At 70.6% G+C, this 57,671-nt stretch carries 42 protein-coding genes, 1 tRNA gene, 2 pseudogenes and 1 riboswitch (1 of these 46 running past the window's edge); of the genes and pseudogenes, 27 read left to right on the forward strand and 18 right to left on the reverse strand.

Annotation, left to right across the window (positions count from 1 at the left end; genetic code table 11):
* Window positions 1-767 precede the first annotated feature (767 nt).
* A pseudogene (locus QCN29_RS13470) lies at window positions 768-2,780 on the forward strand (SUKH-4 family immunity protein); the annotation flags it as partial.
* 247 nt (window positions 2,781-3,027) lie between these two features.
* Window positions 3,028-3,915 (forward strand): coiled-coil domain-containing protein, encoded by an 888-nt coding sequence (locus QCN29_RS13475; protein WP_279928115.1) that lies wholly within the window; start codon window positions 3,028-3,030, stop codon window positions 3,913-3,915.
* 149 nt (window positions 3,916-4,064) lie between these two features.
* Here the strand turns inward: QCN29_RS13475 and QCN29_RS13480 are convergent, their stop codons facing one another.
* Complete coding sequence (locus tag QCN29_RS13480) at window positions 4,065-5,606, reverse strand: MFS transporter (protein WP_398859187.1); 1,542 nt, start codon at window positions 5,604-5,606, stop codon at window positions 4,065-4,067.
* Between the two features lie 669 nt (window positions 5,607-6,275).
* On the opposite strand from QCN29_RS13480, the gene QCN29_RS13485 reads away from it, so the two are divergent.
* The 4 genes from QCN29_RS13485 (at window position 6,276) to QCN29_RS13500 (ending at window position 14,451) form a co-directional block, all read left to right on the forward strand.
* Entirely contained in the window at window positions 6,276-7,064 is a 789-nt protein-coding gene (locus QCN29_RS13485) for an ABC transporter ATP-binding protein (RefSeq protein ID WP_279928116.1), read from the forward strand.
* On the forward strand, window positions 7,061-9,634 hold the full coding sequence (locus QCN29_RS13490; protein ID WP_279928117.1) for an ABC transporter permease: 2,574 nt from the start codon (window positions 7,061-7,063) through the stop codon (window positions 9,632-9,634). The genes QCN29_RS13485 and QCN29_RS13490 overlap by 4 nt, the downstream gene beginning before the upstream one ends.
* A gap of 434 nt (window positions 9,635-10,068) precedes the next feature.
* Window positions 10,069-13,623 carry a transcription-repair coupling factor gene (gene mfd / locus QCN29_RS13495; RefSeq protein ID WP_279928118.1) on the forward strand — a complete coding sequence of 1,185 codons (3,555 nt, stop codon included), beginning with the start codon at window positions 10,069-10,071 and terminating at the stop codon, window positions 13,621-13,623.
* A 63-nt stretch (window positions 13,624-13,686) separates the two neighbouring features.
* Entirely contained in the window at window positions 13,687-14,451 is a 765-nt protein-coding gene (locus tag QCN29_RS13500; protein ID WP_398859188.1) for an HNH endonuclease family protein, read from the forward strand.
* A 52-nt stretch (window positions 14,452-14,503) separates the two neighbouring features.
* Here QCN29_RS13500 and QCN29_RS13505 read toward each other — a convergent pair.
* From QCN29_RS13505 to QCN29_RS13520, 4 genes and pseudogenes are all read right to left on the reverse strand, one after another.
* Window positions 14,504-14,638, reverse strand: a pseudogene (locus tag QCN29_RS13505) (IS5/IS1182 family transposase); the annotation flags it as partial.
* A gap of 76 nt (window positions 14,639-14,714) precedes the next feature.
* Entirely contained in the window at window positions 14,715-14,930 is a 216-nt protein-coding gene (locus QCN29_RS13510; RefSeq protein WP_279928119.1) for a hypothetical protein, read from the reverse strand.
* Between the two features lie 139 nt (window positions 14,931-15,069).
* Window positions 15,070-15,549, reverse strand: coding sequence for a hypothetical protein (locus QCN29_RS13515; protein ID WP_240138342.1), 480 nt, complete (start codon window positions 15,547-15,549; stop codon window positions 15,070-15,072).
* Between the two features lie 180 nt (window positions 15,550-15,729).
* Window positions 15,730-16,557, reverse strand: a complete 828-nt coding sequence (locus tag QCN29_RS13520; protein WP_279928120.1) for a DUF4352 domain-containing protein — start codon at window positions 16,555-16,557, stop codon at window positions 15,730-15,732.
* Between the two features lie 228 nt (window positions 16,558-16,785).
* On the opposite strand from QCN29_RS13520, the gene QCN29_RS13525 reads away from it, so the two are divergent.
* The 4 genes from QCN29_RS13525 (at window position 16,786) to QCN29_RS13540 (ending at window position 21,828) form a co-directional block, all read left to right on the forward strand.
* Entirely contained in the window at window positions 16,786-18,867 is a 2,082-nt protein-coding gene (locus QCN29_RS13525) for an N-6 DNA methylase (RefSeq protein ID WP_279928235.1), read from the forward strand.
* A 149-nt stretch (window positions 18,868-19,016) separates the two neighbouring features.
* On the forward strand, window positions 19,017-19,364 hold the full coding sequence (locus QCN29_RS13530) for a hypothetical protein (RefSeq protein WP_279928121.1): 348 nt from the start codon (window positions 19,017-19,019) through the stop codon (window positions 19,362-19,364).
* A gap of 161 nt (window positions 19,365-19,525) precedes the next feature.
* A complete protein-coding gene (locus QCN29_RS13535; RefSeq protein ID WP_279928122.1) occupies window positions 19,526-20,224 on the forward strand; it encodes a hypothetical protein in 699 nt (232 codons plus the stop codon).
* Window positions 20,221-21,828 carry a serine/threonine-protein kinase gene (locus tag QCN29_RS13540; RefSeq protein ID WP_279928123.1) on the forward strand — a complete coding sequence of 536 codons (1,608 nt, stop codon included), beginning with the start codon at window positions 20,221-20,223 and terminating at the stop codon, window positions 21,826-21,828. Before QCN29_RS13535 ends, QCN29_RS13540 begins: the two co-directional genes overlap by 4 nt.
* A 45-nt stretch (window positions 21,829-21,873) precedes the next feature.
* Here QCN29_RS13540 and QCN29_RS13545 read toward each other — a convergent pair whose 3' ends face one another.
* Window positions 21,874-22,377, reverse strand: a complete 504-nt coding sequence (locus QCN29_RS13545; RefSeq protein WP_279928124.1) for a hypothetical protein — start codon at window positions 22,375-22,377, stop codon at window positions 21,874-21,876.
* Between the two features lie 573 nt (window positions 22,378-22,950).
* Between QCN29_RS13545 and QCN29_RS13550 the strand changes: the two genes are divergently transcribed.
* Window positions 22,951-24,057: a S1 family peptidase gene (locus QCN29_RS13550; RefSeq protein ID WP_279928126.1), complete on the forward strand. Its 1,107-nt coding sequence runs from the start codon at window positions 22,951-22,953 to the stop codon at window positions 24,055-24,057.
* A gap of 168 nt (window positions 24,058-24,225) precedes the next feature.
* Here QCN29_RS13550 and QCN29_RS13555 read toward each other — a convergent pair whose 3' ends face one another.
* Together QCN29_RS13555 and QCN29_RS13560 are read right to left on the reverse strand one after the other, a co-directional pair.
* Window positions 24,226-25,164, reverse strand: coding sequence for a class I SAM-dependent methyltransferase (locus QCN29_RS13555; protein WP_279928127.1), 939 nt, complete (start codon window positions 25,162-25,164; stop codon window positions 24,226-24,228).
* 42 nt (window positions 25,165-25,206) lie between these two features.
* The gene (locus tag QCN29_RS13560; RefSeq protein ID WP_279928128.1) at window positions 25,207-27,714 is read right to left on the reverse strand and encodes a YfhO family protein; all 2,508 of its coding nucleotides are present in this window, start codon (window positions 27,712-27,714) and stop codon (window positions 25,207-25,209) included.
* Window positions 27,715-27,836: 122 nt separating this feature from the next.
* On the opposite strand from QCN29_RS13560, the gene QCN29_RS13565 reads away from it, so the two are divergent.
* A complete protein-coding gene (locus tag QCN29_RS13565) occupies window positions 27,837-28,820 on the forward strand; it encodes a glycosyltransferase family 2 protein (RefSeq protein WP_279928129.1) in 984 nt (327 codons plus the stop codon).
* On the forward strand, window positions 28,817-29,314 hold the full coding sequence (locus QCN29_RS13570) for a GtrA family protein (RefSeq protein WP_279928130.1): 498 nt from the start codon (window positions 28,817-28,819) through the stop codon (window positions 29,312-29,314). Before QCN29_RS13565 ends, QCN29_RS13570 begins: the two co-directional genes overlap by 4 nt.
* On the opposite strand, the gene QCN29_RS13575 is transcribed toward QCN29_RS13570, so the two are convergent.
* Both QCN29_RS13575 and QCN29_RS13580 read right to left on the reverse strand, forming a co-directional pair.
* Window positions 29,220-30,545: a polysialyltransferase family glycosyltransferase gene (locus QCN29_RS13575; protein WP_279928131.1), complete on the reverse strand. Its 1,326-nt coding sequence runs from the start codon at window positions 30,543-30,545 to the stop codon at window positions 29,220-29,222. The two genes, QCN29_RS13570 and QCN29_RS13575, sit on opposite strands and share 95 nt — an antisense overlap.
* A complete protein-coding gene (locus QCN29_RS13580; RefSeq protein ID WP_279928132.1) occupies window positions 30,542-31,492 on the reverse strand; it encodes a glycosyltransferase family 2 protein in 951 nt (316 codons plus the stop codon). The genes QCN29_RS13575 and QCN29_RS13580 overlap by 4 nt, the downstream gene beginning before the upstream one ends.
* A gap of 201 nt (window positions 31,493-31,693) precedes the next feature.
* Here QCN29_RS13580 and QCN29_RS13585 point away from each other — a divergent pair, with 201 nt between their 5' ends.
* From QCN29_RS13585 to QCN29_RS13635, 11 genes are all read left to right on the forward strand, one after another.
* On the forward strand, window positions 31,694-32,344 hold the full coding sequence (locus QCN29_RS13585) for a SurA N-terminal domain-containing protein (protein ID WP_279928133.1): 651 nt from the start codon (window positions 31,694-31,696) through the stop codon (window positions 32,342-32,344).
* A gap of 153 nt (window positions 32,345-32,497) precedes the next feature.
* On the forward strand, window positions 32,498-33,436 hold the full coding sequence (locus QCN29_RS13590; RefSeq protein ID WP_398859198.1) for a nucleoside triphosphate pyrophosphohydrolase: 939 nt from the start codon (window positions 32,498-32,500) through the stop codon (window positions 33,434-33,436).
* 152 nt (window positions 33,437-33,588) lie between these two features.
* Window positions 33,589-34,815, forward strand: coding sequence for a cytochrome P450 family protein (locus QCN29_RS13595; protein WP_279928136.1), 1,227 nt, complete (start codon window positions 33,589-33,591; stop codon window positions 34,813-34,815).
* 132 nt (window positions 34,816-34,947) lie between these two features.
* Window positions 34,948-36,084 (forward strand): LysM peptidoglycan-binding domain-containing protein, encoded by a 1,137-nt coding sequence (locus tag QCN29_RS13600; RefSeq protein ID WP_279928137.1) that lies wholly within the window; start codon window positions 34,948-34,950, stop codon window positions 36,082-36,084.
* A gap of 321 nt (window positions 36,085-36,405) precedes the next feature.
* A riboswitch (cyclic di-AMP (ydaO/yuaA leader) is annotated at window positions 36,406-36,534 on the forward strand.
* Window positions 36,535-36,538: 4 nt separating this feature from the next.
* A complete protein-coding gene (locus tag QCN29_RS13605; RefSeq protein WP_279928139.1) occupies window positions 36,539-37,294 on the forward strand; it encodes a transglycosylase family protein in 756 nt (251 codons plus the stop codon).
* A 290-nt stretch (window positions 37,295-37,584) separates the two neighbouring features.
* Window positions 37,585-38,874 carry a phosphopyruvate hydratase gene (eno, locus tag QCN29_RS13610; RefSeq protein ID WP_279928140.1) on the forward strand — a complete coding sequence of 430 codons (1,290 nt, stop codon included), beginning with the start codon at window positions 37,585-37,587 and terminating at the stop codon, window positions 38,872-38,874.
* A 116-nt stretch (window positions 38,875-38,990) separates the two neighbouring features.
* The gene (locus QCN29_RS13615; protein ID WP_279928141.1) at window positions 38,991-39,470 is read left to right on the forward strand and encodes an FtsB family cell division protein; all 480 of its coding nucleotides are present in this window, start codon (window positions 38,991-38,993) and stop codon (window positions 39,468-39,470) included.
* A gap of 95 nt (window positions 39,471-39,565) precedes the next feature.
* On the forward strand, window positions 39,566-40,111 hold the full coding sequence (locus QCN29_RS13620) for a DUF501 domain-containing protein (RefSeq protein WP_279928143.1): 546 nt from the start codon (window positions 39,566-39,568) through the stop codon (window positions 40,109-40,111).
* A complete protein-coding gene (locus tag QCN29_RS13625) occupies window positions 40,108-41,034 on the forward strand; it encodes a Ppx/GppA phosphatase family protein (protein ID WP_279928144.1) in 927 nt (308 codons plus the stop codon). Before QCN29_RS13620 ends, QCN29_RS13625 begins: the two co-directional genes overlap by 4 nt.
* Window positions 41,035-41,486: 452 nt before the next feature.
* A complete protein-coding gene (locus QCN29_RS13630; protein WP_279928145.1) occupies window positions 41,487-42,866 on the forward strand; it encodes an NAD(P)/FAD-dependent oxidoreductase in 1,380 nt (459 codons plus the stop codon).
* A 313-nt stretch (window positions 42,867-43,179) separates the two neighbouring features.
* Complete coding sequence (locus tag QCN29_RS13635; protein WP_279928146.1) at window positions 43,180-44,481, forward strand: cyclopropane-fatty-acyl-phospholipid synthase; 1,302 nt, start codon at window positions 43,180-43,182, stop codon at window positions 44,479-44,481.
* 134 nt (window positions 44,482-44,615) lie between these two features.
* On the opposite strand, the gene QCN29_RS13640 is transcribed toward QCN29_RS13635, so the two are convergent.
* Both QCN29_RS13640 and QCN29_RS13645 read right to left on the reverse strand, forming a co-directional pair.
* The gene (locus QCN29_RS13640) at window positions 44,616-47,156 is read right to left on the reverse strand and encodes an ABC transporter permease (protein ID WP_279928147.1); all 2,541 of its coding nucleotides are present in this window, start codon (window positions 47,154-47,156) and stop codon (window positions 44,616-44,618) included.
* A 148-nt stretch (window positions 47,157-47,304) separates the two neighbouring features.
* Window positions 47,305-48,075: an ABC transporter ATP-binding protein gene (locus tag QCN29_RS13645; RefSeq protein WP_279928148.1), complete on the reverse strand. Its 771-nt coding sequence runs from the start codon at window positions 48,073-48,075 to the stop codon at window positions 47,305-47,307.
* 371 nt (window positions 48,076-48,446) lie between these two features.
* On the opposite strand from QCN29_RS13645, the gene QCN29_RS13650 reads away from it, so the two are divergent.
* Window positions 48,447-48,531 (forward strand) — tRNA-Leu (locus QCN29_RS13650).
* A 415-nt stretch (window positions 48,532-48,946) separates the two neighbouring features.
* On the opposite strand, the gene QCN29_RS13655 is transcribed toward QCN29_RS13650, so the two are convergent.
* The 3 genes from QCN29_RS13655 to QCN29_RS13665 all read right to left on the reverse strand — a co-directional run bounded on the left by QCN29_RS13655 (window position 48,947) and on the right by QCN29_RS13665 (window position 53,123).
* Complete coding sequence (locus QCN29_RS13655) at window positions 48,947-50,095, reverse strand: glycosyltransferase family 4 protein (protein ID WP_279928149.1); 1,149 nt, start codon at window positions 50,093-50,095, stop codon at window positions 48,947-48,949.
* On the reverse strand, window positions 50,092-50,544 hold the full coding sequence (locus QCN29_RS13660) for a hypothetical protein (RefSeq protein WP_279928150.1): 453 nt from the start codon (window positions 50,542-50,544) through the stop codon (window positions 50,092-50,094). The genes QCN29_RS13655 and QCN29_RS13660 overlap by 4 nt, the downstream gene beginning before the upstream one ends.
* A gap of 311 nt (window positions 50,545-50,855) precedes the next feature.
* Window positions 50,856-53,123 carry a bifunctional glycosyltransferase/CDP-glycerol:glycerophosphate glycerophosphotransferase gene (locus tag QCN29_RS13665; RefSeq protein ID WP_279928151.1) on the reverse strand — a complete coding sequence of 756 codons (2,268 nt, stop codon included), beginning with the start codon at window positions 53,121-53,123 and terminating at the stop codon, window positions 50,856-50,858.
* Window positions 53,124-54,138: 1,015 nt separating this feature from the next.
* On the opposite strand from QCN29_RS13665, the gene QCN29_RS13670 reads away from it, so the two are divergent.
* Window positions 54,139-55,023: a Bax inhibitor-1/YccA family protein gene (locus QCN29_RS13670; protein WP_279928152.1), complete on the forward strand. Its 885-nt coding sequence runs from the start codon at window positions 54,139-54,141 to the stop codon at window positions 55,021-55,023.
* A gap of 133 nt (window positions 55,024-55,156) precedes the next feature.
* On the opposite strand, the gene QCN29_RS13675 is transcribed toward QCN29_RS13670, so the two are convergent.
* Window positions 55,157-55,387, reverse strand: coding sequence for a DUF4287 domain-containing protein (locus QCN29_RS13675; RefSeq protein ID WP_240138371.1), 231 nt, complete (start codon window positions 55,385-55,387; stop codon window positions 55,157-55,159).
* Window positions 55,388-55,485: 98 nt separating this feature from the next.
* Between QCN29_RS13675 and QCN29_RS13680 the strand changes: the two genes are divergently transcribed.
* Window positions 55,486-55,806: a hypothetical protein gene (locus QCN29_RS13680; RefSeq protein ID WP_279928153.1), complete on the forward strand. Its 321-nt coding sequence runs from the start codon at window positions 55,486-55,488 to the stop codon at window positions 55,804-55,806.
* A 68-nt stretch (window positions 55,807-55,874) separates the two neighbouring features.
* On the opposite strand, the gene QCN29_RS13685 is transcribed toward QCN29_RS13680, so the two are convergent.
* The gene (locus QCN29_RS13685; RefSeq protein ID WP_279928237.1) at window positions 55,875-56,747 is read right to left on the reverse strand and encodes a hypothetical protein; all 873 of its coding nucleotides are present in this window, start codon (window positions 56,745-56,747) and stop codon (window positions 55,875-55,877) included.
* 251 nt (window positions 56,748-56,998) lie between these two features.
* A protein-coding gene (locus QCN29_RS13690; protein WP_279928154.1) for an acetyl-CoA C-acetyltransferase crosses the window boundary here: on the reverse strand, window positions 56,999-57,671 show its 3' portion. Its footprint extends 548 nt past the window's final position; the window shows 673 of its 1,221 coding nt (coding positions 549-1,221); the start codon falls outside the window, past its right edge; the stop codon is at window positions 56,999-57,001.

Consider the following 57,671-nt stretch of genomic DNA (forward strand, 5'->3'; position numbering starts at 1 on the left):
CTGCGCCGTCCCGCGTGCGGGACGCGCACGAGGGCGCCGGCGCCGGCGCGCCGAGGCACACCCCGGACGCGGCGGGTACGGCGGCCGCCGGGGGCGCGTCGGGCGCGGGTTCCGTGCCCTCTGGCTCGGACACGGGTGCGCCGTCCGGCCTTCCGGATGCGGCGGACGCGGCGGTTGCCGCGGATGCGGCGGTTGCCGGGGGCCGGGTTGCGGCAGGCCCCACTGCCGCGGGTTCGGGTTCCGCGCTGTCCGGCGCACGTCCCGCGGGCACGGATGCCGGGCCTGCTTCGTCCGGTGGAGGCGCCCCGGGCTCCCCGGGCGCGGATGCCGGGTCTGCTTCGTCCGGTGGAGGCACCTCGGGCTCCCCGGGCGCGGGGTATGTGCCGTCCGGCGTGGGGGCCTCGTCCGGCGCGGGCCCCGAGCCGTCAGCAGCGGCCGCTGCCATGGCCTCCGCCGGAGCGGATGCGCGTACGGTCGCGTTGCCGCCCGGCCCCCGACCCTCGGGTGAGGCTTCCCCTTCGGGTGCTTCGGGGGAGGGCGTCCCCCGGGCCGCGGGCACGGGCTCTTCCGTCGGGTCCGGGCAGACTGACGCCGTGTCCGGCAGTGCCGATGACGGCATGTCGTATTCGGCGGCGTCACAGGAGACGGCGGCGGCTTCCGCAGGCTGGAGCGCCCCCGCACCGGCCCCCGGGTCCGCCGATGTGCACGCCTCCCAGGGAGCGAGCCTCCCGGACGCGCGGTCGTCGGAGACGTCCTCAGTGACGCCCGGCGGGGGCTGTGCCTCGCAGGCGGGCGGGGGCGTCACACCGGTGGGCGGGTCCGGCCGGCCCGACGCCGGGGCGTCGACCGGCGGCAACGCCTCGCAGAGCGGTTCGCTGTGGCCCAGTGCCTCCGGCGGGAACGCGGAGGAGTCCAGGCTGCCCTCCGACGCCGCGTCCTCCCCTGCGCCGGGGGAGCCGGCTGCGCCGACGCAGGCCGCGGGCTGGACGGACACCAGCGGGGGCGGCTCCGACGACGGGTCCGTTCCGCTGCCGGCCACGGTGTTCGCGCCGCCGCTGTCGGGTGCCGACGACGATGACACTCCGCCGCCGAGCACCCCGGCGGACGCGCCGACGGCGCTGATGTCGGGCGGCAGCCAGCTGCCGCCCACGGCGGTCGCCCCCGCGCTGCGGCCCGAAGGCGCCGGTGGCCGGGAGCCGTCGGCGGCGGACGCCGCGCCCGCCTCGTCCGGGAACGCGACGCCTCCCCCGTCGGGTCCGGGTGCGCCCGGCGCTCCGGCGGGCGGGTATCTGCCGACGCAACTCGTCTCCCAGGTCGCCCCTGAGCCCGCGCGGCCGCCAGGGCCGCCGGGGCCTCCCGGGCCGCCCGCGCCTCCGGGTGGTGGGGTGCATCATGCTGCGACGATGCTGGCGGATCCCGGTCAGTTGGGTCCGAAGCCGCCGCAGTCGCCGCAGCCGCCTGGTCCTCCGCAGCCGCCCGGTCCTCCGGGTCCGCCGGGAGCCCCTGGTGCTCCTGGCGCTTCTGGGGGTCCGGCTGCTCCTGTTGCTCCGGGTTCGACTCCGCCTCCGGGTGGTGGGGTGCATCATGCTGCGACGATGCTGGCGGATCCCGGTCAGTTGGGTCCGAAGCCGCCGCAGTCGCCGCAGCCGCCCGGCCCTCCGCAGCCGCCTGGCCCTCCGGGTCCGCCCGGACCTCCCGGCCCGCCGCCCGGAGCGCCCGGCCCCGCGCCCCAAGCACAGCAGCCGCAGCAGCCTCAGGGCGGCGGTCGGCCGCCCTCGTACGGCTATCCGCCGCAGCCGGGCGGGTTGCCCACCGTCGGCCCCGGCTACCAGGCCGTGCTGCGCTACCGCGCCCCCGACGGCTCCGAGCAGCAGCTCATCCGCCGCTCGGCGCCCGGCACCCCGCACCCGGAGTGGCAGATCTTCCATGAGCTGCGTGCGCTGAACGTACCTCCGGACCAGGTGCTGGAGCTGCACACGGAGTTGGAGTCCTGCGAACTTCCGGGCGCGTACTGCGCACGGATGATCCGGGACAACTGGCCGCAGGCACGGATCACTTCGATCGCCCCGTACGGCCGGGACCACGCCTCGCGGCAGCAGGGCATGCGGCAACTGCTGGCGCATCAGGGTGAGTTGCACCAGGTCGCGGATGGACCCGCCCGGCCCGCCCCGGTACGGGCCCCGCTGCCCCCGGTGCAGCCCGCGCCGCCCGCGCCGCCGGAGGCGATCGCCCAGGAACTGGCGGCCGCGTTCGGCCCGCAGGGCATCTGCCGCTTCGACCAGCGGTCGGTCTCCCGCCAGGGCGTGCCCGAGCTGGTGGCGGCGACGCTCGTGTGGGCAGGGCTGCCGGGCGACTTCAACCCGTTCTTCTGGGCGCAGCCGCCGCAGCCCGTGGTGCCCACGCTGGCGGAGCTCGCCGCGCAGCGCGGGGTGCATCCCGCGCCCGACGCCGGGTCGTATCTGGTGGTGGGCACGGACTTCGGCCGCGAGGTCTGCGTCCAGTACGGCACGGCGCACATCGTGGCGGTGCCGGTGGAGGCGGGACCGGGCGGCCAGTCGGTCGCGCCGCAGTTCGTGAACAGCGGTTTGCCGGAGTTCGTCCGTTCGCTGGCGCTGCTGGGGCGGATGTGGCGGCTGCGGTACGGGCTGAACCAGGAGCAGGCGGGCCGCTGGACGGTCGACTTCCAGGCGCAGCTGGCGGCGCTGGACCCGGCGGCGCTGGCATCCCCGGAGAGCTGGTGGTCGGTGCTGCTGGAGCAGATGTGGGACGGTCTGCTCTGAGCCCGCCGACGCCACGCTGAGGCCCGGCCCGCACGCCCGGCCCGCACGCCCGGCCCACACGCCCGGCCCGCACGCCCGGCCCGGCTCCGTATCGGTGCACACCGTACGGAACCGGGCCGGGCGTCTGCTGTCGTATGGCGCATCCTCGACCCATGGCGGCGGGGGGAGTGTCGCGGTATGGCCGCTTCCCTTCGATCCACCAGGATGTGCGCCGAATGGCATTGTGTGCCGGAAAGGGGCTTGAAGGATGAGCGCTGCATCGATGTCACCCCACGGCTTCGCCGTCGTGCGCCGTGGCTACCGCATGGCGGAGACCGACGCCCGTGTCTCGGCCCTGTCGCAGGACCGCGACGACGCCTGGGAGCGTGCGGCGCGGCTGACCGTCCTGGCCAAGGAGATGGCCGCGGAGACCGAGCGGCTGCGGGAGACCGTCGCGCAGCTGCCGCCGCAGACGTACGAGACATTGGGCAGCCGCGCCCAGTATCTGCTGGCGCTGGTCCTCGAGGAGGCGGAGGCGCTGGACACTGCGGCCCGCGAGGAGGCGCAGGCGCTCGCGGACGGGGCGGACACGGCCGCCGACGCCGTGCGGACCGCCGCCCACGCCCACGCGGACGCGGTGCGCGCCGAGGCGGAGGAGTGCGCCCGGCGGACGCTGCTCGCGGCCCGGCAGTCGGCGGAGGCGCTGCACACGCAGGCCCGGCGAGAGGCGAAGGAGCTGCGGGGCAAGGCGGCCGCCGAGCTGGCGGAGATGCGCCGGCGCACCGAGGCGACGCTCACCGCGCTGGGAGAGGAGCAGGCGGAGCGCTGGGAGGCGGCGGAGGGCGCGGACGCCGAGGAAGAGGCGAAACTGGACGCACGCCATGCCGAGTTGACCGTCCGAGCCGAGGCCCGGCTCTCGGAGGCCCGGCGCGCCCTGGCACAGGCGAAGGAGAGCGCCCGCCACACCCAGGAGGACGCGGAGGCCCGCGGCGCGGAACTGAAGGCCGCGGCGCGGCTCCGTGCGGAGCGGATCTCCCGTGACACCGAACGCGTGCTGCGGGAGCACCATCAGACGCGCGAGCAGGTGCAGGAGGCGTTGGCCCATATCCGCAACAGCCTGGCCGCGTTGACGGGCCGCTCACCGGCCGAGAGCTGACCCGGGCCCGTCTACGCGACCTACGCGACCTACGACCTACGCGACCTACGACCTACGCGACCTACGACCTACGCGGCCGACGCGGCCGACGCGGCCGACGCGGGCAACTCACCGGGGACGACGGGAGCGGCGTCTCGCCTCTGCGCCGGTCACGTGTCGGCGTCGTCGCTCAGGACGGGGAAGCGCCGTGGGGCGAGGACGAGCAGCACCAGCAGTGCGACGGCGGCTGCGGCGGCTGCGCCCAGATAGACGTGGTCCACCGCCGCGTCGACCGCGCGGCGCAGCCGGTCGGCGGCGTCCGCCGTGAGCGAGGACGGGTCGTCGAGGGCGCGGGCGACGGTGTCCAGGTCGCCGCCCGCGGCGCCGAGGCGCGTGGTGAGGACGGCGTTGGCGACCGCGCCGAACAGCGCCGCGCCCAGGCTCTGTCCGACCTGACGGCAGAACAGCACGGAGGCGGTCGTCGTGCCCCGCTCCGACCAGCCGACCGTGGACTGCACGCCGACGATCAGCGGCAGTTGGAACAGCCCGAGCGATGCGCCGAGGAGCAGCATGATCAGGGTCGGCTGCCAGGGTTCGCCGGGGTAGGGCAGCAGCGGGAACGCCAACAGGGTCAGCATCGACAGGGTGATGCCTGTGACGGCGGTGAGCCGGAAGCCGATGCGGGTGTAGACGCGGTTGGCGAAGGCCGCGCTGACCGGCCAGGTCAGGATCATCGCCGAGAGCACGAAGCCGGCGGCGATCGGACCGAGGCCGAGGACCGACTGGGCGTAGGTGGGCAGAAAGACGGTCGGCGCGACCATCAGCAGTCCGAGCGCGCCGAGCGCGAGGTTGACGGCCGCGATGGTGCGCCGCCGCCACACCCAGCCGGGGATGACCGGCTCGGCGGCCCGCCGCTCCGTGACGACCGTGGCGGCGATCAGCAGCGCGCTGCCGCCGAACAGGGTGAGAGAGGGCGCGGAGAGCCAGGGCCAGGCCACTCCGCCCTGGACGAGCGCGGTGATCAGCAGTGCGCCGGAGGCGAAGACCAGCAGGGCGCCGGGCCAGTCGATGCGGGGGCGGTCGGTCGGCTCCGTACGCAGCGGCTCCTCCAGATGGCGGGCTGCGAGCCACAGTGCGAGCGCCCCGACGGGCAGATTGATCAGGAAGATCCAGCGCCAGTCGGCGTACGCGGCGAGCAGCCCGCCGACTGCGGGTCCGGCGACGGCGGAGGCGGCCCACACGGTGGACAGCCGGGCCTGGATCCTGGGGCGCTCCCTGAGCGGGTACAGATCGGCGGCGATGGTCTGCACGGTGCCCTGGAGCGCCCCGCCGCCCAGTCCCTGCACCACGCGGAAGGCGATCAACGCGGCCATGTTCCAGGCGGCGGCGCACAGCAGCGAGCCGGCGAGGAAGAGCACGATGCCGGCGATCAGGACCGGCTTGCGGCCGAAGGTGTCGGAGAGCTTTCCGTAGACGGGGAGGGTGACGGTCGCGGCCAGCAGATAGCCGGAGAAGAGCCAGGAGAAGACGGAGAAGCCGCCGAGGTCGGCGACGATCTGCGGTACGGCGGTGGCGACGATGGTGCCGTCGAGCGCGGCGAGTGCCATGGCCAGCATCAGCGCGGCGACGACGGCCCGACGCCGCGGCCCGCCGGGGCCTTTGCCCGGCGTCGAGCCCTGCTCGGTGCGGCCGCCTGCGCCGGAAGTCGGCACGGTGGCCGTGGCGGACGCCCCGTCGTGGCCGGGCGCCGTGCCGCCGCAGGGATCCTGGCACGGGTCTGCCTCCGGGCATTCGCCCGTGTCGGGCCTGATACCCGTGCCGGGGCTGGTCGCCGCGTCGGCACGGGCACCGGTCCCGGGGCCGCCGCCGAGTACGGGTCTCGAGCCGGGGCCGCGCCCGCGAGCCGCGGGCGTGCCGTGGGCGGCGTCCCGCGGCGCTTCCGGCCCGCCCCGGGCGGCCGTCCCTGATTCCGGGCCGTCGCCCGGGCCCTCCTCCGTGCCGCCCCTTCCCGCCACTCTCCGGTCCTTTCATCCTGCACTTGTCGCCTTGGGACACCTTCTCACTTGCACCTCACGCCACGGGAGGGTTCAGGCTTTGTTCGTCTCCCCCTACAGGGGGAGATCCCTTAGGGGCTACTCCCTACTTCTGGCCAGGGGCCGTTCGTCCCGGCGGACGACGAGATCAAGGGGGCCGGTTCTTTAACTTGTCCTTAAGGCCGCAGCAAGCGCAGCCGAGGCGGGTGCCGCCGGGGAAGGGTGGGGAAAACCCCCGGCCGGAACTGCACCGTGCACCAGCGCGATCAGGCCACTGCTGCCGGAAGACTCAGAGCAACAGCCAGGCCGGTCATGCCTGGCGTCCATCCACTACCGAGGAGTCATACCGTGACCACGGCTGTCACCATTCCCACGCACGGGGGGACCGGAGGGCGTACGGCCGTCGCGGCGCGAGCGCGGCAGGTCGTCAAGGCGTACGGCACGGGGGAGACCCGGGTCGTCGCGCTCGACCATGTGGACGTCGACATCGCCCGCGGTCAGTTCACCGCGATCATGGGCCCGTCCGGGTCCGGCAAGTCGACGCTGATGCACTGTCTCGCCGGACTCGACACCGTCACCTCGGGCGAGATCCATCTCGACGACACCGAGATCACCAAGCTCAAGGACAAGAAGCTCACCCAGCTGCGCCGGGATCGGATCGGCTTCATCTTCCAGGCGTTCAATCTGCTGCCCACGCTCAATGCCCTGGAGAACATCACGCTCCCCATGGACATCGCGGGCCGCAAGCCGGACGCCGCCTGGCTCAACCGGGTCGTGGAGACGGTCGGCCTGAGCGAGCGCCTCAAGCACCGTCCGACGCAGCTGTCCGGCGGCCAGCAGCAGCGGGTCGCCGTCGCCCGCGCCCTCGCCGCCCGCCCCGAGATCATCTTCGGGGACGAGCCGACCGGAAACCTGGACTCGCGCGCCGGCGCCGAGGTGCTGGGCTTTCTGCGCCGCTCCGTGGACGAGCTGGGCCAGACCATCGTGATGGTGACCCATGACCCGGTCGCCGCGTCCTACGCCGACCGCGTCCTCTACCTCGCCGACGGACGGATCGTGGACGAGATGCTCCGGCCCACCGCCGACGCCGTTCTGGACCGTATGAAGGACTTCGACGCGCGGGGGCGGACGTCGTGACCGTGTTCAAGACCTCGCTGCGCAACTTCCTCGCGCACAAGGGACGGATGGCGCTCTCCGCGGTGGCGGTGCTGCTGTCGGTGGCCTTCGTCTGCGGAACGCTGGTGTTCACCGACACGATGAACACGACGTTCGACAAGCTGTTCTCCGTCACGGCCGCCGACGTCACCGTCAGTCCCCGGGGCGCGGACGACACCGACCAGAACCCGCGCACCGGGAAGCCCGAGTCGATGCCCGCCTCGGTCCTCGACACCGTCGCCAAGACCGAGGGAGTCCAGCGGGCCGAGGGCGCGGTCATGTCGATGAGCGTGACCGTCGTCAACGCCGAGAACAAGAACATGGGCTCCAGCACCGGCGCGCCCACCATCGCCGGCAACTGGACGCAGAACGACCTCAAGGCGATGGAGATCACCTCCGGCCACGCCCCGCGCGGCCCCACCGAGGTGATGGTCGACGCCGACACCGCCGACAAGCACGGCCTCAAGCTCGGCGACGAGCTGCGCACCATCGCCGTGACCGGCGACTTCACCGCGAAGATCTCCGGCATCGCCTCCTTCGAGGTGACCAACCCCGGCGCGGCCGTCGTCTACTTCGACACCGCCACCGCGCAGCGCGAACTGCTGGGCGAAGAGGGCCTGTTCACCCATGTCCTGGCCACCGGGGCGGACGGCCTCAGCGACGAGCAGCTCAAGAAGAACGTCGCCGCCGCCCTGGACGCCCCGTACAAGCTGCAGACCGCGAAGGAGGCGGCAGACGCGGGACGTGAGGAGGTCGGCTCCTTCCTCGACGTGATGAAGTACGCGATGCTCGGCTTCGCCGGAATCGCGGTCCTCGTCGGCGTCTTCCTGATCGTCAACACCTTCTCCATGCTGGTCGCCCAGCGCACCCGTGAGATCGGACTGATGCGGGCCATCGGCTCCAGCCGCAAGCAGGTCAACCGCTCCGTGCTCCTCGAAGCACTGCTGCTGGGTGTCATCGGATCGGTCGCGGGCGTCGCGGCGGGCGTGGGTCTGGCCGTCGGACTGATGGAGCTGATGGGCTCCATCGGCATGGAGCTGTCCACGAAGGACCTCACCGTCAAGTGGACGACCCCGGCAGTCGGGCTGGTCCTCGGCGTCGTCGTCACCGTCGTCGCCGCTTACATCCCCGCCCGCCGGGCCGGGAAGATCTCGCCGATGGCCGCGCTGCGCGACGCCGGCATGCCCGCGGACGCCAAGGCCGGCCGCGTCCGGGCCGCCGTCGGCCTGCTGCTCACCGGCGCCGGCGCCGCGGCGCTGGTGACCGCAGCCCGTGCCGACCAGGCGCGCCAGGGATCGATGTTCCTCGGCCTCGGCGTCGTCCTCACCCTCGTCGGCTTCATCGTGATCGGCCCGCTGCTCGCCGGGATCGTCGTACGGATGCTCAGCGCGCCGACCCTGCGGCTGCTCGGTCCCGTCGGCCGGCTGGCCGAACGCAACGCGCTGCGCAACCCGCGCCGCACCGGCGCGACCGGCGCGGCCTTGATGATCGGCCTCGCGCTGGTGGCGTGCCTGTCCGTCGTCGGCTCCTCGATGGTCGCCTCCGCGACCGAGGAGCTCGACAAGTCGGTCGGCGCGGACTTCATCGTCTCCTCGGACGGCGGCCAGCCGATCGTCCCGCAGGTGCAGGCGGCGCTGGAGGAGACCCAGGGCATCGTGCACGTCACCGAGTACCGGATCGTCGACGCCGAGCTGACCTCGCCCGACGGGAAGACCGAGGACGAGAGCCTGGTCGCCGCCGACCCGACGTACGCACAGGATCTGCGCCGTACGACGGTGGCGGGCGAGCTGTCCGCGGCCTACGGGAAGAACGCCATGTCCGTCGGCGACTCGTACGCCGAGGAGCACGGCGTCAAGGTGGGCGACACGCTCACCGTCGCCTTCAAGGGCGGTCGGAGCGCGCAGCTGAAGGTCGCCGCGATCACCTCGGACGACACGAACGTGGACAAGGGCGCGATGTACATGAACATCACGACCGCCGCGCAGTATCTGCCCGCCGAGAAGATGCCGCAGAACTTCCTCCTGTTCGCCAAGGCGGTCGACGGGCAGGAGAAGGAGGCGTACGGCGCGCTCAAGGCGTCCATCGCCGACTACCCGACGTACAAGGTGCAGAACCAGACGGACTTCAAGCAGGATCTGAAGGACCAGGTCGGCCAGCTGCTGAACATCGTCTACGGTCTGCTGGCGCTCGCGATCATCGTCGCGGTGCTGGGTGTGGTGAACACGCTGGCCCTGTCGGTGGTGGAGCGCACCCGTGAGATCGGCCTGATGCGGGCGATCGGCCTCTCCCGCCGCCAGCTGCGCCGCATGATCCGCCTGGAGTCGGTGGTCATCGCCCTGTTCGGCGCGCTGCTGGGCCTTGGCCTCGGCATGGGCTGGGGCGCGGCCGCGCAGAAGCTGCTGGCGCTGGAGGGTCTGGAGGTCCTGAAGATCCCGTGGCCGACGATCGTCACGGTGTTCATCGGCTCGGCCTTCGTGGGGTTGTTCGCGGCGCTGGTGCCGGCGTTCCGGGCGGGCCGGATGAACGTCCTGAACGCGATCGCCACGGAGTAGTGCGCGACGCCGTGCGGGAGCGGGGGCCGGTCCGGGGGCTCACGGGGGGAGCCCTCGGACCGGCCGTTTTCTCGTGCGGGGCGTGCGCATCCTCATACGCGTCCCGTGCGCACTCCCCTGCGCATCCTCGTACACACCCCGTAGGCACCCATACACACCCACACACCCACACACCCACACACCCACACACCCACACACGCCCACACACCCATACACACCCATGCGCACCCCGATGCGCGCCGTCACCCACTCCTCATGCGCCGCCACCGGTGAAAACCGCTCCCCGCAGCCCCCGCAGGGCCCCCGCGGGCATTCCGGACGCGGCTGTCACAGCGCCGTCGTACGCTGGAGACCCCCGGCCCGTCCTACGCGTCGGGCCCTTCGCGTTGCCCCAGCTTGGCCCCGCCAGCCTCACCCACGGGATGGAACTGTCCATGAGCCTGCACGGTCTCCTCGATGCCGTCGTCGCCGACCCCGCGCTTGCCCAAGCGGTGAAGGCGGCCGCCGACGGAAACCGGAGGCATGTCGATCTGGTCGGCCCGCCCGCCGCTCGCCCCTTCACCGTGGCCGCGCTGGCCCGCGAGGCGAAGCGCCCGGTCCTGGCCGTCACCGCCACCGGCCGCGAGGCCGAGGACCTGGCCGCCGCACTGCGCTCGCTGCTGCCCGAGGAGGGCGTCGTCGAGTACCCCGCGTGGGAGACGCTGCCGCACGAGCGGCTCTCACCGCGCTCCGACACAGTCGGCCGCCGCCTCGCCGTGCTGCGCCGCCTCGCCCACCCCAGCGCCGACGACCCGGCCGCCGGGCCGGTCTCGGTCGTCGTCGCGCCCGTACGCTCCGTCCTCCAGCCGCAGGTCAAGGGGCTTGGCGACCTGGAGCCCGTAGCGCTGCGCACCGGGCGGCAGGCGGACCTCGAAGAGGTCGTGGACGCGCTCGCGGCAGCCGCGTACTCCCGGGTGGAGCTGGTCGAGAAGCGCGGCGAGTTCGCGGTCCGCGGCGGCATCCTCGATGTCTTCCCGCCGACCGAGGAGCACCCGCTGCGCGTGGAGTTCTGGGGCGACGACATCGAGGAGATCCGCTACTTCAAGGTGGCGGACCAGCGCTCCCTGGAGGTGGCCGAGCACGGGCTGTGGGCGCCGCCGTGCCGTGAGCTGCTGCTCACCGCCGCCGTACGGCAGCGGGCGGCGGAGCTCGCCGCGGCGCACCCGGAGCTGGGCGAACTGCTCGGCAAGATCGCCGAAGGGATCGCGGTCGAGGGCATGGAGTCCCTCGCACCCGTCCTCGTCGACGACATGGAGCTGCTGCTGGACGTGCTGCCCGCCGGGGCGATGGCCGTGGTGTGCGACCCGGAGCGGGTGCGCACCCGGGCCGCGGACCTGGTGGCCACCTCGCAGGAGTTCCTGCAGGCGTCCTGGGCGGCCAGCGCCGGCGGGGGCAAGGCCCCGATCGACGTGGGCGCGGCCTCGCTGTGGGGGATCGCGGACGTCCGGGACCGGGCGCGCGAGCTCGGCATGATGTGGTGGTCGGTGTCGCCGTTCGCCGCCGACGACGAGCTCACTGAGACATTCGCCGCCGACGCGGCGGGTGACACCCTCAAGCTCGGCATGCACGCCCCGGAGTCGTACCGGGGCGACACCGCCCGCGCCCTGGCGGACACCAAGGGATGGCTCGCGGACGGCTGGCGCACGGTGTACGTGACCGAGGGCCACGGCCCCGCGGCCCGTACGGCCGAGGTGCTCGGCGGCGAGGGCATCGCGGCCCGCCTCGACGGCGCGCTGGCGGAGATCTCGCCCTCCGTGGTGCATGTGGCGTGCGGCTCGATCGAGCACGGATTCATCGACGCCGGCCTGAGGATCGCCGTTCTGACGGAGACGGACCTGTCCGGGCAGAAAGCCGCCGGCCGGGACGGCCAGCGGATGCCGGCCCGCCGGCGCAAGCAGATCGACCCGCTCACGCTCCAGGCGGGCGACCACATCGTGCACGAGCAGCACGGCGTCGGCCGCTACATCGAGATGGTGCAGCGCACCGTGCAGGGCGCGACCCGCGAGTATCTCCTCGTCGAGTACGCCCCGGCCAAGCGCGGCCAGCCGGGCGACCGGCTCTACATTCCCACCGACCAGCTGGAGCAGGTCACCAAGTACGTGGGCGGAGAGGCCCCGACGCTGCACCGGCTGGGCGGCGCGGACTGGACGAAGACCAAGCAGCGCGCCAAGAAAGCGGTCAAGGAGATCGCGGCCGATCTCATCAAGCTCTACTCGGCGCGGATGGCGGCCCCCGGTCACACCTTCGGCCAGGACACCCCGTGGCAGCGGGAGCTGGAGGACGCCTTCCCCTACGCCGAGACCCCCGACCAGCTCTCCACCATCGCCGAAGTCAAGGAGGACATGGAGAAGTCGGTCCCGATGGACCGGCTGGTCTGCGGCGACGTCGGCTACGGAAAGACGGAGATCGCGGTCCGCGCGGCCTTCAAGGCGGTGCAGGACGGCAAGCAGGTCGCGGTCCTGGTCCCCACCACGCTGCTGGTGCAGCAGCACTTCGGCACCTTCAGCGAACGGTACGCACAGTTCCCCGTCGCGGTGAAGGCGCTGTCCCGCTTCCAGTCCGACGCGGAGGCGAAGGCCACCCTGGAGGGGCTGCGGGACGGCGCGGTGGACATCGTCATCGGCACGCACCGGCTGTTCTCGTCCGAGACGAAGTTCAAGGACCTCGGCCTGGTCATCGTCGACGAGGAGCAGCGCTTTGGCGTGGAGCACAAGGAGCAGCTCAAGAGGCTCCGCGCCAACGTCGACGTGCTGACCATGTCCGCCACCCCCATCCCGCGGACGCTGGAGATGGCGGTCACCGGCATCCGTGAGATGTCCACCATCACCACCCCGCCGGAGGAGCGGCATCCGGTCCTCACCTTCGTCGGCCCCTACGAGGAGAAGCAGATCGGCGCGGCGATCCGCCGTGAACTGCTCCGCGAGGGCCAGGTCTTCTACATCCACAACCGCGTCGAGTCGATCGACCGGGCCGCGGCCCGCCTCCGCGAGATCGTGCCGGAGGCGCGGATCGCCACCGCCCACGGCCAGATGTCCGAGTCCACGCTCGAACAGGTCGTCGTCGACTTCTGGGAGAAGAAGTACGACGTCCTCGTCTCGACAACCATCGTCGAGTCGGGCATCGACATCTCCAACGCCAACACCCTGATCGTGGAGCGCGGCGACAACTTCGGCCTCTCCCAACTTCACCAGCTCCGCGGCCGGGTGGGCCGCGGCCGCGAGCGCGGCTACGCCTACTTCCTCTACCCGCCGGAGAAGCCGCTGACCGAGACCGCGCACGAGCGGCTCGCCACCATCGCCCAGCACACGGAGATGGGCGCGGGCATGTATGTCGCGATGAAGGATCTGGAGATCCGCGGCGCGGGCAACCTGCTCGGCGGCGAGCAGTCCGGCCATATCGCGGGCGTCGGCTTCGACCTGTACGTCCGCATGGTCGGCGAGGCGGTCGCCGACTACCGCGCCTCACTCGAAGGCGGCGTGGAGGAGGAGCCCCCGCTCGAAGTCAAGATCGAGCTCCCGGTCGACGCGCACGTCCCGCACGACTATGCGCCCGGCGAGCGGTTGCGCCTCCAGGCCTACCGGGCGATCGCCTCCGCGAACTCCGAGGAGGACGTCAAGGCGGTCCGCGAGGAGCTTGCCGACCGCTACGGCAAGCTCCCCGAACCGGTCGAAAACCTCCTCCTGGTCGCCGGCCTCCGCATGCTGGCCCGCGCCTGCGGCGTCACCGAGATCGTCCTTCAGGGCTCCAACATCCGCTTCGCCCCGGTCGACCTCCGCGAATCCCAGGAGCTCCGCCTCAAGCGCCTCTACCCCCGGACGGTCATCAAGCCGGCCGTCCACCAGGTCCTGGTACCCCGCCCCACCACGGGCAAGATCGGCGGCAAGCCGGTCGTGGGCCGCGAACTGCTGGCCTGGACGGGGGAGTTCCTGACGACGATCCTGGGCTCGTGAGCGTCGGGCCGGTGACCTGGTACGGCTGACACGGCCCAGGGCGGCCACGTCCCGCTCGGCCGTATGCTGCGCGGCGTGAAACGAACCGTTGCCATGACCGCTGCCGCCGTCTCCGCTGTTCTGCTCGCAGGCTGTACGGATACGGGGGATACAGGGGGCGCGGGCGCCGAGGACACCGCAAGAGCCTCCGGGGGCGGCGGGGTGAGTCCGCTCGACAACCCGGACGGGACCAAGTCGGGGCTGGGGCCGATACCGAAGGGGCTGGTGGATTCGGGGGCGTACGAGCTGATCGAGAAGGTGCGCACCAAGGGGCGGGGGCCGAAGACCGGGTACAAGCGGGACAAGTTCGGCTATGCGTGGATGGACAGCGCCGACGGCGTTCCGCTTGCGCGCAACGGGTGCGACACCCGCAACGATCTGCTCGCCCGTGACGGCACGGACATCAGGCATCGCTCCGGGTCCGACTGCGTCGTCGTGTCGATGAAGCTGGTCGATCCGTACACCGGCAAGACCCTCGACTGGACGAAGAAGAAGGCCGCGTCCGTGCAGATCGACCATGTCGTCCCGCTGTCGTACGCCTGGCAGTTGGGGGCGGCCCGCTGGGACGAGGCCAAGCGGCGGCGGCTGGCCAACGACCCGCTGAATCTGCTGCCTGTGGACGGACCCGCGAACAGCGCCAAGGGGGATGCCGGGCCCGCGTCCTGGCTGCCGCCGAACAAGGAGATCCGCTGCTCGTACGCGGTGCGTTTCGCGCAGGTGGCGCTGAAGTATGAGCTGCCGGTGACCGGCCCGGACAAGAGCGTGATGCTCCGGCAGTGTGGAGGGTGATGACTGCGCAGATGTTGCCTGGTGGCGCGCTGTCTGGGTGCAGGTCGGATCAGCCGTCGGGGCCGGGGGCCGCGACCCGGTCGGTGCAGACCGCGGTGCCGTCCAGGTTCAGATGCGTCGGTCCGGCCGCCTTCGCCCGCTCCAGCGCGGTGCGCAGATCCGGCGCCCCGGTGGCCAGGACAGTCAGCAGCTTTGTGGTCAAGGGGCGGAACAGGGAGGCCGATCCTCGCCGTCCGGTTCCGCCCCCGCCCGGCTGCCCCGGCTCAGTGTCGGTCTGTGGCTCGCGGGTGCCCCGTACCTGCGAAGGTGATCCAGCAAGTCTCCCGGACGGTGTCGAGGAGATACCAGATGCGGCCGCCGCTGGTGACCTCGATCTGCCACTGCTCACAGGTCTGCCCGCGGTGGGTGCCATGCGCCAGACCGCCCTTGAGGCGGTGGTGCCGGGGTGTCTCGGTGGCCGGCCTGGGGGCGGTGCGCATGGTGATCCAGGCGCGGTAGGTGTTCTCGCGGGCCTGCTGGGCGAGGTCTCCCAGCCCTTGGCCGAGGCCCCGTCAGCGAAGCGGACCTCCCAGTGGCCGTCTGGAGCCGGGGGCGCGGCCCGGTCGCCGCGGCCCGCGGTCATGCGACGTCCCGAGGGTCCGGTACCGGGCCGTAGTCCTCGCCGTGATCCCTGGTCAGTGCGGCCAGCAGTTCGGGATCGGAATAGACCTCAGCGGTGTGCTGCCAGGCAATGAGCAACTGAGCGACGGACGCGCTGTTGCCGAGCGAGTCGGCGGCCCGCATCGTGTCGACCAGTTCGACGGCGAAGGCGTGGAGATCGGGCTCGGGCAGGAAACGTACCCACGGGAAGGCGTCCGGCAGTATGTCGAGGAGCAGTTCCATGCTGCCGGGCTCCCGGCGCGCCATCGCAGCCAGCATCCGGGTGGCCGCCGACACCACGGTCTGGTCCTGCTCGGCCCGCGCCGCAGTGGTGAGGACCAGATCCTCGCCGTCTCTGCGGTGCAGGAGCAGTCTCGGCGATTCCTGGAGCCGGGCAAGCGTCTGCTTGTTCTTGTTCACCAGCTCGGAGAAGTTCACGGCTGCACTCTCGGCACTCATGACTTTGAAACTACTTCGAAATTCACCCTGGTGTCATCACCCAGAAGAGGGGCGCAGAGCGGCCCAGAGGCCCAGAGGCCCAGAGGCCCAGAGGCCCTGAGGCGCACAGGCCCAGACAGGCGCAGAGGTTCGAGGGGCAGACCCGGCGGGGCTGCCCCTCGTGGTGCGTCCGGCGCCGTCTCAGAGCGACAGTTCCCACTGCGACGCCTTGAAGCCGAAGCCGGGCCTGATCTGAACCGTCAGCGTCTTCGCATCGGCCGGGGCCTCGAACGCGTGCCGCACCGTCGCCTTCTTCCCGGGCAGCACCGCGCTGGTGAAGCCGGAGCCCACCTCGCCGTCGAAGATCTTCTCCGCCGCGACGCCGTCCTCGCCCGCCACCGCGCTCGCGGTGAGCAGCACGGCTTCGAACTCCTTCGTGCCGGTGTTCTCGACGGCCACCGTCACCTCGTAGGCCTTCTTGCCCTCGGCGACCTCCGTGAACTCCGCCGGGGTGTACGGCTTGGGCGCGGAGACCGTGATTCTGACTCCGTCGTACGCCGCGGCGTCGCCGCCCTTCAGGGCCGTGCTCCCCGAGGAGCCCTTCCCGTCGGAGGACTTCTCGCCGGTGGAGGCGTCGTTCTCGCCGGCTGCCGGCTCCTTCGTGGCCGTGTTGCCGCTGACGGCCTTGTCGATCTCGTTCACCGCCTCGTCGACGGCCTTGAACGTGATCACCGCGCCGACGACGGAGAGGATCAGCGCCGCGAGGCCCAGGATCGCGCCGGTGACGGTCACGCCCTTGTTGGAAGCCTCGCCGCGCTTGACCCGGCCGTGTCCGGCGAGGCCCAGGATCAGCGCGATCAGGCCGAGGATGCCCGCCAGCCAGAAGAAGAGCGGGATCAGACCGGACAGCGTGCCGATGATGCCGAGAATCAGCGCGGCTGTGCCGAGGCCGTTGCGCGTCTGGCGCGGGGTCGGCGCAGCGCTTCTTCCGCCGTGGGCCTGGGGCTGCTGCATCGAGTGCTGGGACATGGGTGTCCTCCTGGACAAAAGGCTTGTGACCGGGGCCCGTTGAGGCCGCAGTGCAGTGATGTGTCAATCAGAGCAGAGCCTGTGAATTGAGTCAACAGCATTCATGTTGACCGGATCACGTAACGCTGTGAAGCGGCGAATCACCGGTAGATGGGTATGCTGACGGCCACAGGCGTGGAGCGTGAAGGAGTCAGCCAGGTGCCGGAGAACACGCACGAAGGGACCGAGGTGACCGCCGCCGGGATCGCCCGGCTCGCGGGTGTGGGACGGGCCGCCGTCAGCAACTGGCGGCGGCGGCACGCCGACTTCCCCAAGCCCGTCGGCGGCACCGAGACCAGCCCCTCCTTCGCGCTCGCCGAGGTCGAACGCTGGCTACGCAACCAGGGCAAACTCGCCGAAGTCCCCCTGCGTGAACGCATCTGGCAACAGCTCGCCGGCCACCCCGCCGGGCCGCTGGCCGCCCTCGTCCAGGCGGGCTGCGTCCTGCTCGTGGTACGCGACCGGCCCGCGCAGTGGCTCGACGCGGCAGGCGGCGCCGACGACCGGCAGGCGGCCGACGCCCTGCCCGCGCTGTTCGCCCCGACGCTCGCCGCGCGCCTGGGCGAGACCAGCGCCGTCGCCGTCCCCGACTCCGCCGCGCTGCGCCCCGCGGTCCCCTTCCTGCGCGGCGTCGCCGACCTCGCCGCCGAACTGGGCGCGAGCCAGGCGTACGAGTTCCTCCTCGGCCGCTACCTGGAGGCCAACCCCCGCCAGTACACGCTCACTCCGCCCGGCCCCGCCGCACTGATGGCCGCCCTGGCAGCCCCCAGGGCCGATGACGACGCCGGGGCCGCCCCCGTCGTGCTCGACCCGGCAGCCGGAGCCGGCGGACTGCTGTGCGCCGTCGGCCGCGCCGCCCGCCTCTGCGCCCAGGAGGCGGACCCCGGCCTGGCCGCGCTGACCGCGCTGCGGCTCGCGCTGCGCACCGACGCCGACGTACGGGCCGGGGCGGGCGACACCCTGCGGGCCGACGCCTTCGCGCAGCTCACGGCCGACGCCGTGCTCTGCCACCCGCCGTTCAACGAACGCAACTGGGGTCACGACGAACTCGCCTACGACCCGCGCTGGGAGTACGGCTTCCCCGCCCGCACCGAATCCGAACTGGCCTGGGTGCAGCATGCGCTCGCCCGCCTCCGCCCCGGCGGCGCCGCCGTGCTGCTGATGCCCCCGGCCGTCGCCTCCCGCCGCTCCGGACGCCGGGTGCGCGCCGGGCTGCTGCGCCGCGGGGCGCTGCGGGCCGTCGTCGCCCTGCCCGCCGGAGCGGCGCCCCCGTACGGGATCCCGCTGCACCTGTGGGTGCTGCGCAAGCCGCTGCCCGGCGCCGCCGCCCCCGCCGAGCTGCTGTTCGTCGACACCGCCCAGCACACGGCGGGCGGTGCGGGCTCCGTCCGCGACGGCCACGACTGGCAGGCCGTGCAGACCGCCGTACTCGACGCCTGGCAGGGCTTCGACCGGCACGGCGCGACCGAGGAACGGCCCGGCGTCAGCCGCTCGGTCCCCGTCGTCGAACTCCTCGACGACGACGTCGATCTGGCCCCCGCCCGCCATCTCCCGCCCCCGCCCGCGGGCGGGGGCGCGCGGGAGCTGCAGGGGGTGCGGGAGCGGCTGGCCGACACCCTGCGCCTGACCGCCGACCTCGCCCCCGGGGCCCCGTCCCCCGCCGCGGAACCGGCCTCCTGGCCCCTGACCACCGTCGGCGAACTCGCCCGGGCCGGGGCGCTGCTCCTCCGCGCGGGCGGCGTCGGCGCGGCGGGAGCCATGGCCTCGGCGGGAGCCATGCCGCCGGCGGCCGGGGCCCCCGCCGTACTCACCGAACACGACGTGCTCGCCGGGGCCGCCCCCTCCGGCACGCTCCCCGAAGAGCCCCGCGAGGAACCTGTGCTCCTCCAGGCCGGCGACGTCGTCGTGCCCGTCCTCGGCGGCGGCGCCGTCGTCCGGGTCGCCGACGAGACCCTGGCGGGCGCGGCGCTCGGCCGCAATCTGCACCTCCTGCGCCCCGACCCGGACACCCTCGACGCCTGGTTCCTCGCCGGATTCCTGCGCGGCACGGCCGGCACCCGGCGGGCCAGCAGCTATGCGTCCACCGCCACCCGCCTGGACGTCCGCAAGCTGCAACTGCCGCGCCTCCCTCTCGACGACCAGCGCCGCTACGGGGAGCGCTTCCGCGCGCTGGCCGCGTTCGAGGACGCGCTGCGCGAGGCGGGGCGGTTGGGGGAGCGGCTTGTGCAGGGCCTGTACGACGGGCTGACGGACGGCTCGGTCAGCGCGTGACCCGTTCCCCGGCGCGGAGCCTCCGGTTGCGGGGAGGGGCGGGTAGGGGAGGAGATCCGCCGCGCGGTGTACCGTACGGCGACTCATACGACCGGTCGGCCTGTACAGATCGTGCGATCATCCCTTCTCGCCCCAAGAGGAACCCGCCCGTGAAGCCCGCCCCCTCCGCCGTCGCGGCCGCCCGAGCAGCCCGTCCGGTCAAGGATGCGCTGCCCAGGGTGCTGCTGGCCGCCGTGCCGGTGGCCAGCCTCGGCATGCTGTGCCCCGTGCCCTCTCTGCTGATCGCCCTGCGTCGGCAGGCGTATGCGCACTGGCTGATATGCGCGGGCTTCTCGGTGATCTGGCTGGCCTGGATGGCGCAGGCGCTGCTCACACCCGTGGACGCGGACGGCCTGGTGTTTCTGATGGATGTGCTGCTTCTGCTGCTCGCCACGCTCGGGCCCGCTGCACACTGCCTCGTCTTCTGGCGGCCTGCGCGGGTGAGGAAGGTCCGGTGAAGGGCGGCCGAACTCATCGAGCTCTACTGCCGAATGGCAACGGGTGACCATTCGAGCCTCCCCGCGGCCGGCCGGGCCGTCCTTTGCACAACCCGAGGGCGGTCGGGGGAGTCGGTGTATACGCTCATAACTCCTCGGCCCGTCCCCTCAGGAGCGACACCATGCAGGATCCCGCGCGCATGACGCCACCGGGAGCGCCCCCGCCGCACCTTCCGCGGTCCGCTGCGCGCGGGACGGCGGGGGGCGGGGCGGGTGCCGGGGCGATCACGGTGCGGGTGGTGCTGACCGTGCTGATCGTGCTGAGTCTGGGGCTGCTCGCCTGGGTCGGGATGCTGCGAATCGCGATCATGCGGCGGGCGGTCCGGGACTGGGTGCTGTTCTGGTGCCAGCTGGCGCTGAATCTGGTGTGCATGGGGATGCTGGAGCAGCGGTTCGCGGACACCTGGGTGCAGGACGTGGGCATGGCAGGGCTGCTGCTGCAGATGGCCGGGGTGGTGACGTACTACCTGATCGCCGATGTGCACCACTACCAGGTGCGGCCGGCGGGGCCGGTGGGCCATGTCCCCGCCGCGCCGGCGCCCCCGCCGGCGCCCCCGCAGCCGTACGGGCGGCAGTACGGCTTGGGGTATCCCCCGGCCCCGCCCCGCCCTGCGCCTCCGCAGCCGCAGGCGCCCCCGCAGCCCCCTGGGGCGCCGCCCCGCATCGCGCAGGTCCGGGCGGAGCTCGACGAACTGAGCGACCTGCTGCGCAGGGACCAGGGGCGGCAGGGACAGCAGCCGCAGCAGGGTCAGCAGGGTCAGCAGGGTCAGCAGGGACAGTACGGCGGCCGGAGCGGCGGCCAGGGCGGCGGCGGTCGGTGAACGGACGCGTCGTCGCCGGGCGTTACGAGCTGTCGGCGCTCATCGGTCAGGGCGGCATGGGCCAGGTCTGGACCGCCTACGACGGCCGTCTGGACCGCCGCGTCGCCGTCAAGCTGTTGCGCCCCGACCATATGGCCGCAGCTGACGCAGCCGACGAGATGCGTCGTCGGTTCGTCCGCGAGTGCCGGGTGACCGCGCAGGTCGCCCACCCCGGGCTGGTCACCGTCCATGACGCCGGAAGCGACGGCGACGACCTGTATCTCGTGATGCAGTACGTCGACGGCGCGGACCTCGCGGACCATCTCGCCGAACACGAGCCGTACCCCTGGCCCTGGGCGGTGGCCGTCGCCGCGCAGTTGTGCGCGGTGCTCGCCGCCGTGCACGCCGTGCCGATCGTCCACCGCGACCTCAAGCCGCGGAATGTGATGGTGAAGCCCGACGGCACGCTCACCGTCCTCGACCTCGGCGTCGCCTCCGTCATCGATGCCGACACCACCCGGCTCACCCACACCGGCTCGCCTATCGGCAGCCCCGCCTATATGGCCCCCGAGCAGGCCATGGGCGGCGCGGTCGGCCCGTACACGGACCTGTACGCGCTCGGGGCGCTGCTCCATGAACTCCTCAGCGGCAGTGTGCCCTTCGCCGGCTCCACCGCTCTCGGTGTGCTCCACCGCCATCTGTACGAGGCGCCCGTGCCGGTCCGCAGCCTGCGCCCCGAGGTGCCCGAGCCGCTCGAAGCGCTGGTGCTGCGGCTGCTCGCCAAGGATCCGCAGCACCGTCCGTCCGGTGCGCAGGAGGTGTACGAGTCGCTCGCCCCGCTGCTGCCCACGCGCGGCGTCCCCGTCGGCCCCCTGGACCCGATGCGCCCCTTTCTGCGCCCGTACGCCCCCTGGCCCGACCGCGCCGACCCGCGCATCGCCCCGGCTGTCCCCAGCACCCCGCCTGCCCCGCCCACCCCGTCGCCCTCGCCGGCCCCGTCGGCACCGCCCGTCGCCCCTGGCGGCACGCCGACGCCGGATGTCGCCGCCGCGGTCGACGAGGTCAAACGGCTCCTCGGTGAAGGCGGCATCACCCAGGCCGTGGACCTCCTCGGCCGGATTCTGCCCGCCGCGGCGGCGGAGCACGGCGAGCGCTCGGCGGTCGTACGGATTCTGCGCAAGCAGTACGCCGCCACCCTGATGGACGACGGCCAGTACCGCCGTGCCCTCCCCGAGCTTCGCCGCCTCGCCGACGACCGGGCGGCCGAGGCGGGCCCGGCCGATCCGCAGACCCTCCAGTACCGCTATGACGCCGCCCAGTGTCTGGACCAGCTCGGCGAGGCGGCCGCGGCGCTCGCCGAGTACCGCGCCCTCCTGCCTCACTACGAGAGCCGCGACGGCCGTCCCCCGGAGGTCGCCGACCCGGACCGGGCCTTCGGCATACGCCACCGCATCGGCCATCTGCTGCTGGCGCTCGGGGACCACACGGCGGGGAGCCGGCAGTTCCAGTCGCTGCTGTATGACGCGGAGCGGGTGTACGGCCCGTACCACCCGCTCCCGGCCGAGCTGCGCCGCGCGCTCGCGCACCAGCAGCAGTTCCGCCGGCAGTTCCCCACGGGCGGGTGAGCGCGGCGACGCAACGCGACGCCGGTAGGGAACCACCGCCGAGAATCACGGGACGCTGCCGAGAGGGGTGGCGGCCAGTCCCTGCTCCGGGGCAGCCGTGAGTGTGGCTCGGAAGAACGTCGAAGGGCAGTCCTTCCCGTTGGGCTGGTACTTCCGCAACTCGACATCGGCGCGCTCGTCGAAGAGCACCCGATCGCCGTCGTCCCGCGCGGTCACGGTGAACCGCACCGGCACACGCCCCTCGCCGGTCTCCTCGTCAAGCTCCACGCTGCTCAGAAGGGGCGACGCATCGCCGTCGGCCTTCCCCACCGTCCTGCTCTCGCAGACCCCATGTGCGCAGAGCTCGGCGACGAGCCCTCCGGTGTCCGTATGCGAAGTCCCGGAGGCCGAGGTGGCGAAGTCGGCCGGTTTCCACGCCACTGCGACTCCCGACTCGCCGCCGATCGCGGTGCATGCCTCCTCTCCGCCGGAGCCCGCACAGCCGGCGGCCAGCAGGCCGGACAGGGCGAGAAGGGGAAACAGCCACCGGCTCTTCGCTTTGCGCTTCATGCTTCCTCCAAGACGTTTCGAAACTGTGAGGAGGGGGTCCTGGAACTGGTTCCCCTGTCGGGCTGTGGATGGCCGATGCGGGGTCGTGAAGCGAGTGAGGGCCCTGCCCGAGCCGGTCATCACGTCGAGCAAGCAAGTGAGCCAGCATTCCTTGGACAGTTCGATGCCGGTGAGGTTGTGGTCACCGGGCGAGACTAGGACTGTGCAAACGAGCGCTTTCTGACGCTGGTGTGAGCGACAGGTGAACGCTGAGTGGGACTTGGGGGAGACCGGGCCGCCCGCTCGAGCAATGCTCAGGACCTCGGATCTGCGGCTCGGGATGAGGTCGGCAGAGCTGCTGAGGACATGCATATGCCCAACAGCGCATGCACGGCGAGCCGCTGGGGATGTACCTCGATTGAGGGCGACATGCGCCGCCCCCTGAGCGGTGCGGGTGGTTCAAGGTGCGTTGCTGATCCAGTTATCGCCGGATGTGATCAGTTGAATTCATGATTCCGCTGCCGATCGTCAACTTTTGACAGGTTCACTCTCCCTGCTCGTCGAATGATCGGCAGCATCCATGGGGAGGGAACAATGGCAGCGAACACGGGCTTCTCCCGTGTGGCAATGGCTATGGCGGTAATCGGAGTTGTTGTCACGGCTCTGCTGGCTCCGTCAACGGCACAGGCTCGGCCAGGCGATCGGGCTTCGTCCCGCGACGTGCCCGTCGCCGCGGGGCTCAGTGGCAAGAAGGCTCTCGAACTGGTCGGCCGTCTTGGCGCATCCCGAACGGGGGGTGTTTACCTGGACCGGCGTCAGAATCGTCTGGTGGTCGCTGTCACGGACGAGGCCGCAGCAGAGGAGGTGCGCGATGCAGGCGCCCTACCGAAGATCGTCAAGTATGACACGGCCTACTTGGAAAAGATCAAGGAGAAGTTGGACGTTGTCATCAATACGCCGGGGACATCCTGGGGCGTCGACGAACCTGAAAACCAGGTGATTGTCCGGGCGGACACCACTGTCAGCACCGCAGACTACTCGACGCTCGAGGCGCTGATCGAACCATATGGTGATGCTGCCCGCATCGAACGCCTCGCCGGGGAGCTGCGGCCGTCGGCGTCAATCAATGGCGGCGATTATGTCGTGGCCTACGGGATCATCTCGTGCTCGCTGGGCTTCAACGTGCGGAAGAAGGCCGATCCCAATGACAAGTATTTCCTCACGGCGGGTCACTGCACGAAGCCCACTCACTACGAGGGCGGTCGCGACTGGCACAAGTCGGACGGCACATACATCGGGTACACCAAGGGAGCATTCTACCCGGAGAACGACTTCGGGCTCGTCCGCCACTACAACGCGAGCGTGACCAAGTACGGGAACGTTGAAACGTCCGGAGGAGTTCAGGACATCACTCACTCGCGGGACAGCTACGTCTACGAGTACGTCTGTTCTACCGGATACAAGAGTGGCTACTCCTGTGGCCTCCTGAAACAGAAGAACCAGACGGCGAACTATGGTGACGGAAAAGTCTACGGGCTCGACATAGCGGACATCTGCCGCATACCCGGCGACAGTGGTGGGCCGCTGTTCCGCGGTGATGCCGCCCTCGGGCTTACGTCCGGATATGTGAAAGGGACGTGTATGAGCTACTTTCAGCCAGTCAACGAGGCACTCGCTTGGTACGGCATGGAAGTCTACTGACCAACTGACGGCTCCAACATGTCGGTTGCCTGTTTCATGTGCAGCCCGACGTGTGGGTGAACACAAGGTGTGCTGAAGGAGCGTGAGGGGTGGGCCGAGCCTGCTCCTCACGCTCCTTCGGCCGACGACGCCGCAATCCGGCGTCGAACGGTCACCTGCCCCGCAGGGTCAGTCCGCGCGCAGGAACGCCGACGTCGAGACCCGACCCAGCAGCCTCAGCCGGGTCTCTCCGCCCGCCAGATGCTTGTCCAGCGCTTCCTGCACGCCCGGCCACTTGTTGTCGCCGTAGTCGTCGAGCACCACGATCCCGCCGGGTGCGGCGATCTCCTCGACCCACTCCAGATCGGCTGTGACTCCCTCCATGGAGTGGTCGCCGTCCACGATGACCACTCCGTACGCCCGGTCGGAGACCGCGGCCCGCACCTCGGGATCGGAGGAGAAGCCCTGTTGGATGCGGGCCTGAAGCGCCGCCCGGCTCGCGCCCAGCGCCAGGTTGGCGCGGACGACGTCCTCCCGCACCGGCGTCCCCGTGGGGTCGGCCCCCTGCTTGGCACCCGGCTGGAGCTGAAGGCCCGCCAGCGGGTCCACGATCGTCAGATCCGGCTCGATGCCGGCGCGGTGCACCATCCGCACCAGCGCGGTGGCGAACAGCCCGTACAGGGTGCCGATCTCCAGGATGCTGCCGTTCGGCGGGGACAGCAGCGGCACCGTGGCCAGCTTGCCGCAGATGTTGGACGTCGAGCCCGCGAGGCGGCCGACGCCGAGCGCCTCCAGAGCCACCACCGTGCGGTAGGCGACGACCACGCTGCGGCGGGCGTGCTCAGCGCTGCCGGTCACCTCGCTTGTCTGCCGTACGAGGGTGTCCACCTCATGGGCGGGCGGGATGCGGCTCGCGCCGCGGCCGGTGCCGTCGAGCAGCAGGTCGACGGCGTACTGCCGACGCCGCATCTCCTCCAGTTGCCCTCTGAGAGCCGCCAGTTCCTCCCGGAGGGGCTTGCCGATGTGCTCTACACGTCTGTTGACGCGGTGATCGATGCGCTGCTCGACCAGCTTCACGGCCGGGCGGAGGACTCGCTTCGACAGGCGGTTGCGCAGGAGAGAGGGCATGCCGGGAAGGTACGCGTGAACGCCCGTCGCGCACACCACACTTCAGTGCCGCCCAGATGAAGTCTTGATGGCCGCACGGCGGCGAGGACATGTGCGTGCAGAACGCAGCAGTGCCGTGAGCGCCGGCGCGAGCAGCGCGCACGCCCCGACGGCCGCACCGGCGCCCAGTCCCGGTGTGCGGAAGGTGCACTCGACGGAGGAGTCGCCGGGCCGCACGGGCGCGGCGACCAGTCCCAGATACGCGTCGGCGGGCCGTCCCTCGCAGCTCCAGCCGACGATGCGCGGCAGGGCGAAGACGGCCGTCCCGGTGGTCCCCGCGGGCAGCTCGGCCCGCACGGTGTCGCCGGTGACCGAGACCGACATCGCGCCCGCGCGCTTCAGTTCGCCGACCGCTTCCGCCAGCAGCCCGCGGTCCAGACAGCCGATGGCCTCGCGCGGCACCGTCCCTTCTTTCTCCGCCCGGAGCGTGACGGTCACCGGGCCCTTCACGGCGTCGCCCAGGCGCTGCATCGCCGCCCGCCGCTTGGGCAGCCCGCCGCGGAAGTCGACCGGGTCCGCAGTGCCCGCCAGCTGGGCCGTACCGAAGAAGTCGGGTGCCCACAGATGGACTTCGCTGCCCGCCGGGCAGCGGGCGCTCAGCGTGTACGGGGCGCCGGGCGTCAGCCTGCGTCCCGCGGGCGCCGCGCCGTCCGGGCCGAGCAGCGCCGTGCGGGGGATCGTGTAGACGGTCGAGCCGAGCAGCGTCTGCTGGTTGCGGAACGCCGAGCGGCCGTACGCGACCGGCGGCGCTCCGGGCTTCGGGGGCCGTACGGTCACCAGCGGCGGCGTCTCCTGCCGGGTGACGGTCACGGGCCGGTCGTCGGGCCGGTTCCAGCCCTGGTGCGGGTCGCGCGGCACATGGACACGCGCGCCGACCGAGAAGATCGCGTCGGTGACCGGGTTGTCCGGGCCGTGCACGGCCCGGCCGTTCGACGTCCATCCGCCGCCGAGCGCCGCGAGCGTGCGGGTCAGCACCTCGGGGGTGTGGCTCGAGTAGTAGGCCCCGCCCTGCCCGCCCACCAGCAGCGGATCGTTGGCGGTGGTCCGCTCGGGGCCCGCCTCGGTGCGGTGGCGAGGCCAGCCGTCCGCGGCGGCCACGGCCTCCGCCTGGGTGCGCTGGCGGTCTCCCCAGGGCGCGTAGTCGTCCAGCCGGTTCAGCCGCTGCCGGTCGGCGTACGCGGTGGTCGCCGCGGCCTGCCCGGCCTGTGCGCCTGCCAGGAGCAGCGCGGCGAGCACCGCGTACCGGCGGCCGCGCCGCACCAGCGCGAGAGCGGCGGCGGCCGCGACCAGCCCGGCGGCGAACAGCGGATAGGTCCACTCGGTGACCAGCTCGCTGAAGGAGGCCCCGGCCGCGATCACGGCCAGCACGGCGCAGCCGCCCAGCAGCGCACGGCGTGAGGGCCATGCGTGGGCGACGGCGGTCCAGGCGGCCGTCACCACCACCCCGGCCAGTATGAACGTCTGCCGATAGGGGCTGCCGTTGGGCGTGGCGAACGCATGCCACAGCAGATGTGTGGGCCCCCACTGGAGCGACAGCGCCACCACGGCCGTCAGCCCCGTCCAGGCCCATCGCTCCCGCGTCGGCGCCGCGCGGTGAAAGGCCAGTGCGCACGCCAGCAGCAGCGTTCCCGTGCCCAGGAAGAGCGCCGGGGTGAAGAAGCTGTATGTCGCGGGAAGCATCCGGGCGAAGACATCGGGCCAGGCGGCCGGGGCGAACGGGCGGTTCCAGCCCGGATAGGCGTAAGTCGTGCCCAGGTACACCGGGATCAGCACGGGGGCGGCCAGCGCGACGCCCAGCGCGGTGGTCCAGGCCGCACGCAGCAGCGCCCGCACCGGCCCCTGCTCCGTCCGCTCCGTCGCCAGTCGGGCGGCCAGCACCAGCGCCGCCCCCAGGGTGGCCATGTACGCGGTGTAGAAGTTGGCCGCCCACACCGCAGCGACCAGCAGCGTCGCGAGGACGGGCCGCTGCCGGGTGCGCGCCCATTCGCCGGCCAGGCACAGCAGCGGCAGTGCGACCAGGCCGTCCAGCCACATCGGGTTGTACGACGCTTCCATGACCGACCAGCCGCACAGCCCGTACGAGGCGCCGAGCACCCCCGCTGCCCACCAGCGCCCCGAGGAGCGCATGGTCAGCAGAAGCAAAGCCATCGCCGCGGCCGCCGCCGCCATCTTCAGCACCGTCACGACATAAACGGCGAGGTCGATGTCCTGCCGTGGGAAGAGCCCGACGAGCAGGGCGAACGGGCTGGTCAGATAGGTGCCGAGGTCGGGCAGGAAGCTGGTGCCGTACCCGGACTGCCAGTTGATCAGCAGGCCGCCGTCAGCCCGCCCGTGCAGCAGGTCCCACAGCCTCGTGTGGAACGGCACGAACTGGTTTCCGAGGTCGTTGACGCTCCTGGTGTGCGGCCCGAACGGAAAGCTGCGGGCGACGGCGTCGCCCGCGCAGACGGCAGTCACAGTGATCAGGGCAGCGAGAGCAGCCGCACGGGTGCGGGGGCCGGGGGGAGGCATACGACAAATATGCCGGCGCCGAACGGGTAATCCTGTGTCAAATCTCTGCAATTCACCCACTGGTCACTTCAGAGACATGGGAATCACTGGTTCCTGACACACAGACAGGTTTCTGTGCAGCAGTGCTGATCTCTGTAGTAGTGCCGTGCTACGAGGAAGAAGAGATCCTTGAGCGCTTCCATGACCGTGTCACGGCCGAAATGAAGCTTGTGGACCACGAGTTAGAACTCGTCTATGTCGACGACGGCAGCAAGGACCGGACGCTTCGGATTCTGGAGGACCTCGCGGCCGTCGACTCGCGTGTGCGGTACCTCTCCTTCAGCCGCAACTTCGGCAAGGAAGCCGCCATGCTGGCCGGCCTCCAGCACGCCGCGGGCGACGCCGTCGTCATCATGGACGCCGACCTCCAGCATCCGCCGGAACTGATCCGCCGGATGGCCGAGCAACATGCGCTGGGCTACGACCAGGTCATCGCCCGCCGCACCCGCAAGGGCGACCGGGTGGGCCGCACCCTCGCCGCCCGGGCGTACTACTGGCTGATCAACCGAATGGTCGATGTGGAACTCGTCGACGGGGTCGGCGACTTCCGGCTGCTGTCGCGCCGCACGGTCGACGCGATCCTCCAGCTGACCGAGTACAACCGCTTCTCCAAGGGCCTGTTCGCCTGGGTCGGGTTCCGTACGACAACGTTCTCCTATGAGAACGCGGTACGCGAGCAGGGACGCTCCGCCTGGACCTTCGGCAAACTCCTCAACTACGGGCTCGACGGGCTGCTCTCCTTCAACGACAAACCGCTGCGCGCCGCGCTCTACCTGGGCATGACGCTGCTGTCCGTCGCCTCCTGCTACGCCGCCTGGATCGTCGGCGTCGCCCTGGCGCGGGGCGTGGACACCCCCGGCTATGTCACGCTGCTGACGGCCCTGACCGCACTGGCCGGGGTGCAGATGGTGATGCTCGGCGTCGTCGGCGAATACGTCGGCCGTATCTACTATGAGGTGAAACGCCGTCCGCACTTCCTGGTGAAGGCCGCCAACACGGGCCTTTCCAGAAGGCAGCCGCCGAACCCGCCCCACCCGCAGAAGTCCCAGGAGCTCGTACGCCGATGACGGTCCAGGCCCAGCTGGTCCGGTTCGCCCTGGTGGGCGTGGTGAACACCGTGACCTACTACGGCTGCTATCTGGCGCTCCTCACCGTCCTGCCGTACATAGCCGCGCACATCGCCGCCTTCGTGCTGAGCATGGTGGGGTCGTTCTTCCTGACGTCGTATGTCACCTACCGCACCAGGCCGACCTGGCGGAAGTTCCTGCTCTTCCCCCTCACCAACCTGGCGAACTTCACCGTGACCACGGCAGGCGTCTATCTCCTGGTGGACGTCCTGCAGTTCGGCAGCCGGTACGCTCCCCTGCTCGCGGCCGCCGCCGCCATCCCGGTGACCTTCGTCGTCTCCCGCACGATCATGCTGCGGCCCGACGGGGGCGACCGGCCCGACAGCTCAGCCGAGGACCTCACCGCAGCTTCCGGACGACCTTCCGCACCGCCGGATGGCGCCGCAGCGCGGCCGCTCGCACCGGCCGCCCGCCCGGCAGACCCAGACTGGTGAGCCGACGCCGCTTGAAATAGCGGGTCAGCTCGGCGTCCGGCAGCGTCCGCAGCAGCTCCGCCGTCTGTTCCTGCAGCTCCGGGTAGGCCGTCGCCTGCATACAGAACCCGACGGCCCGCACCAGCGGATCGACCTCGTCGGCAGCTGTCAGATCGACGGGCTTCCCTGCCCGCTCGTCCCCCTCCAGCGCGGGCAGCAGTGCGTCGACCACGGTCAGCGGCACGCGATTGCTGTTCTGATATGGAGTGATGCGGTCCAGCAGCAGGTCCGTGCCGACCCGCGCGGCGGGGATCCCGTAGAGCGCGGCGGCCGTCATCATCGCCGTGGAGAAGCAGCCCACCACCAGCTCCGGCCGGGCCCTCTCGTACAGTGTCTCGGCGAGCACGGGTGTACGCAGCACGTCAAGGCTCACCCCAAGCTCCCGGGCGGCCTCCTGAATCGCCAGGGTGGAGTCGGCCGGGGCGCTCGGGTGGGGCTTGAAGGTGATCGTGCGGTGGCCGAGCGCTGCGGCGCCGCGCAGCATCCGCAGATGCAGCCCATCCTCCTCGTCCCGGCTGATCAGCTCCAGCGCCGACAGGTACTGGCCGAGCAGCAGCGCCGTCCCCGCGGGGAGCCCTCCGCCGTCGGCCTCGTCGGCCGCGTCGCTGACCTCCCGCAGCACCGCGAGGAACTCGGCGCCGGGTACGGCGACCGGCTCCACTCCGTACTCCGACAGAAGCATCGGACGCAGTCCGGGCACCAGGTCCAGATGGAGCAGCCGGCGGATCCGGCTGCTCATCGGCAGTGGGATCCGGTTCCGGGTCGGCCCGTAACTCATCAGGCCGTCCGCGTACACATGGACCGGGCTGTTCGCGAAGATCGCGGCGATCGCCCTTGACGGGTTGGCCTGGATGGATTCGCAGGCGACCTCCACTGGCTCATCGCCCAGCCTCCAGGCGAGCCGGAGGCTCTTCTCCCAGAGCGGAACGTCCTGGGGCCGGGGCGACCAGCCGGCCGGATGGTGCGGGCGGATCGTTTCGTTCCAGGAACGTACCTCATCGAACTCCGGGCGCAGCGCCTCGAAGCCGGGCATGAGGTCCAGCGGAGTCCCGATCTCGGGGGCGGCCGAGGTGTCGCTGACCACCAGAATCCGGCGGTGGTCTGCGCGCCGCCCGAAGAGCCCGGAGCGGAGCGCCGCGGCGACGGTGGCCGCCGCGTACTGGGTGGCAGCGCAGAACATCTGAACGGTCATGAGGAAACCTTTCGCAAGATGGTGCGCCGTGCGTCGTCCAGGCCGACCAGAGCCTGCTCCAGATCCTCGGCGGGGAAGGCGCGCAGCGCCTCGCGGGCCATCCTGCGCAACTCACGCTCCACGGGCCGCTCGAACCGCCGACGGCTCCTGAGCTGATGAGCGATGACGACCGCGTAGGTGCGGATCGCCTTGGGCCGCAGTCGCACGGCCTCGGGGTCATGGGCGAGCTCGCTCATCACCTGGTCGAAGGCGCGGAAGAAGTCGAGCTGCCGTACGTCCCCGACCTGCGTGAGCGAGGTGGCGACGCCCCGCCGGTAGCGGACCCCGTGCAGCGGGGTCACTGCATAGGACGCGGCCCGGCGGTGCAGCTGCCAGATCCACGGCCGGTCCTCGGCGGTGCGCAGCCCGTCCGGGAAGCGCAGCAGCCCCTTCTCCAGCAGGCGCGTGTCATAGATCCCGGCCCAGGCGTACGGATAGTCGACCATCGTCGACTCGGCGACCGGCAGGATCCCGGTGCGGGGGTCGAGCACCTCGTCGCGGCGGCCCTCCGGCGCGCGCTTGAGGACCCGGTCTGTGCCGGTCACCTCCACATGGTCGGTGCGCACGAAGTCCACACCGAGCCGCTCGATTGCCTCGACCAACCCCGCCAGATGGCCGGGCGCCAGCCAGTCGTCCCCGTCGAGGAAGGTGAGATAGCGCCCCCGGGCCCGGTCGATCCCGGTGTTGCGCGCCGAGGCGAGACCGCGGTTCTGCTCATGCCGGAGGAGCGTGCTGTGTGGCAGCTTCGCCGTGAGAGCCGTGAGGGCCTCGGAAGTGCGGTCCCTTGAGCAGTCCTCGACAAAGATGAACTCGAAGTCCTCCCGAGCGTTGTTCACCAGACTCCGAACGGTGTCGGATACGTACGCCTCGATGTTGTAGCAGGGGACGATGACGGAGAGCGTGGTCACCGGGCGACCTTAGGGCGGACTTCCGGTCGGGCCGCTGACATCGCCGTGAGCGCCGGGTGAACGCGCGGTGAGGGTCGGGTCGGGCACATCCGAACCGGTGGCCGAATCGTTGGACGAATCAGTGGCCCACACCACTGAGACTGCCTACCATCGATCACCGCAAGGTTGTGCACCGTCGCACAAGCTCTTCGGGAGGCCCCTTTGCACCGCCGTCGTCGCACCGCGCTCTCCGTCTCCGCTGCGCTTCTCGTCGCTGTTCCCCTGCTCGCCGCCTGCGGCAGTGAGGCGCACCCGGGCGCGGCCGCCGTCGTCGGAGACGAACGGATCCCGGTGTCCGCCGTACAAGCGCAGGTGGCGGAGGTGCGCACCGCACAGGAGCGCTCCCCCCAGGCCGCGCAGCTGATCAAGGACACCGGCCGCCTCACCCGTGCCAAGCTGTACGACCTCATCGTCGACCGGGTGGTGCGGCGCGCCGCCGACGACGCAGGGGTGGAGGTCACCCGCAAGGAGGTCCAGGAGGCGCGGTCCGTCCTGGAGGGGCAGGCCGGCGGGGCCGATCAGCTCGCCGCCATGTATCTGCAGCAGCGCGGCGTCGCCCCCGGTCAGATCGACGACGTGGTGCGCCGCGACGTCACGGTCAACAAGCTGGCCGCCGCCATCGGCGCGACCAACACCCCCGAGGGCCAGCAGAAGCTGAACGAGGCCTTCACGGCCGCGGCCGAATCGCTCGACATCGACGTCAATCCGCGCTTCGGCGCGTGGAGCGACCGGAAGCTGGAGCTCGGCGACTACAAAGCCGACTGGATCACGCAGGTCAGCAGCGAGCCGGGGACGGCGGCCGCCGGGGCGTGAGCTCCGGGCCTGGAGCCGGGCTTGAGCGGCGGGCCTGAGCGCCCGGCCCGGGGGGCGCGGTAGGTTCGACGGGTGACCGCTGAAACACCCGCCGACGCCGCAGACGAGACACCCGCCGACGCCGCCGGCGCCGAACGGACAGGGCGTGTCGTCCTGCTCACCGCCAGCCACCGGGTCGCCCCAGGACTGCTGTCCTGGCCCGCCTGGCAGACCCTGCACGCCGCCGACCGGGTGCTCTGCGCCGACGACCGCCATCCGCAGCTGCCGTATCTGCGTGAGGCGGGGGTGCGCGTGGAGATCGCCGGCCCCTCGGCGCAGGAGCTGGTCGACGCGTGCGCGGGCGGGCGGACCGTCGTCGTCCTCGCCTCCGGCGAGGGCGACCGGACCCTCACGGACGGGCTGGCCCGGATGGCGGGCTCCGGGCGCGTGGCGATGCCGGATCTCGAGCTGCTGCCCGGCTCCTACGACCTCCCCGGTGCGCGGCTGCTGGACCTGGTGCAGGTCATGGACCGCATCCGCCGCGAGTGCCCCTGGTCCTCCCAGCAGACCCACAAGGGCCTGGCCAAGTACGCCATCGAGGAGGCGTACGAACTCGTCGAGGCCATCGAGGACGGCGACCGCGACGAGCTGCGCGAGGAACTCGGAGACGTACTCCTCCAGGTCGTCTTCCACGCCCGGATCGCCGAGGAGTGCGAAGACCCCGACGAGGCGTTCTCCGTGGACGACGTCGCGGGGACGCTCGTCGAGAAGCTGATCCACCGCCACCCCCATGTCTTCGGCGGGGAGAGCGCGACGACGCCGGAGGAGGTCAAGCAGCACTGGCTGCGCACCAAGGCCGCCGAGAAGCAGCGTGTCTCGGTGACCGAGGGCGTGCCGCTCGGACAGCCGGGGCTGGCGCTCGCCGCCAAGCTGGCCGCACGGGTGCGGAACGCCGGGCTCGACGTGGACTTGCCGAAGGGCGAAGGCGTGGGGTACGAGCTGCTGCGCCTCGCCGTGCGCGCCGAGGCCGAGGGCGTCGACCCCGAGGCCGCGCTGCGCGCCGCGGGGCGGGCGTTCCGGGACGCGATCCTCGCCGCGGAGGCGATGGCGTGACCTCCGGGCCGCAGTCCGCGCCCGGCTCCGGGCCGGAGCCGGGGGCCCCGTCCGCATCGCCTGGAGGGGGGTCCGCCGCATCCCCTGGAGGGGGTCCCGCTGCGCGGTCCGCATCGCCGGGCTCCGCGCCCGGCACCGCCCCGTCGGGGCCCGTGCCGACGCTGTTCAGCTGGGAGTTCGCCGCCGATCCGTACCCCGCCTACGCCTGGCTGCGCGAGCACGCGCCCGTACACCGGACCCGGCTCCCCAGCGGTGTGGACGCCTGGCTGGTCACCCGGTACGCCGACGCCCGCCAGGCCCTCGCGGACCAGCGGTTGAGCAAGAACCCGGCGCACCATGACGAATCCGCCCACGCCAAGGGGAAGACGGGCATCCCCGGCGAGCGCAAGGCGGAGCTGATGACGCATCTGCTCAATATCGATCCGCCCGACCACACCCGGCTGCGGCGGCTGGTGTCCAAGGCGTTCACCCCGCGGCGGGTCGCGGAGTTCGCGCCGCGCGTCCAGGAGCTGACCGACCGGCTCATCGACGGCTTCGCCGCACGCGGCAGCGCGGACCTCATCCATGAGTTCGCCTTCCCGCTGCCCATCTACGCCATCTGCGATCTGCTGGGCGTGCCGCGTGAGGACCAGGACGACTTCCGCGACTGGGCCGGGATGATGATCCGCCACGGCGGGGGGCCGCGCGGCGGTGTCGCCCGTTCGGTGAAGAAGATGCGCACATATCTGGCGGAGCTGATCCACCGCAAGCGGGACGCCCTCGGGGACGATCTGATCTCCGGGCTGATCCGGGCCTCTGACCACGGTGAGCACCTCACCGAGAACGAGGCCGCGGCCATGGCCTTCATCCTGCTGTTCGCGGGCTTCGAGACCACCGTCAACCTCATCGGCAACGGCGTCTACGCACTGCTGCGCAACCCGGAGCAGCGCGAGCGGCTGCAGACGTCGCTGGCGGCGGGGGAGCGCGGGCTGCTGCAGACGGGTGTCGAGGAACTGCTGCGCTACGACGGGCCGGTGGAGCTGGCCACCTGGCGGTTCGCCACCGAGCCGCTGACGATCGGCGGTCGGCGGATCGCGCCGGGTGACCCCGTTCTCGTCGTACTGGCGGCGGCCGACCGGGATCCCGAGCGGTTCGCCGAGCCGGACACGCTGGACCTCTCCCGCGGGGACAACCAGCATCTGGGATACGGGCACGGCATCCACTACTGCCTGGGCGCACCGCTCGCCAGGCTGGAGGGGCAGACCGCGCTCGCCACACTGCTGACCCGTCTGCCCGATATCCGGCTTGCGGCCGATCCGGCCGATTTGCGGTGGCGTGGGGGGCTCATCATGCGTGGACTGCGCACGCTCCCGGTGGAGTTCACAGCGCACAGTAATTGATTCATCGTCAGTTTCGTGATGTTTATGTGATCCCTGCTGCATCGACTTGTTACTTGCGATCAAATGCGACTAGGTTCACCTGCCATCTCCGCTGCTTCAGCGGCGCTTTGCAGTCACACGGAAGGCAACCGCATGCGCTCCGGGAACGGTCGACACCGCCGACCCCGCCAGGCTCCCGCCCTCGTCGTCGCGGCGGGGGTGACCGGCTCGGCCATCGCCATCCCGCTGCTGGGGGCCGGCTCCGCCTCCGCGGCCGACGCCGCCACCTGGGACCGGGTCGCGGAGTGCGAGACGGGAGGGATGTGGAGCGCCGACCTCGGCAACGGGTACTACGGCGGACTCCAGATCTCCCAGCAGACCTGGGAGGACTTCGGGGGCGCGGCCTATGCGCCGCGCCCCGACCTCGCCAGCCGCGCCCAGCAGATAGCCGTGGCGGAGCAGATCCTCGCGGTGCAGGGGGTCGATGCCTGGCCCAACTGCTCGGCGACCGCGAATCTGCGGAGCGGCGGCGAGTCCGCCGACGTCAACCCGGGGGTGGAGCCCGGAGCGGTGACGGGTTCCGGCGCGAACTCTTCCGGCATCGGCATCGGCTCCGGCGGTGCGGCCCCCGCCGACGGCGGCTCGCCCGGCGCGGGCTCCTCGGGTGAGGGCTCCGCCGGGGCGGCTACGACGGCTGCCCCGTCTCCGTCCTCTTCCCCCTCGTCGTCGCCCTCGTCGTCTCCCTCGTCGGTGCCGGAGGGCGGCGAGCAGCCCACCACCCGATCCGGGGCGGGCATTTCGGGTCTGCCGCAGGAGAGCGGCACAACGGTCTCGCCTGACGCGTCGGATTCCCCGGGCGTCTCCGCCGGGTCCGCGGCCCCCGAGGGGTCCGGCGGCTCCGGCGGGCAGACGCTGCCCGAGGACGCCGTGGAGCCCACCCGGACCATCGAGCCGACCGACCCCGTCGACTCCGATCTGACCGTGGGCGAGGGTACCGGGCGGCATCGCGGTGCACCTGCGGATGAGGCGGACAAGTCGGGTATCAGTGATGCAAGCCGAGAATTCGGTGGGCATGCCTCGCGGGGTGACAGCGCTTCACGTGATGCATCCGACACGGCAGTCGGCGAGCAGGGCTACACCGTGCGCCCCGGGGACAGCCTCTGGGCGATCGCCGACGAGCGTGAGGTGCCCGGGGGGTGGGTCGCGCTCTATGAGGCCAACCAGGAGACCGTCGGGTCGGATCCCGACCTCATTCACCCTGGCCAGAGCCTCGATCTGGATCTGAAGTAGCGGCAGTTCGGGGGTGTTTATCCGATTCTGCGTAAGTGAGACAAGCGTCTCTCTGCCCCAACTGGCGTGTCGCGGCTGTCGAATCCGTCCGAATCGCCCTTCACCTGCGGAAATGCGTGTCAAGTCGATCGCGGAAAGAGTGATTCATCCGTGATGTTCGCCCTTGAGCGGCAGCGGCCGGTGTGTTTACGGTTCCAACCGCTCGCCACCGCGGGCCCCGTCGACCGTCACGCCGAATCCTGCCGGCGGACGGCGGGAACAGTCGTCGCGTGGAGCGCCGAAGGCAGGAGCGGGGGACCCAAGGTAGGCGCCGGACCGGGCCGTTGAGACGCGCTGTGCTCTCAGAGGCCGGGACCGGCTTGGGGTGAAGCCGCGCGCTAGGACGCGCGGCCGGGCACTCATCCGGCCCGAACCCGACAGCTCACCTCGCAGGCGTCGGTGAGGAGACACTTCCATGCTGCTTTCCGGCAAGGGCAAGCATCGCCGTCCGTCGAAGGCCACCCGTATCGCCGCGCTCGCCGGCGTCACCGGCGCCGCAGTGGCCGCCCCGCTGCTCGGTGCGACCTCCGCCTCCGCCGCGACCGCCGCCGAGTGGGACAGGGTCGCGCAGTGCGAGTCCGGCGGCAACTGGTCCATCAACACCGGCAACGGCTACTACGGCGGTCTGCAGTTCTCCGCCTCCACCTGGGCGGCCTACGGCGGCGCCAAGTACGCCGCGCGCGCCGACCTCGCCACCAAGGCGCAGCAGATCGAGATCGCCGAGAAGGTCCTCGCGGGCCAGGGCAAGGGCGCCTGGCCGCACTGTGGCGTCGGCCTGTCCAATGCCGCGTACACCGGCGGCGGCTCTGGCTCTGGCTCTGGCTCTGGTTCTGGTTCGGGTTCCGGTTCCGCGCAGCAGTCCAAGCCCAAGGCGCAGCCGAAGCAGTCGCAGCAGCGCAGCCAGGCTCCGACCACCCGCTCCGAGCGCTCCGCGGCCCCGGCTCCGGCTCAGAAGAAGCCGTCGGCCAAGTCGTCCGCCGAGCCCGCCGCCCCGGCGAAGGGCTTCAAGAAGGGCGACGGCGAGTACGAGGTCAAGCCCGGCGACACGCTGAGCAGGATCGCTAAGGCGGAGGGCGTCAAGGGCGGCTGGCAGAAGCTGTACGACCTCAACGACGACATCGTCGAGGACGCGGACCTGATCTTCCCGGGCCAGCGGCTCCACCTGAGCTGACCCGCCCGGCTGTGACCGCCCCGGTCCGGAGCGCTTCCCCCGTGCGCACCGGGCCGGGGCTTCCGCATGCCGTGGCCGGCGGTCACCCCCCTGTCACTACTGATCGGTAGGCATGTAGCGCTTCGTCCCCAGCCGGTCCACTTCGCACCCTTTTTCGTCCCAGCGGGCGGGCATCGGCAGGCGGCGGCCCCCGGGCCGGTTAGGCTCTTGCCGCAAGGCCGAATCAGACCCTGCACTGCTGGCATCCAGCTCGCATCACAACTTGCGTCACATCCCAGAAGGAGATGCTCGTGCCGTCCATCGACGTCGTCGTAGCCCGGGAAATCCTGGACTCCCGAGGCAACCCCACGGTCGAGGTCGAGGTTGGCCTCGACGACGGCAGCACCGGCCGTGCTGCCGTTCCGTCCGGCGCCTCCACCGGTGCGTTCGAGGCTCTCGAGCTCCGCGACGGTGACCAGAACCGCTACCAGGGCAAGGGCGTGGAGAAGGCCGTCCTCGCCGTCATCGAGCAGATCGGCCCGGAGCTCGTCGGCTATGACGCCACCGAGCAGCGCCTGATCGACCAGGCGATGTTTGACCTGGACGCCACCCCGGACAAGTCGTCCCTGGGCGCCAACGCCATCCTCGGAGTCTCCCTGGCCGTGGCGCACGCCGCCTCCGAGGCCTCCGACCTGCCGCTCTTCCGCTACCTCGGCGGCCCGAACGCGCACCTGCTGCCCGTTCCGATGATGAACATCCTCAACGGCGGCTCGCACGCCGACTCCAATGTGGACATCCAGGAGTTCATGATCGCTCCGATCGGCGCGGAGTCCTTCTCCGAGGCCCTGCGCTGGGGCACCGAGGTCTACCACACCCTGAAGAAGGTCCTGAAGCAGAAGGGCCTGTCCACCGGCCTCGGCGACGAGGGCGGCTTCGCCCCGAACCTCGACTCCAACCGCGCCGCCCTCGACCTCATCCTCGAGGCGATCAAGGAGGCCGGCTACACCCCCGGCCGCGACATCGCGCTGGCGCTCGACGTCGCCGCCTCCGAGTTCTACAAGGACGGCGCGTACGAGTTCGAGGGCAAGTCCCGCTCGGCCGCCGAGATGACCGAGTACTACGCGGAGCTCGTCGACGCCTACCCGCTCGTCTCCATCGAGGACCCGCTCTTCGAGGACGACTGGGACGGCTGGAAGACCATCACCGAGAAGCTCGGCGCCAAGGTCCAGCTGGTCGGCGACGACCTGTTCGTCACCAACCCCGAGCGGCTCGCCCGCGGCATCGACGAGGCCGCGGCCAACGCCCTGCTTGTGAAGGTCAACCAGATCGGCTCGCTGACCGAGACCCTGGACGCCGTCGAGCTGGCCCAGCGCAACGGCTTCAAGTGCATGATGTCCCACCGCTCCGGCGAGACCGAGGACGTCACCATCGCCGACCTTGCCGTCGCCACCAACTGCGGCCAGATCAAGACCGGCGCCCCGGCCCGCTCCGAGCGCGTCGCCAAGTACAACCAGCTGCTGCGCATCGAGGAGATCCTCGACGACGCGGCGGTGTACGCAGGGCGCAGCGCCTTCCCGCGGTTTCGCTTTGCGGACCACTAAGCACAGCAAGGGCTGACAGCCGTATAGCTTCAAGGGCTGACACCCGTATATACGTACGTCCTCGCACCCGGTCCCGTACCGTGTGCGAGGACGTATGTGCGTGAAGGAGGCGGAGCATGGCCGCGAAGGACCGGGACCGGTTCTCCACCGCGACCCGGATCCGGCTGCTCGGCGAGCAGACGGCCGCCCGCGTCTACCGCTCGCAGAGCCGCCGCCAGGCCCGCCGCTCCCGGCTCACCGGCCGGGCCGCCTTCCTGGTGCTCGTCGTCTGCACGCTGGTGGTGGCCCTTGCCTACCCGATGCGGCAGTACGTCTCGCAGCGCGCCGACATCGCCGAACAGGAGCGGCGCATGGAGGAGGCGCGAGAGAGGGTGGCCGGGCTCCGGGACGAGAAGGCCCGTCTCCAGGACGACCAGTACGTCCGGCGGCTGGCCCGTGAGCATCTGCACTATGTGATGCCGGGAGAGACCGCCTACACCATGATCGACCCGGATGCCGAGGAGCGCCGCCGGGACGACGAGGGGGCGGCGGACCGACCCTGGTACTCCAATGTCTGGGACGGAGTGGACCACGCGGACCGCCCCGCCGGGCAGTAGCCCCCACCGCGCTCACCGCGCTCACCGCGCTCACCGCACTCACAGCACTCACAGCACCGAGAAGTCACCACCGCACCGAGAACATTCAGGCAGGCATGGAAACCCCTCCTCCCCACACCGAGCCGACCGAGCCGACCGCCGCGGACATCGCCGCCTTCGAGGCGCAGCTCGGCCGCCCGCCGCGCGGGCTGCGGGCGATCGCGCACCGCTGCCCCTGCGGGCAGCCGGACGTCGTCGAGACGGCCCCGCGGCTGCCCGACGGCACCCCCTTCCCGACGCTGTACTACCTGACCTGCCCGCGGGCGGCGTCGGCGATCGGCACGCTGGAGGCGAACGGGGTGATGAAGGAGATGACCGAGCGGCTGGCGGAGGACCCGGAGCTGGCCGCCGCCTACCGCGCCGCGCACGAGGACTACATCGCACGCCGGGACGCCGTCGAGGTTCTGGAGAACTTCCCCAGCGCGGGCGGCATGCCCGACCGGGTGAAGTGCCTGCATGTGCTGGTCGGGCACTCGCTGGCAGCGGGGCCCGGGGTGAACCCGCTGGGCGACGAGGCGATCGCGATGCTGCCCGAGTGGTGGGCGAAGGGCCCCTGCGTCACGCCCTGCACGGACGGCTCGGCGAAGGAGGCTCCTCAGTGACCCGTGTGGCGGCCGTCGACTGCGGCACCAACTCCATCCGCCTCCTCGTCGCCGACGTGGACCCCGCGACCGGCCGGCTGGTCGACCTGGACCGCCGGATGACGATCGTCCGCCTCGGCCAGGGTGTGGACCGGACCGGTCGCCTCGCCCCCGAGGCGCTGGAACGCACCTTCGCAGCCTGCCGCGAGTACGCGGCGGCCATCAAGGAGCACGGCGCGGAGAAGGTCCGCTTTGTGGCCACTTCCGCCTCGCGCGACGCCGAGAACCGCGACGCGTTCGTACGCGGTGTGCTCGACATCCTCGGCGTCGAGCCCGAGGTGATCACCGGTGAGCAGGAAGCGGAGTTCTCCTTCACCGGAGCGACCCGCGAGCTGACCGGCCACGAGGAGCGTCTGGTGGTGGACATCGGCGGCGGCTCCACCGAGTTCGTCATCGGCCATGGCCATGTCGAGGCGGCGCGCTCCGTCGACATCGGCTGCGTACGGCTGACCGAACGGCACGCCCCGGACAGCCCTGCGACGCCCGAGCAGATCGCCGCCATCACCGCGGACATCGACGCGGCGCTCGACCTTGTCGAGGAGACGGTCCCGATCCGCGAGGCGCGGACCCTCGTCGGCCTCGCCGGCTCGGTCACGACGGTGGCCGGGATCGCGCTCGGCCTGGACTCCTATGTCTCCTCTGCCATCCACCACTCCCGGATCTCCTGTGAGGAGGTCGAGCGGATCACCGGCGAGCTGCTGAACTCCACGCACGACGAGCGGGCCGCCATCGGCGTGATACACCCCGGGCGGGTGGATGTGATCGCCGCGGGGGCGCTCGTCCTGCTGCGGATCATAAAGCGGATCGGGGTGCGGGAGGTCGTGGTCAGCGAGCACGACATCCTCGACGGAATCGCGATCAAGGCGGCAGAGGGCGCCGAGTAGCCGTTCGCGGCGTCCTCTCCCGGGTGCCGCGTAGCCGTTCGGCGGCAGGTTTCGGTGGGCGACGGCGGTGGCGTGGGGTGCTGTACGGGCAGTCGACGGCACCGCCTGGTCCCTCACGGAGGAAACTTCGTGAAGTTCTTCACAAGGAAAAGGTCCCTGAGGCGTGGCAGGGAGGGTCTAAGGCCCCGCTCCGCGGGGCCGTTGGTCCTTTCCAGCTGTCTGCCGGGGACCGCCCGGCGCGCAACGACGGTGTGAACCCGTCAGCCGGCCCCCTGGGGGATGTCCCTTAGGGGCCAGCTCACAAGGGGTGTCCAACGTTCGTCGATGCGCCGTGGTTCCCCGCCCCTGCCATGAGCTCTGTCACGCGGGCGGCGCAGTGTAGCAGAGCAGGCTCGACTCCTTGTGAAGGGGCTCACGAGCACCCCCGGGGAGGGGGGTGGATACTCGATGGCATGAGCACCACGGAGCGTCCCCGGATCCTCGTAGTAGGCGGTGGGTACGTAGGCCTGTACGCAGCACGACGCATTCTCAAGAAGATGCGGTACGGCGAGGCGACCGTCACGGTCGTCGACCCGCGCTCGTACATGACGTACCAGCCCTTCCTCCCCGAAACAGCCGCCGGCAGCATCTCGCCGCGGCACGTCGTCGTCCCGCTGCGACGCGTGCTGCCCAAGGCGGAGGTGCTCACCGGCCGGGTCACCACCATCGACCAGGACCGCAAGGTCGCCACGATCGCGCCGCTGGTCGGCGAGGCGTACGAGCTGCCGTTTGACTACCTGGTCATCGCGCTGGGCGCGGTCTCGCGCACCTTCCCGATCCCCGGCCTCGCCGAGCAGGGCATCGGCATGAAGGGCATCGAGGAGGCCATCGGCCTGCGCAACCATGTGCTGGAGCAGCTGGACAAGGCCGACTCGACGACCGACGAGGACGTCCGCCGCAAGGCGCTGACCTTCGTCTTCGTCGGCGGCGGCTTCGCCGGCGCGGAGACCATCGGCGAGGTGGAGGACCTGGCGCGGGACGCTGCCAAGTACTACGCCAGCGTCAAGCGCGAGGACATGCGCTTCATCCTCGTCGACGCCGCCGACAAGATCCTGCCCGAGGTGGGCCCCAAGCTCGGCAAGTACGGCAAGGAGCACCTCGAGGGCCGCGGCGTGGAGGTCTACCTCCAGACCTCCATGGACTCCTGCGTGGACGGCCATGTGGTGCTGAAGAACGGCCTGGAGGTCGACTCCAACACCATCGTGTGGACCGCGGGCGTCAAGCCCAACCCGGCGCTTGCCCGCTTCGGCCTGCCGCTGGGCCCGCGCGGCCATGTCGACTGCGCGCCGACGCTCCAGGTCCAGGGCACCGACTACATCTGGGCCGCGGGCGACAACGCCCAGGTTCCGGACGTGGTCGGCCGCAAGGCGGGCAACGAGAACGCCTGGTGCCCGCCGAACGCCCAGCACGCGCTCCGTCAGGCGAAGGTCCTCGGCGACAACGTGATCTCCGGCATGCGGGGCTTCCCCCAGAAGGAGTACAGCCACTCCAACAAGGGCGCGGTGGCCGGGCTCGGCCTGCACAAGGGCGTCGCGATGATCGTCATGGGCAAGGTGAAGATCAAGCTCAAGGGCCGGCTCGCCTGGTACATGCACCGCGGCTACCACGGCATGGCCATGCCGACCTGGAACCGCAAGATCCGCGTCTTCGCGGACTGGACGCTGGCGATGTTCCTCAAGCGCGAGGTCGTCTCGCTCGGCGCGATCGAGTCCCCGCGCGAGGAGTTCTACGAGGCGGCCAAGCCGGCCCCGGCCCCGTCCGCGGCCAAGCCGGAGAAGGCCAAGGCCTCCTGACGCCTCCGCGCTTCTCCTGAGCCTGCAGAAGGGCCGCCCGCCATCCGTGGTGCGGGCGGCCCTTCCGCATTGCGCGGCGAGCGGCGGCTCTGGACATCGATCTCAGGGCCCTCGTGCCCTGATGTGCCCGCAGGGCGCGTGCGGGCGCTCCGGATGCGTCATTACGTGGTCGGTACATGTTCTTTGCCATGGCATTGCGCAGCGGCGGGAAGCACGGACAGTGGTCGGATTGTTCCAGTAACGGCACCGCAACCCGTGCCCCGGTGCACGACAGGCGGTGCGGACCGGAACCACCGTCACGGAGGTGTGTGCCATGGCCGACGCCGCGATGCGGCTGACCAGCCTTGCCGAGGAACTGCTGGGGGGCCCGCTCCCGGTGCGGGTGAGGGCCTGGGACGGGAGCGAGTCCGGGCCTGAGGGAGCGCCCGTGCTCGTCGTACGCCACCGGAGGGCCCTGCGCCGGTTCCTCTGGCGACCCGGAGAGCTGGGGCTCGCCCGTGCCTGGGTAGCCGGGGACATCGACATCGAGGGGGATCTGTACCAGGCCCTCGACCTGTTGTCGGGCGTCGTCTGGGAGCGGGGCGACGCGCCCCGCGGGGGGCTCCTGCGCGCCGCCCGCGACCCCCGCCTCCGCTCCGCGGCCGCCGCGCTGCTGAAGGCGGGCGGCACACTGCCGCCCCCGCCCCCGCCGCCCGAAGAGGTCCGCCGCCGTTCCGGGCCGCTGCACACCAAGACCCGCGACCGGCAGGCGATCAGTCACCACTACGACGTCGGCAACGACTTCTACGAGCTGGTCCTCGGGCCCTCGATGGTCTACTCGTGCGCCTACTGGGGCGAGGAGGAGGCCGCCGGACTCGCGGACGCCCAGCGCGCCAAGCTGGACCTCGTCTGCCGCAAGCTCGGCCTCCGCGAGGGCGATCGGCTGCTCGACGTCGGCTGCGGCTGGGGCTCCATGGCCCTGCACGCCGCACGCGAGTACGGCGCCCGGGTCGTCGGCGTCACCCTCAGCACCGAGCAGGCCGCCTACGCCCGCAAGCGCATCGCGGAGGAGGGTCTGACCGACCGGATCGAAATCCGGGTCCAGGACTACCGGGACGTCCGCGACGGCCCGTACGACGCGATCTCCTCCATCGGCATGGCCGAGCACGTCGGCCAGGTCCGCTACCGCGAGTACGCCGACCGGCTGTTCACCCTGCTCAAGACGGGCGGCCGGCTGCTCAACCACCAGATCGCCCGCCGTCCGGAGAAGGACGAAGCCGCCTATCACGTGGACGAGTTCATCGACCGCTATGTCTTCCCGGACGGGGAGCTCGCGCCCCTCGGCCGCACCGTCGGCGCGCTCGAGGACGCCGGCTTCGAGGTCCGCGACGTCGAGGCGATCCGCGAGCACTACGCCCGCACCCTGCGCGCCTGGGTCGCCAACCTGGAAGCCGACTGGGACCGGGCCGTAGGCCTCACCTCACCCGGCCGCGCCCGCGTCTGGCGGCTCTATATGGCCGCCTCCGCGCTCTCCTTCGAACGCAACCGGATCGGCGTCAACCAGGTCCTCGCCGTGAAGCCCCGGGACACCGGCGACTCCGGCATGCCGCTGCGCTCCCGCGCCTGGGCCGGATGACACGGCGTTCAACGACACGGCGCTGAACGACACGGCGCTGAACGACACGGCGTTTATCGACACGGCGTTTATCGACACGGCGGAGGGCCGGCCTCCCTTCCGGGAGCCCGGCCCTCCGCCGCCAAGACGTACGGTCACTCCGCCTTGATGGCCGACAGCATGTTCAGCCTCGCCGCGCTGCGGGCCGGCCACATCGCGGCCAGCATGCCCACCAGCGCCGCCAGCACCAGGAACAGGCCCACCCGGTCCCACGGGATCACCAGGGCGTAGTTCGGGACCGAGTCCTTGATGGTCTGGCCGATGGCCCAGCCCAGGAACGCGCCCAGGCCGATGCCGATCACCGCGCCGAACACCGAGATCACCACGGCCTCCAGCCGGACCATCCGCTTCACGCGCCCGCGGTCCAGGCCGATCGCCCGCAGCATGCCGATCTCCTGCTGCCGCTCGAACACGGACATCGCCAGGGTGTTGACCACACCGAGCACCGCGATCAGCAGGGCCATCGCCAGCAGTCCGTACATGATGTTCAGCATCATGTTGATCATGCCGCCCTGCTCGTCGCGGACGTCCTGCTGGTCCATCACCCGGATGGCCGGGTTGTCGCCGAGGGCGTCGACCAGCGCCCGCTCATTGGCCTTGGTCGGGCCGCCGTCCATCTTGACGTACACCTGCGGGATGTACGGGGACATGGTCTCGTGCGGCTTCACCACCGCAGTGGAGAGCATCAGGCCGGGCAGGAAGTCGTTGTCCGCGTAGACCGCGCCGACGGTCAGCGTGCCCTTCTCGTCGTCGTTGAACTGGACGTCGATCGTCTGGCCGGGCTTCCAGCCGTTCTGCTCCGCGGTCTTCTGCTCGACGGCGAGCTTGCCGTCCGCGAGCGAGCCGAGGGAGCCGGAGACGGCCCTGACGTTCAGCAACTGCTCGATGTCGCCGGGGGTGACGCCCGCGACCGACTGCCAGTCGTCCCCTCCGGCCTTCAGGTTGGTGCTCTGGTCCGCGGAGACCGCCTGGACGCCGGACGCCTTCTGAAGGGCCGGGACCACGGACTCGTCGAGCGCCATGCCCTGCGCGGCCATCATGACCACATAGTCGGCCTTGAGGTTGTCAGTGGTCGACTTGTCGATGGCCTGCCCGACGGTCGCGCCCAGTACGGACAGCCCGGTCACCAGGGTCAGGCCGATCGCCAGGGCCGAGGCGGTCGCCCCCGTGCGGCGCGGGTTGCGGACCGCGTTCTGCCCGGCGAGCTTGCCGGAGACGCCGAACAGCCCGGCCATGGGGGCGCGCAGCACGGCGATCAACGGCCGCGACAGCAGCGGGATCAGCACGATGACGCCGATCAGAGCGAGGAAGGTGCCGCCGCCGATGACCATCCGGCCGTCGGAGCCCTGGCTCGCGCCGAGCAGGATGAGCACTGCGCCCAGGGCGGTGACGGCCGCGCCGATGGAGTTCCGCACGACGAGCGACTTCACGGTGGGGGCGGCGTGCATGCTGCCCATCGCGGCCACCGGCGGGATCTTCGCGGCGCGTCGGCCGGGCAGCCAGGCCGCGAGCATGGTGATCAGCACGCCCACGGTGAGGGAGGAGACGACCGGGGTGGCCGTGATGACCAGCGGGCCGCCTGGCACCTTCAGCCCGAAGGCGGACATCCCCGAGCGCAGCGCCACTGCCAGCCCCACGCCGAGGGCGAAGCCGACCGTCGCGGCGACGAGCCCGACGAGCGCGGCCTCGGCCAGCACCGAGCGGGTGATCTGCCTGCGGGACGCGCCGACCGCGCGCATCAGCGCGACTTCCTTGGTGCGCTGGGCGACCAGCATGGTGAAGGTGTTGGCGATCAGGAAGACGCCGACGAAGAGGGCGATGGCCGCGAAGGCCAGCAGCATGCTGTTGAAGTTGCTCATGCCCTGCTCGATCTCCCGGGCCTGCTCGTCGGCGACGGCCTGGCCGGTCCTGGCGTCGGCGCCCTCGGGCAGCAGCGGCTTGATCGCGGCGAGCAGCTTCTCGTCGGACGCGCCGTCCTCCGCGACGACGTTGACGTCCTTGAAGTGGCCGGGCGACAGGTAGAGCTTCTGGGCGACCGGGGTGTTGAAGAGCACCAGGCTGCCGCCGGCGCTGACCGCGCCGTCGTCGGTGGTGAAGACGCCGGAGAGGGTGTACTCCTTCACCGGTCCGTTGGTCGCCACCCGCACCCGGTCGCCGACCTTGTACTTCCCGGTGTCGGCGGAGTCCTTGTCGAGGGCGATCTGGCCGTCCTCGACCGGGCCCGAGCCGTCGGTGAAGCGGTACTGGGAGTCCTTGCCGTCCTTGCCGGGGGCGAAGTTGGCGCCGGTGTTGGTCCAGCCGTTGCCGATCAGCTTGCCGTCCTGGTCGGCGACGCCGGCGAAGCCGGAGACCCGGCCGACGGCCGATGCCACGCCGTCGACGGCGCGGATCTTGTCCAGGGTGGGCCGGTCGACGCCGGTGTCATCGCCGCCGTCGTCGCTCTGGACGGCGTATGTCGTGATGGCGACGGCGACGTCGTCGTAGTTCTTGGCCGACTGCTTGCGGAAGGCCTGGCCGAGGGTGTCGGTGAAGACGAAGGTGCCGGAGACGAAGGCGACGCCGAGCATGACCGCGAGCACGGTCATCAGCAGCCTCGCCTTGTGCGCGAGCACATTGCGCAGGGCGGTACGGAGCATGTCTGTGTCAGTCCTGTGGGATGGGTGAAGGCAGGGGGCCGGGGCCCCGGGGCTCAGGGAGCATCGGCCGCCACGGCGGAGAGCCGGGGGTCCGGGCAGAGAGCCGGGGGTCCGGGGGAGCCGGGGCGTGCGCCGGAGCGCGCGGGTGTCAGCTGGTCCGGCCCTTGGCGTCGAACGCCTTCATCCGGTCGAGGACGTCGTCGGCGGTGGGGCTGTGCATCTCGTCCACGATGCGGCCGTCGGCGAGGAAGACGACGCGGTCGGCGTAGGAGGCGGCGACCGGGTCGTGGGTGACCATGACGACGGTCTGGCCGAGCTCGCGCACCGAGTTGCGCAGAAAGCCCAGCACTTCGGCGCCGGAGCGGGAGTCCAGGTTTCCGGTGGGCTCGTCCCCGAAGATGATCTCGGGGCGGGAGGCCAGGGCGCGGGCGACCGCGACACGCTGCTGCTGTCCGCCGGAGAGCTGGGCAGGACGGTGGCTGAGCCGTCCCCGGAGCCCCAGCATGTCGATGACCTGGTCGAGCCACTGCTTGTCGGCCTTGCGGCCGGCGATGTCCATGGGGAGCGTGATGTTCTCCAGGGCGGTCAGCGTGGGCAGCAGGTTGAAGGCCTGGAAGATGAAGCCGATCTTGTCTCGGCGCAGCTGGGTCAGCTGCTTGTCCTTCAGGCTGCCCAGCTCGGTCTCGCCGAGCCGCACGGAGCCGGAGCTGAAGGAGTCGAGCCCGGCGACGCAGTGCATCAGCGTGGACTTGCCGGAGCCCGAGGGGCCCATGATCGCGGTGAACTCCGCCTGGCGGAACTCGACGGTGACCCGGTCGAGGGCGACCACCTGGGTCTCGCCCTGTCCGTACACCTTGGACAGTTCCGTGGCGCGGGCGGCCACGGCGGTGGCGCGGTGAGCGGTGGGCGTGGTGGTCACGAGAGGGGACTCCTGTCACGGGGGAGTGGTCTGTGGGACCTCACCATCGTGTCGGCCGCCGAACCGCGGATCGTCACTCCCCGAGCCCGTTCCCGGGGCCCTCTCGAGTCTGACGGAACGCTCTGCTCCTCCTCCTTTGGGATGACGTTGTCCCTGAGGGCCGCCAACCGCCCTCTGGCGGCGACTTTCCGCCAACCACATATGCACCTGGTCATGGCCGATGGCGTGTTGCCTTCCGTGCCCGACGCCCTTGAGCTGGTCTGACGCCCCCTCAAACGTCAATAAAATAAGACAACATCGGGCCACTGTTCCGCCGTTCAAGCGATCTCTGCGGATAGGCTCGTAGGCCAACGCGGAGCCGCGCGCACCACGCCCGGATGGTGGAACGCAGACACGGCGAGCTTAAACCTCGCTGGCCTTCAGGCCGTGCCGGTTCAAGTCCGGCTCCGGGCACCATCCCTGCTACGGCGTACATCCAGGACTTGATGAACAAGCACGGTGAGGTCACAAGCCACCATGTGGAACGGCGTCTCGGCGGGGCCAGAGACAGTTGGGAGCACGGATCACCCAGCTCACGCGCCAGGGCGTACTTGAAGTCGGGACGGCAGCGCACCACCTCGGCAGCCTGTCGGCCACGGACCCGCATCGCGGTGGTCCCGCCGGGGTTCTCGCCCGCGTGACCTCTGCGCGGTCAGGGACGGCATCTGCTCACCAGAGCGGGGTGCAGGACACGGAACACCTCAGAAACCACGGACGGCCTCCACTTCCGAACCGAGCATGCCTGTCGGCCACACTGATCCACCCGAGGATCCCAGGATCCCCGACGGAGTCACTCAGTGGCGTGGAGGTGCAGGTCCTGGCACACCCGACGTCACTTTGCCGCTGTCAGGTCCTCGTAGAGGTGTTCCCAGGATTTGGTGACGGCGTCGGGGCCGTATTCGGCGGCCTTCTGCAGGGCCGCCCGGGAGAGCCTGCGGCGCAGCTCCTCGTCCTCGATGAGGCGGATGATGCCCGACGCCAAGGCTTCCACGTCCTGTTCGGCGACGAGCAGGCCGTCCACGCCATCGGAGACGAGTTCTCGTGGGCCGACCGGGCAGTTGAAACTGACCACGGGGAGGCCGCAGTTCATAGCCTCCAGCAGCACCATGCCGAAGCCCTCGGACTTGGAGCTCATCGCGAAAATGGAGCCCTTCGCGAGTTCCTCATCGAGCTTGCGTGTCGGACCCATGAGGAAGACGTGGTTGTACAGGTGCTTGGCGCGGATGGCTTTGCGAAGTGCTTCCAGCTCCGGGCCGTCCCCGTGGAAGCGCAGTGTCCAATCCGGGTGGGCTTCCACGACTTGGCCGAACGCCTCGATCAGCTTGTCGATGCCCTTGTTGCCATCGAGCCGTCCGGCGCTGACGACCTGGGGCCGTGAGAGGTCGGTACGTGGGACGTCCAGGGAGTGCAGCGCGTTCGGGATACGCTCGACGCGCACATGGGGGAACGACTGGGCGTAGGCAGCACGGTCCGCTTCGGTGAGGCAGACTACTGCATCCATCCTCACATAGGCGGCGTCGATGGCCTTGCGCCACTCGCCCTTGTGCGTGGACAGGCCCGCGTGCTCCTGGACGACCCGGACCAGCGACGGGTCCGTGAACTCGGCGATGACCAGGTTGATCGTGGGTCGGGTGCCGACCACGATCCGGTGCTCCAGACCGCGAAGGAAGCGGATCATCGCGCTGATGCGGCGACGACTGTCCGCGTTCTTGGAGACGCCTGCTGGGAATCGATCATGCCAGGAGGTGTCCTCCGGGCCCTCGTATCGGTCCCAGTCCACGTATGAGCCGGATCGATTGTCCACGAGCGCGGTCACCTTCACCCGCGGGTCCAGCGGGAAGGGCGGCTCCTCGTGGTAGCGCAGCATGGTCGCGATCTCGACGTCGTGGCCGCGCTCGACCATGGCGTTGGCCTGGTTGAATACGGTGCGGACAGTACCACCGACGCCGAACGCGTTGTAGATCAGGTAGGTCAGCTTCATGTGGCGCTCCGGTTGGCCTCGTCGCGTCGGGCGCAGCGTATGGAAAGGTCGTCGCCATCGGTGTAGTACGGCAGCACGGCGACCCCTGCCTTGTACTGCTCGGGAAACTTCACGATCTGCTTCTTACCCGGCATGTCGTCGTGGTGGCGGCCGACACGAAGTGTCAGCTTCTTACCACCTCGCGCCGCGACCAAATGCAGGTCCCAGAGCTCGCGGGGCAGCGCGTCCCACACAGCCAGGTCGCGGACGGCCACGACTGTCTCGAAGTGCGCCCCGTCGCTGACGACGGGGAAGTACAGCCGACGCGGGGTGGGGCGCGAAGCGCGGGTCACACTGTGAATGAGCCGGTTTGTGAGCCGTTTGACGCCGGACTGGGCGGGGACCTCAGGCCGTTCGCGGGAGGTGAGACGCAACGTCCAGGACTTGTCCACGGGGGCGTCGTCCGGCATCCCGCCGATGAGGACTGTCCCGAGGATACGGATGTGACCGTCGCGCGGCCAGACCCGTCTGATTTCAGCGTGGGGCCGTTCCCCGGCACTGGCTTGCATGGCCACCTTCTCTTCTGTTCCTGTCATTGGCTTACCCCCGGGGGGGGAGAGACGAGAGGCCAGGCAAGACAGCGGCACCAGTCCGCTTCATTCCGCCAGGCTCACCGAGGGGGCAGGACGGGAGTTTGTGCACGCACATGCCAGGGCTGTCAACTTCTCGGTACCAAGCGTCGGCGCGCTCAATAGTTGCGCGCCGACGCTCCGACCGGGATCTACGCGGCCCTGGACTGCCCGACCGCAGGCTCCTTCATGCTTTCCGCCTGGGCGGCCGTTGGCGACGGGGCCGGCGTCCGCTCGTCCAACGGCACGACCGGCAGCTCCTCTGCCGGCTCACCCAGCAGGATCTGTCGTATGACGCGCTCGGACGCCCGGCCGTCGTCGTACTCGCAGAACTTACGGCGGAAGGAGCCTCGTAGGGCATCGGACCGCTCATCCTTCCAGGCATCGCTGACGAATATGTCGTGCAGTTCGTCCTGAGTGCGTGCGACGTGGCCGGGCGGCTCCTCCAGAAGGTCGAAGTACACACCGCGGGAGACCGTGTACGCGTCCCAGTCGTTGGCATAGATCACGATCGGCCGGTCGAGGTTGGCGTAATCGAACATCATGGACGAGTAGTCCGCAAGCAGCACGTCCGCAGCGAGCTGCAGCTCCTCCGAGGACGTATGGGAGGTGACGTCGATGACACGAGTCGAAGCCTGCAATGCCTGCAGCTCCGGCGTCTGTTCGTAGAAGTGATGGCCTCGCATGAGCACCACGAACCCATCACCAAGGGCGTCGGTGAGGCGGGCGAGGTCGAGCTGGGGGACGAAGCCTGTGGTGTAGTCCCGGTGAGTCGGCGCGTAGAGAACGGCGATCTTTCCCTGAGGAATGCCGAGCTCATCCCGAAGGCGACGGACGTCGTCGGCAGTCGAGTTGTAGAAGACATCGTTGCGGGGGTAACCGCTCTCCAACGGTGCGAAGGAGCACGGAAAGGCCTGCTCCCAGATTTCTGAGGAGAACCGGTTGGAGGAGATGCAGAAATCCCAACGGTCCGATCGCTGCAGGAGCTTCCTGAAGTTCGTGCCCTTGGCTGCCACCGGGTAGGGCAGCATGTGGATGCCCATGCGCTTGAGCGGCGTACCGTGCTGCGTCTGCACGTGGATGGTGCCGGGCCGCTTGACGAAGCGGTCCTCGAAGTTGACGTTGTTGAAGAAGTACTTGGCGCGCGCCATGACCTCCCAGTACCTCGCGGTCCCCGGGATCACGAAATCGGTGCCCGGTGGGAGCTTCTTCACCTCGTCCTGCTTGGCGACCACCACACCCTTGATGTGGGGAGCTATCTCCTTGGCCTTGGCATGCAACGCAGCGGGGTTGCATACGTAACCCCGGCCCCAGTAGGCGGAGTAGACGGCCAGATTCTGGTCGATGGGCTGCTTGAGCGCGGCTTCGTAATGGCGATCCAGGCGCTTGCCGGCAACCTTCTTCCGGCTGGCGCGGACAGTCTTGCGGACCTTGCGTCGACCTTGGTTGGCCACCTTCAAAGTCTGGTAGACCGGGTAGGCGCCGCGCGCGATCAGCGCGTGCCGGAGGCCGGTATGTCCGTCGGGTCGCACATAGTCCGCCGGCAGATAGCGTCGATAGTGACGATGTGCCAGAGCGAAGAACTCGGACCGCAGTTCGTTGGGCACTCGGTTGCTCTTCGCCAAGATGGCGATGAAGTGGTCGATCATCTTGGTGAAGAGTCGAGCCCGCCACTCCGCGAGAGACGGGTCGCTGTCCATGAACGCGAAGACCCGCTCGTACTGGTCGAAGATGTCGAAGTGCTTGCGACTGACAGTGCGAAGAATGTTGCCCTGGCGACGCTGACGGTAGTGGACGACAACGTGGTCCAGGGCGGCGATCCGGTCGGCCGACATCAGGACTGGGAAGGTCCAGGGAGTGTCTTCGTAGTACCCCGGCGGGAATTGGAAGCCGCGCTGCTCAACGAAGTCGCGCCGGTAGACCTTGTTCCATACCACCATGAGCAGGTTGAGGAACTCCGGCCGCTGCTTCGCTGTGAAGACCTCCGGTCCCTCCGTCTGAAAGACTGAGGCCAGGCTGTTGCGCGTCGCCGCGCCCCACCAGAATGTGCGCGCGTAGTCGAAGATCAGAACATCCGGGTCGGAGGTCTGCGCCAGTCGGTCCGCTATGAGCTGCAGCGAGCCAGGCGTGAGCGTGTCGTCGCTGTCGAGGAAGAACAGGTAGTCGCCGCGCGCGATCTCCATCCCCGCGTTCCGCGCCCGACCCAGGCCCACGTTCTCGGGCAGGTGCAGTGCCCGGACCCTCTCGTCGGCCTTGGCGTATTCGTCCACGATCTCTCCGCAGCGATCAGGCGAGCGGTCGTTGACGGCGATTACCTCGATGTCACGGAAGGACTGCTCAAGGATGGAATCGAGGCACTCCCGCAAGAAGGACTGCACTTGGTAAATCGGCACAATCACGCTGATACGCGGCTTCGACACGCCCTGCTCTTCCAATCCTTTGACCGCACTGGTTCGCTGTCCGAGGCCGGGTCCGGTCCGGGTCCGGGGCCTGAGTTTTCCGTCATCCGAAGGGCCTGGAGGGGCAGGCGCGTGGTTGACAGATGAGGTAGGATACACTGATCAACAGCTCGTATGTCAGGCGCAGAATCTGACGCCTCGTCTCGGAGGTCCGGCGGACCTGTGACGTGAATCATGACTTCGGAGCTGGCGGTGATGGTCTCGTAGCCGGGGACGAGACGGCGGTGCGCCCTTTCAGATCGTGAAACCCCGAGGTCGCAGGCTTCTGTAATCGATCCGGTGAGAATGGCGCGGTTCCGGCCGGCGGTCTTCTCGGCGGCAGCGGTTCCCTGGATGGCCGCGGGTGTCTTGGGAGAAGTCTCACGCTCTGGGGGCGATCCCATCGTCGCGCAGGCTGAGTGACGACTGTCCCGTAACTCCTGGCCGTGTTGCGCGCGTCCACCACGTCGACCAGGACGGCCGGGCGGTCCTGAGCTTCGGGCGCAAGGGCGCGGGAAACGGCCACCGCTCTCGCTCTGGCCGCCTGGTGCGACCTCCTTCTCCTTGCCGGTGACCGCGTGTTCGTCCGGCCCGACGGTGACAGCGGCGCCGACTCGCTGCCGTGGCCGCAGACGTCAACGGCCCACGGTCAAGGCGGACCAGCCTCCCTGGCGAGGAGTGCGCGGGTCCGGTTCTATCAGCCAGGTCACAGCATCGCGGCAGGTCATGAGAGGCGGCGGATCAGATTCGAACCCGACTTCGGGCACTCACTCTGTCCGGATTAGCCCGATATGGGCAATTCGTTCGTGTGTGCGGAGCATGTCCGGCTCTACTCCGCCTGGCAGATTGTGATGTGACTGTTCGCATGTTTGAGCGGATACGCGCGTGCATCCGCCGGGTGGATCGGGCAGAGTTCCTACGCGAGCAGGAGGGTGGGACTTTTGCCTACCCATTACTCTTGGCGTAAGGCCGCGCAGGGTGGCCATGGAGGAGTGAGATGAGGAGCAGCAACCCGGTCTTCTCGCGACGGGGGTTCAGCCGGGACAACGGCTACGCGGGCTTCAACACGGCGCAGCAGGCCGGGCCGGCCAATCCCTACGCGCAGGGCGGCGGCGCCAACCCGTACGCGACCGACGCGACCAACCCGTACGCCGCCAACCCCTACGCGCCGCAGGGCGGCGTCCAGGGCGCCCCGCCGATGGCGCCGCCGCAGACGGACCGCATGACGATGGACGACGTCGTCATGCGTACGGGCATGACGCTCGGCACCGTCATCGTCGGCGCCGTCCTCGGCTGGATCTACCTGACCGACGAGCGCTTCGGCCTGGCCATCGGCGCCATGCTCATCGCGATGGTGCTCGGCCTGGTCCAGTCGTTCAAGCGCAGGCCCTCGCCGCCGCTGATCCTGGCGTACGCGGCCTTCGAGGGTCTTTTCCTGGGCGCGATCAGCAACTTCGTGGACCAGTTCGTCGCCCCGGGCGCGGCCATGCAGGCCGTGCTGGGCACGATGGCCGTCTTCGTGACCATGCTGGTGCTGTACAAGACCAGGATCGTCCGGGTCACCCAGCGGTTCGTCCGCTATCTGATGATCGCCACGATGGGCTTCCTGCTGCTCACCGCCGTGAACCTGCTGTTCATGGTGTTCGGCGGCGGTGACGGCCTGGGCTTCCGCAGCGGCGGCCTCGGCATCCTGTTCGGCGTCGTCGGTGTGCTGCTGGGCGCGTTCTTCCTGGCGCTGGACTTCAAGCAGGTCGAGGACGGCGTGGCGTACGGCGCTCCGCGCGAGGAGTCGTGGCTGGCGGCGTTCGGCCTCACCATGACCCTGGTGTGGATCTACCTGGAGATGCTGCGGCTGATCGCGATTCTGCAGGGCGACGACTGACGGCGGACGTCTCACGCCTGATGCCCGGGGCTCCGGGCGCCGGACGTCGGAAGGGCCCGCGGGGGCGATCCCCGCGGGCCCTTCCATTTGCTTCCTTCTCGCTGGAGGGGGCTTGCTGTGAGGGTTTCCGTTGCTAGAGAAGCTTGCGCGCGGCGCGCCTCAGGTCGTACTCGTGGATGATCGCTTTGGCGTGGCCGTAGGCGAGGTTGTGCTCGCTCCGCAGCCAGCTCACCTTCTCCTCGAACCGGAAGAGGGACGGGCCTTCGTCGACGGTGCGGAGCCAGTCGGAGATCTCACGACCGGTGCATTGGGGGATGCGTGCGAGCAGATTGCGATGGGTCTCTTCGGAGAAGACTTGGGACATCGGCGCCTCCGGACGCTCTGCGCAATGGTCCTTCACGCCACCGTGCCTGAGGGTTCGCATATTGGCAACAGTCTGGTGCGGGCGCATAGGGTCACGGTGTGCTGGATGTGACTGAGCTGGAGCAGGCCGTGGATCACCTTGCGGAGCGCCTGCGGGCCGCGCCGCAGAGCCGTCTGCAGCGCGGAGCGGCCGCGGAGGGCCTGGCACTGGCCAGGGACTTGTCGGTGCGCGCACAGCGTCTGGAGGCCCCGGACAGCGAGCCTCGGATCATGCCGGACGCGGGGGTGTTCGCAGTCGCGGACCAGCTGACGGTGGCGGGCCGGGATTTGGCCGAAGCGCTGCGGGGCGCGGGTGCCGGGGGCGTGCTTGCGGAGGCGGTGGCGCGGGTGCGGGAGGCGGCGGTGAGGGCGGGGCTGTAGTTCAGCCCCCTCCGGCGACTGAGGAGCACATCAGGCCTCGCGGGCCTTTGAGGCGCGGAGCCCCCGGGTCACAGGGAGGCGATCACGCGGTCCGCCAGGATGTACACGCTGTCGTCGCCGCACGCGAACGTCAGCGCGTACGCGCCGGAGACGCCCGAGCCCCCGAGCAGGACCGGTGTGTCACCGTCCCGCAGCGCGTCGGCGAGCCGCTCGGCGGTCTCCCGGTGGCCGGGGGTCATGCACAGCGTCGTGCCGTCGGCGAAGACGTAGACATCGAGGGTGCCGAGCGGGCCGGGCCGCACGTCCGCCAGCTCGGCGCGGGTCTCGGCCAGCTCCTCCAGTCGCGCCACCGTGCGCTCGTGGTCGGTGACCACCGGAGTCTGGACCGGTACGAAGTCGGGGTGCGACGGGTGGCGGCGGCGTGCGGCCGCCAGCTCGGGGGAGTCCTCGGCGAACTCCGTCCCCTCGGGCTGGTCCTCGATCGCCTCGGCGGGGTCAAAGCTCACGGCGTCAAAATCCACGGCCTCAAGACCCGCGAAGTCCGCCTGACGCGGCACATAGAACGGCGGGAGCTCCTCACCGGGGCCGGACACCCCGCCGAGCAGGGAGGGCGCGTCCGCCGCGTCCCGGGCCTCCTGCGCCGCCCAGAAGGCGCGGGCCTCGGCCAGTTCGCGTTCGCGCTCCTCGGCCAGCGCCTCGGCGACGGCGGCCCGTATCTCGGCCGCGGGCTCGGCCGGCTCGGCGCTGCGGACGGTCTGTCTGGGCACGACGGCGGCGGCCGAGGCGGCGGAGTCCTGCCCCTCGGCGGCGGCCGCCGCCCGGGTCTCGGCCAGCTCCGTGCGCAGAGCGGCGACCTGGGTGCGCAGCCCGTGTGCGGCGTGCAGGGCGGCGGCGCCCACGGCCGTGGCAGCGGCCGTGGTGAGCAGCAGGGCAAGGGACATGGCGCTCACGGACGTACTCCCGGTTTCGATCGATCCCCCGACTTCCTACATCAGCTTGTCGTGGGACTATGCCAGCTGTCAGTGCATTACGCCACGAACCGGACAGGCTATGCGCCTCGCCCGTTCCCCCGGTAACGCGCTGACCTGGGAAAACGATGCTCCCCCAGGACCAAGGTCACATCCTGGGGGAGATTCAGTCACGAGCCGACATCCGACGGGCGGGAAGCCGGCCCGGCGGCCGGGGTCGCAGGTCAGCTCAGCCGCTCCAGGACCATCGCCATGCCCTGGCCGCCGCCGACGCACATGGTCTCCAGGCCGAACTGCTTGTCGTGGAACTGGAGGCTGTTGATCAGCGTGGCCGAGATGCGCGCGCCGGTCATGCCGTACGGGTGGCCGACGGCGATCGCGCCGCCGTTGACGTTCACCTTGTCCAGGTCGAAGCCCAGGTCGCGGTAGGAGGGGATCACCTGTGCCGCGAACGCCTCGTTGATCTCCACGAGGTCGATGTCGCCGGCCGTCAGCCCGGCGCGGGCCAGTGCCTGCCGGGACGCCTCGACGGGCCCGTACCCCATGATCTCGGGGGACAGCGCGGAGACGCCGGTGGAGACGATCCGGGCGAGCGGGGTCAGTCCCAGCTCACGGGCCTTGACGTCGCTCATGATGACGAGCGCGGCGGCGCCGTCGTTCAGGGGGCAGCAGTTGCCGGGGGTGATCCGGCCGTCGGGTCGGAAGGAGGGCTTGAGGGCGGCCACGCCCTCCGCGGTGACGCCGGGGCGGGGGCCGTCGTCCTTGCTGACGACCGTGCCGTCCGGGGTCGTCACGGGCGTGATCTCGCGCTCCCAGAAGCCGTTCTTGATGGCCTCCTCGGCGAGGTTCTGCGACCGCACGCCGAACTCGTCCATCTCCTGGCGGGTGATGCCCTTG

It is taken from the genome of Streptomyces chengmaiensis, from assembly GCF_029846775.1.
Lineage (GTDB): Bacteria > Actinomycetota > Actinomycetes > Streptomycetales > Streptomycetaceae > Streptomyces > Streptomyces chengmaiensis.

Bases quoted from the DNA above. Each gene is read 5' to 3' on its own strand.
- QCN29_RS13475 (WP_279928115.1), top strand. From the start codon at position 3,028: ATGAGCGCTGCATCGATGTCACCCCACGGCTTCGCCGTCGTGCGCCGT.
- mfd (WP_279928118.1), top strand. From the start codon at position 10,069: ATGAGCCTGCACGGTCTCCTCGATGCCGTCGTCGCCGACCCCGCGCTT.
- QCN29_RS13500 (WP_398859188.1), top strand. From the start codon at position 13,687: ATGCTGCGCGGCGTGAAACGAACCGTTGCCATGACCGCTGCCGCCGTC.
- QCN29_RS13510 (WP_279928119.1), bottom strand. From the start codon at position 14,930: ATGCGCACCGCCCCCAGGCCGGCCACCGAGACACCCCGGCACCACCGC.
- QCN29_RS13515 (WP_240138342.1), bottom strand. From the start codon at position 15,549: ATGAGTGCCGAGAGTGCAGCCGTGAACTTCTCCGAGCTGGTGAACAAG.
- QCN29_RS13520 (WP_279928120.1), bottom strand. From the start codon at position 16,557: ATGTCCCAGCACTCGATGCAGCAGCCCCAGGCCCACGGCGGAAGAAGC.
- QCN29_RS13535 (WP_279928122.1), top strand. From the start codon at position 19,526: ATGCAGGATCCCGCGCGCATGACGCCACCGGGAGCGCCCCCGCCGCAC.
- QCN29_RS13545 (WP_279928124.1), bottom strand. From the start codon at position 22,377: ATGAAGCGCAAAGCGAAGAGCCGGTGGCTGTTTCCCCTTCTCGCCCTG.
- QCN29_RS13550 (WP_279928126.1), top strand. From the start codon at position 22,951: ATGGCAGCGAACACGGGCTTCTCCCGTGTGGCAATGGCTATGGCGGTA.
- QCN29_RS13555 (WP_279928127.1), bottom strand. From the start codon at position 25,164: ATGCCCTCTCTCCTGCGCAACCGCCTGTCGAAGCGAGTCCTCCGCCCG.
- QCN29_RS13560 (WP_279928128.1), bottom strand. From the start codon at position 27,714: ATGCCTCCCCCCGGCCCCCGCACCCGTGCGGCTGCTCTCGCTGCCCTG.
- QCN29_RS13570 (WP_279928130.1), top strand. From the start codon at position 28,817: ATGACGGTCCAGGCCCAGCTGGTCCGGTTCGCCCTGGTGGGCGTGGTG.
- QCN29_RS13575 (WP_279928131.1), bottom strand. From the start codon at position 30,545: ATGACCGTTCAGATGTTCTGCGCTGCCACCCAGTACGCGGCGGCCACC.
- QCN29_RS13600 (WP_279928137.1), top strand. From the start codon at position 34,948: ATGCGCTCCGGGAACGGTCGACACCGCCGACCCCGCCAGGCTCCCGCC.
- QCN29_RS13605 (WP_279928139.1), top strand. From the start codon at position 36,539: ATGCTGCTTTCCGGCAAGGGCAAGCATCGCCGTCCGTCGAAGGCCACC.
- QCN29_RS13615 (WP_279928141.1), top strand. From the start codon at position 38,991: ATGGCCGCGAAGGACCGGGACCGGTTCTCCACCGCGACCCGGATCCGG.
- QCN29_RS13620 (WP_279928143.1), top strand. From the start codon at position 39,566: ATGGAAACCCCTCCTCCCCACACCGAGCCGACCGAGCCGACCGCCGCG.
- QCN29_RS13630 (WP_279928145.1), top strand. From the start codon at position 41,487: ATGAGCACCACGGAGCGTCCCCGGATCCTCGTAGTAGGCGGTGGGTAC.
- QCN29_RS13635 (WP_279928146.1), top strand. From the start codon at position 43,180: ATGGCCGACGCCGCGATGCGGCTGACCAGCCTTGCCGAGGAACTGCTG.
- QCN29_RS13640 (WP_279928147.1), bottom strand. From the start codon at position 47,156: ATGCTCCGTACCGCCCTGCGCAATGTGCTCGCGCACAAGGCGAGGCTG.
- QCN29_RS13655 (WP_279928149.1), bottom strand. From the start codon at position 50,095: ATGAAGCTGACCTACCTGATCTACAACGCGTTCGGCGTCGGTGGTACT.
- QCN29_RS13660 (WP_279928150.1), bottom strand. From the start codon at position 50,544: ATGCCGGACGACGCCCCCGTGGACAAGTCCTGGACGTTGCGTCTCACC.
- QCN29_RS13670 (WP_279928152.1), top strand. From the start codon at position 54,139: ATGAGGAGCAGCAACCCGGTCTTCTCGCGACGGGGGTTCAGCCGGGAC.
- QCN29_RS13675 (WP_240138371.1), bottom strand. From the start codon at position 55,387: ATGTCCCAAGTCTTCTCCGAAGAGACCCATCGCAATCTGCTCGCACGC.
- QCN29_RS13685 (WP_279928237.1), bottom strand. From the start codon at position 56,747: ATGTCCCTTGCCCTGCTGCTCACCACGGCCGCTGCCACGGCCGTGGGC.